Raw genomic sequence first — 53669 nt, forward strand, 5'->3', positions numbered from 1 at the left:
CGGGCTTTCACTGGCTCGACTGGCCGGCCTTCTTTCTCGGCCTTCTGGCAACCCCCACCCAATCCTCCCCCGCGAGCGGGGGAGGGCGAGGGAGGGGGAACCACCACTCCCGAGGCGCTGGAAATCCTGCGCGGCGAAGGCATGGAGGTGGTCATGGCCACCGGCGACAGCCGCGCCACCGCCGAGGTGGTGGCCCGTAGACTCGGCATCGAACGCTTCTACGCCGAGGTGCTGCCGGAGGACAAGACCGGGATCGTCAAACAGCTTCGGGGTGCTGTATCCGTTCTTCGGGATTTTGCTCTCGCCCATCATCGCCGCCGCCATGAGTTTCAGCTCGGTGTCGGTGGTGCTCAACGCCCTGAGGTTGCGGCAGGTGCGGTTATAATCGAAATTGGAATTGACTAGTCCCGGCGAGGTCGTCTCCATGCGCATCCAGCCCAAATCCTTAAATCGTTACCCCTGGTGGCTTAAGATCTTCTTCTGGAAGCAGAGGTGCAAATACGGCCAGGTGCTTTTGCCCGCCCTGCTGTGGGGCCGGGTGCCGTCTTTGTTCGCCGCGGTCGCCTTGCTCTACGGGGTTTTGGACCGCAAGCGCTCGCCTTTGGAGCCTGCCCTGCGCTGCCTGGTGACGGTCAGGGTCTCGCAGATCAACCACTGTAGGTTTTGCATCGACATCAATTCCTGGCTGTTGGCCCGGCGCACAGGTTCCGAGGAAAAGGTCCAGGCGCTTTCCGGCTGGCGTGAGAGCGATCTGTTCGACGCGCGGGAAAAGGCGGTGCTGGAATATACCGAGGCGATGACTTATCCCGAGCGCGGGGTGGAAGATAAGATGGTGGAAGCCTTAAAGACCTGGTTCGACGAGGACGCCATCGTGGAGCTGACCGGATTGATCGCCTTCCAGAACCTTTCTAGCAAGTTCAACGCCGCTTTGGACGTGCCGCCCCAGGGGTTCTGCCAGGTCCCCGCCGGCCAAAAAGAAGGGCGGTAACTTTAGTTTGCAAGGGGACAGGCTTGAGTTTTAGAGGTTGGCACCGCTGGGTGGGAATTGCAGCCTTAGCGGGTATCCTTTGGAGCTCGCCGTTTGGCGTCTGGGCGGGGGACCTCGCCGGCTACGCCATCGTCCAGGACGATGCGAGTTTGCGGATCCAAGGGCGCACCATCCGCCTCTACGGCATTTATATTCCTCCCACCGACCGCAGCTGCCTGTTTTTCTTGCGCCCCACCCGCTGCGCTTCGCGGGCGGCGCTGGCCTTGGAAATCAAGATTCAAGGCTTTGTCCGTTGTCAGGAAATGAGCCTAAACGAGGACGGTAGCTTAAACGCCATCTGTTGGGTAAATTACAGTCCGTTCCGTGAGGGCGAAGACCTGGCGGCCTATCTTTTGAGCCAAGGCTGGGCGGTGGCCCTTCCGGAGGCGCCTTTCGAATACCACGCCTTGGAGAAAATCGCGCGCCACCGCAGCTTAGGGATCTGGGGGTTTGCAGCAGACCGCTTTGATCGCCCTCTAGAGCGTTAAAGGTATAATGGGGTGAGACTCCAAAAGAGAAGCAAACCATGCCTTCGCAAGCGCAGCTCCGGGAAATCGCCTGGGACATCCGCCAGCGCTATCCGTCCGAGCTTTTAGTAGATTACATCGCCTTAGCGATGGTCAGCCCCCATCTGGGGTACGCCCACTGGCATATCGGCGAAAAGGCGCTGGCGGCGATTCGGGCAGATACCCGCTTTGCTCATGCTCCGCTGGTGGTTCGCGTCTACGACGTTACCGAGGTGCTGTTCGACGGATCGAACGCGCACGGCTTCTTCGACTTCGAAGTGGGCAGTCCCCGCGGCAATTATTACTTCCGCCCTCCCCAGCCGGCGAGGAACTACCTCGCCGAACTGGGCGTGCGCGCAGGCGATGGCAGCTTTGCCCCTTTGGCGCGTTCCAATCCCGTATTTTTCGAGCGCGACCGCCCGGCAGGCAATTATCAGACCGCGGGGTTGTTCGTGAGCCGCGCCCTCAAGCGGGTGTTGCCGGTGGAAAACGTTTTCGACGCCAAGGTCTTTGAAAAGATGCACCGGGCGCTGAGCGAGATCCAAAGACCGCAGGCGCTGACGATCGCCTTGGTGTTCGCCGACTCTGAGCCGTCTAAGTCCTACGTCCGGGATTTGGCAGCAGGAATCGGCAAGTTCGGCGGCCAGCCTTTGCTGTTCCCCCTGCCCCTGTCCGGGGTCGACCGGGTCTCGGACAAAGCCCTGCTGGACAAAATGGCCCTGTTTTCCGAGCGGCTGGCTTTAGAGCTGGCCGCCGCGCATCGCCACAAGCCTTTTTCCTTGCTCCACTGCCACGGCTGGTATGCGGCCGCGTGCGCCCTGGCGGCGGCAGAGCGCTTACGTTTGCCGCTGGTCCTTTCGCTTCGCTCCACCGAGCACGAGCGGGCGCACGCCTACGAAACCGATCATCTTTCTAAGGCGGTTTGCGCGTGGGAGGAGAAGGTGATCCGGGCGGCCTGCCTGATCATCACCCCGCATTCGGCCACCCGCCAGCAGGTGATCAATCTGTACGGGGCGGCCCCGGACAAGGTCGTGATCGTCCAAGACCTGCCGCAGGATGCCCCGGCGGCCGCCTCGAGCCCGGGCCAGATCAAAGCCGGCTTAGGGCTGAATCCGGAGGCGCCGACGGGGTTGTTCGCCGGTGAGGTCTCCCATGCATCGGGTGCGGATCTCTTGCTGGAAGCTTTGGCCTACGTGTGCCACCGGCATCCCACGCTGCAATTTGTCTTTGCCGGCGACGGCCCCCTCAAAGGCGAGCTGGAGGCTCGCGCCTGGCACGGCGGCATCGGCCCGCGCCTGCGGTTTTTGGGCGATGTCTCCAGCGCAACCTTCGCCTCGCTGCTCTCGGCGTGCGATTTTGTGGTGATTCCGGCGCGCACCTGGCAGGACGAAGGGCTGGCGCAGCTGGCGATCGAGGCCGGCAAGCCGGTGCTCACCACGCACCAGGCGGGAATCCGCTGTATTGTTCACGGCCAGAACGGGCTGATCACCTACGACAATCCAGGCTCTATCATCTGGGGAATCCAGGAGCTCCTGCATAACCCCTTGCAGGCCAACCTGCAGCGCTTGTCGGCGAGAACCAAGGCGCAGCGGCAGGCGTCTTTGGACAACGTGGTGGCCCAGCACTATCTGTATTACGCGACCGCCCTTAAGGAGAGCGCCCATGGCTAAAGGCTATCTGGCTTTTGTCCTGCACGCACACCTGCCGTACGTGCGCCATCCCGAATACGATGCGTTTTTGGAGGAGCGCTGGCTGTTCGAGGCGATCACCGAGACTTACATTCCCTTGATCAAAATCTTCGACCGCCTGCGCGAGGAGCAGGTGCCGGGCCGGCTGACTTTGTCGATCTCCCCCAGCCTGCTCGCCATGTTGGAAGACGAGCTCTTGATGGCGCGTTACGCCGCCCACCTCGGCAAGCTGATCGAGCTGAGCGAGAAGGAATTGGAGCGCACGCAAAGCGAGCCGCATTTTCACTATCTGGCGGGCTTTTACCATGCGCTCTTTCAAGAGACCCGGGCGGTCTTCGAACGCTGCAGCGGCCGGTTGGCCGGCGCGTTCAAAAATCTGCACGCGCAGGGCGTCATCGAGCTCATCACCACCGCGGCGACTCACGGCCTTTTGCCTTTGCTGGCCGCCCAGCCCAAAGCGGTCGAGGCGCAAGTGGTCACGGGGCTGGATTATTTTGAGCGCGTGTTTGGCTTTCGCCCCGCCGGAATGTGGCTGCCCGAGTGCGGCTATTATCCGGGGCTGGAGGAGCTTCTAAGCCGCGAGGGGGTGCGCTTTTTCGTGCTCGAATCGCATGGGCTGGAGCACGCCAGCACCACCCCCTTTTATGGCGTCTACGCCCCGCTTTATACCCCTTCTGGGGTGGCCGCCTTCGGCCGCGATCAGGGCAGCGCCAAGCAGGTCTGGTCGGCCCGCGAAGGCTTTCCCGGCCATCCCGACTACCGCGAGTTCTACCGCGACATCGGTTATGACCTCGAGTTCGACTACATCCGCCCGTACATCGCCGACGGCGTGCGGGTGGACACGGGGATCAAATACTACCGGATCACCGGCCCGACTTCCTGGAAGGAGCCCTATCATCCGGAGATGGCCAAAGAGCGGGCGGCCCAGCACGCAGGCGAATTCCTCCAGCAGCGGATGGCCCACCTGGAATACCTGGCCTCGACGATGGAGGTGGCGCCGATCGCGGTCGCCCCTTTCGACGCCGAGCTGTTCGGCCACTGGTGGTTCGAGGGACCGAAGTGGCTGGATTTTGTGGTCCGCAAAGCCGCCTTCGACCAAGACACGCTGGAACTGATCGCCCTTTCCGATTATCTGGACCGCCACCCAGTGCACCAGGTGGGAACCCCGGCCACTTCCACCTGGGGGCACAAGGGGTATTTCGAAGGCTGGCTGAACGGCAAGACCGACTGGATCTATCCTGAGCTTTACCGGTGCGCCGCGCGGATGGAGGCGCTGGCCAAGCGGTACGCGCAAGCCTCGGTCGATCCCTTGGTGCGGCGGGCGCTCAACCAGGCCCTGCGGGAGCTGCTCCTCGCCCAGAGTTCGGACTGGCCGTTCATCATCAACAACGAAACCTCCACCCAATACGCAACGCGCCGGGTCAAGGACCACGTCGCCAGGTTCTGTTACCTGGCCGAGGCGCTCGAGCGCGGGGAGATCGACGCCGACAAGCTTGCCGCCTTGGAAGCGATGGATAATATTTTCCCCAACGCAGACTATCGGGTTTTTCTGTGAGGAGGCGTATGTTGCGCGAATTGGGTACCACCGGCATTCAGGTCACCGCCATCGGCCTAGGCGCGATGCCGCTCTCCCTCGCCGGGCGCCCGGACGAGGCGCAGGCGTTCGAGGTCATCCGCACCTTCGTCGAGCGCGGCGGCAATTTCATCGACACCGCCAACGTCTACTGCCTGGACGATGACGACCTCGGCCACAACGAGCGGCTGATCGCCAAGGCGCTCGAACGGCTCGGCAAAACCTCCCAGGTGATCGTGGCGACCAAGGGGGGCTTGAGGCGGCCGGGCGGCGCCTGGGTGGTGGACGGACGCCCGGAATTCTTGCGGCAATCCGTGGAGCAAAGCCTCAAGGCGCTTAAGACCGATTGCATCGCCTTGTATCAACTCCACGCCGTGGACCCCAAGGTGGGCTTGGACGAAAGCTTGGATACCCTGATCGAGCTGCAAAAACAAGGCAAGATCCGCTACCTTGGGCTGTCCAACGTCGATTCTCACCAGCTCGAACGCGCCCTCAAGAAGACCCCGATCGTCTCGGTGCAAAACCGCTGCAACGTGCTCGAACCTGGGGATTTCCACACCGGCCTGGTGGAGCTGTGCCGGGAGCGCGGGGTCACCTACATCGCCCACAGCCCGGTCGGCGGCCACTTCGGGCACCGCCGACTCAAAGAGCATCCGGTGTTAAACCGGCTGGCCAAGGCCTATCAAACCTCCCCTTACCTCATCGCCCTGGCCTGGTTGCTCGCCAAAGGCGAACACATCCTGCCCATCCCGGGGGCGAGCAAGCCTTCCAGCATCGAGGCCAGCCTCAAAGCGATGGAAGTCCGCCTAAGCGCGGAGGACTTAAGCCGGCTCGATACCCTTGCCGGTCGGCTCTAGCGCCAAGGCGCCCCGTCGTAAGCTTTTTTATGCCGGGGCGACTTAAAACCAAACATAAGGAGCTTGGCGCATGAACCGATCCCGGATATTGATCCTGCTGGTGCTGGTCGTTGTGCTCGCCGCGTTTTTCGCCTTCGACCTCCAGCGCTTCCTGGCCCTGGAAAACCTCAAGGCCCAACAGGCGGCCATCGCCGCTTGGCGGGACGCCCACCCGCTCCTCGCCCCTCTGGCCTATGCCCTGCTTTATGTGGCGGTGGCGGCCCTGTCTCTGCCCGGGGCCGCGGTTTTGACTCTGGCCGGCGGGGCGCTGTTCGGCTTTCTGTGGGGGACGCTGATCGCCTCCTTCGCCTCTTCCATCGGCGCCACCCTGGCCTTCCTGGCGGCGCGCTTTCTGCTGCGCGACTGGGTGCGGCAGCGCTTTGGCGCGCGCATCCAGGCCATCGACGTAGGCCAAGCCCGCGACGGCCCGTTTTATTTGTTCAGTTTGCGCCTGGTACCGGTGTTCCCCTTCTTCGTCATCAACCTGGCGCTGGGGCTGACCTCGATGCCGGTGCGCACCTTCTACTGGGTCAGCCAGATCGGCATGCTGCCGGGGACGATCGTCTACGTCAACGCCGGCACCCAGCTGGCCAAGATCGATTCGCTCCCCGCCATTCTGTCTCCTGGGATATTGGGATCGTTCGCGCTTTTGGGTCTGTTTCCTCTTCTCGCCAAGAAGCTCGTCGAAAGCCTAAAGGCCCGCAAGGTGTACGCTCGCTGGACTAAACCTAAGCGCGTGGACTGCGACCTGATGGTCATCGGCGCCGGCGCCGCCGGGCTCTCGGCCGCCTATCTCGGCGCCGCCCTCAAAGCCAAGGTGACCCTGGTGGAAAAAGGGCCCATGGGCGGCGACTGCCTCAACACCGGCTGCGTGCCCTCCAAGGCGCTGATCCGCACCACCCGTCTGCTGGCGGATATCCGCCGGGCCGAGGCGCTGGGGATTCGCCGGGCCGAGGCCGAATTCGACTTCGCCGAGGTGATGGCCCGCGTCCACCAGGTCATCCGGGCGGTCGCACCCCACGATTCGGCCGAGCGCTATACGAGGTTGGGGGTCGAGGTCATCGCCGGCGAAGCGAAACTGCTTTCTCCCTGGGAAGTGCGGGTGCAAACCGCCCACGGCGTGCACACTTTGACTGCCCGCGCGATCGTCATCGCCACCGGCGCCCGCCCCTTCGTGCCGAAGATTCCGGGGCTCGAGGAGATCGGCTACCTGACTTCGGACACGATCTGGGACATACGCGAGTTGCCCCGCCACCTGCTGGTGCTCGGCGGTGGGCCGATCGGCTGCGAACTGGCCCAGTGTTTTGCCCGCCTCGGCAGTAGGGTGACCCTGGTGGAGCTGCAGGACCGCCTGTTGGGGCGCGAGGACCCCGAGGTCTCAGAACTCATCGCCTCCCGCTTCCGTGCCGAAGGCATCGATCTTAGGCTGGAACACAAGGCGCTGCGCTTTGTGAACGAGGCCGGCGACAGGATCCTGGTGGCCGAGCACGCCGGAAAAGAGGTATCCATTCCCTTCGACCGCGTGCTGGTGGCCTTGGGCCGCCGCGCCCATACCGAAGGTCTGGGGCTTGAGGCCTTGGGCATCCCCACCACCCCGCAACACACTGTAGCGGTCGACGAATACCTCAGGACCTGCTACCCCAATATCACCGCCTGCGGCGATGTGGCTGGCCCGTTCCAGTTCACCCATTTTGGCGCCTATCAGGCGCAGATTGCAGTACAAAACGCCTTGTTCGTAAACCTCTGGAAGACCCGCGCCGATTACTCGATGGTCCCCTGGGCCACCTTCACCGACCCCGAGGTGGCGCGCGTCGGCTTGAGCGAGACCGAAGCCCGGCAGCGGGGCATCGCCTACGAGATCAGCCGCTACGCGTTTCAAGAGCTCGACCGCGCCATCGCCGACGGGGCGACCTTGGGGTTCGTCAAGGTGCTTACCCCTCCGGGCAAAGACAAGATTCTGGGGGTGACGATCGTGGGCGAGCGCGCCGGCGATCTGCTGGCCGAGTTCGTGCTGGCGATGAAACACGGCATCGGCCTCAACAAGCTCCTCGCCACCATCCACGTCTACCCGACCCTGGCCGAGGCCAACCGATATGCCGCCGGCGTCTGGCGCCGCGCCCACACCCCGTCCTGGCTCCTGGCCCTGCTGGGACGCTATCACACCTGGCGGCGAGGGGGATGAGTCCGCTGGCAGGATGCGCTGCGCTTGGGCGCCGCCGATTGACTTAAGGACGCTCAACGCTTCGTGCTGGTGCCACCTTGATCTTAGCGAGCTTGCGCTCGGTGAGGGCACGAACCTCCGCCTTGGCCGCCCGGCGTGCTCCGAAACTCCAGCAGAGCAGCGATTTCTTCAGGCTGAACCCATCCGCTTGGCCCGCTGGATGAAGTGCAGGCGACCTGGGTCCTCCCGATCGGTGGTTGTAGAAATCGGCCACGTAGACGCAGCCGTCCCCATCCAGGGCGATGTCGGTCACGGTGGCGAACCAGCCGGGAAACGGCCCGAAGACGTTCATGGTCAGGGGGCCGCCCCATTTGCGCAGGAACCGCCCGTCGGGACTGAATGCCTGAATCCGATCATTGTAACCGTCGGCGACGAACAGGGTGCCGTCAGGACTGATCGCCACACCGCCCGGGGAATCGAACGTGCCTGGGTCCCGGCCGGAACGGCCGATATGGCGACGGAGAGTGCCGTCGAGGCCAAACACGGTAATGCGGTCATGCCAGTAGTCGGCCACATACAGGCTATCGCCGGCCACGGCCAGATGCATCGGCCACCCCAACACACCGCTACCGAAACTGCGGCGGAAATTTCCCATGCGGTCGAACACTACGATACGGCCTACGCGGCCGTCTGCGACCAATACTTCATCAGCGGTCAGGGCGATACCAGTGGGCTCCTGGAGCTGCCTGCTGCCGAAGGCGGCGACGAAAACGTAGTTGGGCTCTCTAGGTGTTGGGACCCACAGCAGCCACGCCACCTGGGCTAGAACTACCATGACCACGGAGATGCCAGCGATGAAGCGGGTCAGCCAGCCCATTTCAAAAAGCGATCCGGAAACCGGCCCGGACGATCCAGTCGTCCTCGAGGGCGCGGCCATTGAGATCCTGGACCACCGGCAGTTGCACCACCCCCTCCACCACCCAGCGGCGGGCGGCAACCTGCAAGCCGGGGGTCAGAAACAGGCGCCAGCCGCCGGAATCGGGATCGTGGCGGCCGGCGACGTGGTTGTGCCACTGGTAACTGCCGTTGACCTCCAGCACTCCGTAGAGAAATCCCGGCAGGCCAGAGGTCAGACGGCGCGGCCACAGGCGCTGCCGCCAGGAGGCATCAAGGGCGAGGCGGTCGCTGGCTTTGCGGTTATGCCCCCGGGATTGCCGGATCACGAACAGTTCCCGGAAGACGAACATACCTTCGGTCACCGGCAGATCGGTGTTGAAAGTCACCGGGGCGCAGTGCGCAACGCCACCCCAGGCCACAAACGCCAGCAGCAGCCATGTCGTCCTAAGGCGCGGCAGTCCCATCACTGCCGTCCTCCAGAACCCTCAGCGATCGCAAGGTGAAGCCGGCTTCCTCGACCTTGGCCTTGATCTGTTCCCGGTTCAGGGTAACCCCCTTTTCGGTGGTGAGGATCACTTGCCCTTTGGCGATGTCGAATTCGATGTCCTTGACCCCGTCCAGGGTGCGCAGGCGCTTCTCGATACCGTAGGCGCAGAAGGGACAGCCGAGGCCGTCGACCCGCAGGACGTATTCAGCGGCGAAACCCTGGATGGCAGACAAACCGAGCATCAACCCTAGAAGGCGCCCAAACGATCGGTTCATGGTTTTCTTTGTCTCTTCCTAGTCATGAATTTGAACGTTGTTTCTGATACGTTATAAAGATACGAGGTCCACCGTGGCGAGCGGGTGCGCTGGCACGTTTTAGGAATGGGCAAGGAGGTGGACCTGCACACCGCCCACTGGCACGGCGAGATGGTGCTTTTGGGCGGCCTTCCCTTGGCCAGGCTCTTCGGCACACGGCCGACACCGTCCCCCTGCTGCCAGCCACCACCGCCTCGGTGACGATGGTGGCCGACAACCCCGGCACTTGGCTGTTCCATTGCCACGTCAGCGATCCCATCGAGGCCGGCATGATCACCCGCTGGCAGGTTCTGGAATGAAACGGCTCGGCTGCCGCCGCGACTTGATCCACAGTTCACCACGGCAGGGGTGATCGCGGCTTGAGGCGCAAAAATGTCTTGGTGGATTCAAAGAACCGGGACGAAGAGTGCGCAGGTTGAGACGCAGAAGGAAACGCGCCATAATACGTTCGACAGTGCAGCAAGCACCTTTCTAATCCAGCGCCACCAAAGCGCCTCTGGCAACAAGGTATTTACTGACCGGTCTGAAGAAAAAACCAATGAAAACAACTTTAGGGGAATGCGCTGTTGTGCTCTTAAGTATCTTGCTGTTCGGTTGCTCGAGCATCCGCGCCCGAACCGACACTTCCCTCACGGATTGGACGGTCTATCCCGGGGTTCGGCAGGACGTGAAGGATATGGCGCAAATACTCGGTGGCCGGCGCCCGGAGCCGTTCTGGGTCAAGGGCTTAGCGACCGGCATCCTGATCGTGGATCTGCCGGCCTCGGCGGTCTTCGACACCCTGGCGATGCCTTACGATTTGTATCAAATCTATTTGCCCAAGGCGCAGGCGGATTAAAACTTGTCGAAAAAGATGCTCTCTAAATCCACTCCCAGACCGTCGAGCATGGCCAAGACCGCATCGATCATCGGCGGCGGGCCGCACAGGTAATACTGGCAGTCCTCGGGAGCGGGGTGGTCCTTGAGGTAACGCTCGTAGAGCACCTGATGAATAAAACCCACCGGTCCCTCCCACAGATCCTCCGGCCGAGGCTCCGAAAGCGCGACCTGAAAGCTAAAGTTGGAGTGTTCTCGGGCAAGCTGCTCGAACAGATCGGCGTAAAACAGTTCCTTAAGGCTCCTTGCCCCGTACCAGTAGCTCATCTTGCGCTGCGTCCCCTTGCGTTTTAATTCATCGAGGATCATCGAACGCAAAGGCGCCATGCCGGCGCCGCCGCCGACGAAAATCATCTCGCTGTTTCCTTCACGCACGCGAAATTCTCCGTAAGGTCCTGAAATTTTTACCTTTTCCCCGGGCTTGAGGGAAAAAACGTAGGCGGACACCGCCCCCGGGGGAATGTCCGGCCGATCGGGGGGCGGCAGCGCTAGGCGCACGTTGAGCATTGCGATTTGGCCTTCCTGCGGCGCGTTGGCCAGCGAATAGGAGCGGGTGGTAGGACGCTTCAAGCGCGATTCGTAGCGCCACCAGTCAAAACGGTCCCAGTCGGGACGAAAGCGCTCATCGATGGCAAAGTCGCGAAAGCGCAAAGAATGCGGGGGCGCTTCCAGCAGAATATACTGGCCGGCTTTAAAGCGCATCGGCTCAGGTAAATCGATGACCGGCTCTTTGAGCAAAGGGGTCAGGTTGCGGTTGCTGCGCACCACGCCGATCCAGGTCTTGACCCCCAACATTTCTTCGGGGATGCGCATTTTGAGGTCGTTTTTGACCGCCACCTGGCACGTCAGCCGGTAGCCTTGGCGGATCCGCGCCCGCCCCAGTTTGTCCACCTCGGGCGGAAGCGGGGGGCCTGCGCCCTCCAGCACGATCGCCCGGCACTCGCCGCAGATGCCCTTGCCACCGCAGGCCGAGGATAGATAAATTCCCTGGCTCGCTAAGGCCGAAAGCAGCTTTCCTCCCACCGGCACTTCCAGGATGCGCTCGTCGTTGACGACGATCCGCGCTATCCCCGAAGGCACCAGGAACGCTTTGGCGAGCACAATCACCGCGGTCAACGTCAAGACGAGCGCGACGAATACGCCAACGCCTAGGGCGATTTTGGGCCATGCGCTCGGCCACAGCTCCACGAGCGACTCCCACAGCGACCCAAGTTCTGCCGACCAAAATGCAAACGTTTCCATACCGATCCCGCGTTATTCGTCCAGAGCGGGCAAAGAATTCAAGTGGTTGCGCAGCCAGGCCAAAAACGGCCCGTAGCCCTGAGAACCCAGCCAGTAGCGGACCAGCCGGTCAACCCCGCGGGTGGTCAGGGTGGCGCCGGAGAGTCCATCCACCTGATGGACGGCCTCGGGCCGCGCCGGATCGACCTGCCCCTTGATCACTTCGATCGCCACCTGACCTTGGGCGTCGAACGCCTGCTTGCCGCGCCATAAGGCTTTCCAGCGGGGGTTATCGACTTCCCCACCCAATCCTGGGGTTTCTTTGTGCTCGTAGAAGGTGATCCCGGCGACGGTGATCAAATCGCGCTCCAAGGCCAGATAACCGTACAGGGTGGACCACAGGCCGCGCCCGTAGATCGGCAGGATCAGGCGGGAAAACGCCTGTCCGTCCCTGACCAAGTACACCGGCATATAGCGGGGTCGGCGCTTGATCCCGGCCAGGTCCAGCGCTTTCGGAATCGCTTCGCCCAAGGTCGGATCGCGGGAAGCAGCGCGCAGGTCGAACGCCGCCGGATCGGCGATCCCCAAATCCTTAGGGTCTGCCGGACGACCGCGGTCCAGATCGACGAGTAACGCTTGAATGCGGGTCTTAAAAATCTGCAGCGGGTCCGCGTCGGGTTCGGCCGCAATGCCCGCCGCCGCCAGAAGGTGCTCGATCTTGTCCAGGCGCAGGTTGCGCGCCTGGCGTTCTTTGAGCAGGACCGCGGCGCTGGTCACCACCAGCGAACAGCCCAAGCTTACCGCCAAGACCACGGCGAAGATTCGAAGCGCTTGTCGCATAGGGGCAGTTTCGTCGTTGCCGCATGGCAAAGTGTATAATGCGGACAACAGCGCCTGAAATCAAAAAATCAAACGAATGGGTTTTGCAAACCTACTGCGGGTAGGCGGGGTTTTGCTCGCGGTGCCGCTTGCGGCCCAAGCGGTGGAGGTGGCCCCGCGCATCAGCGACCGCGAGATCATCGAAGCTTTAGCCGAACTCAAGGCCGGGCAAAAGGCTCTGGCCGACAAGATCGCCGACCTACAAACGCAAATGGACCGGCGCTTTGCCGCGCTGGAGGCGCAGATGGAGCAGCGTTTTGCCGTGGTCGATCAGCGCTTTGCCGCGCTGGAGGTGCAGATGGAGCAGCGTTTTGCCGTGGTCGATCAGCGCTTTGCCGCGGTGGATCAGCGTTTTGCTGCCGTGGAGCAACGCTTTACGGCGGTGGATCAGCGCTTCGACGGCCTGGAAAAGCGCTTGGATTTTATCCAGAACTTGCTTTTGGCGCTGATCGCCGGCGTCTTTGGCCTGATCGGCTTTGTCGTCTGGGACCGCTACTCCACCCTGCGGCCGATGGATTTGCGCATCCGCCGCCTGGAAGAAGATCTGGAGCGCGATTTGGAACTCAAGTCGCCGGAGGGCTCGCGCTTGACGCGCCTGATCCACGCTTTGCGCGAGCTGGCCAAAACCGACCAGCGCCTCGCCGAGCTGCTCAAAGACTTTCACCTGCTTTGAAGGAGGCCGCCATGGGACTGCCCAAACGCGACGACCAGTACCATACCTACCGAGATTATCTCAACTGGCCGGAGGATACTCGCTACGAACTCATCGACGGCATTGCCTATGCGATGACCGCACCGAACCGCCGCCACCAAGAGGTGCTGTTGGAACTGGCGCGCCAGGTGGCCAACGCTTTACAAGGCCACCCCTGCCGACCGTTCATCGCCCCCTTCGACGTGCGCCTGCCCAAAGGCGAGGAGGCCGACGAAGACATCGACACCGTGGTCCAGCCCGACTTGTGCGTGGTTTGCGATGAGCGCAAACTCGACGAGCGCGGCTGCCGCGGGGCGCCGGACTGGGTGGTGGAGGTCCTATCGCCGGCCACCGCCGGCCACGATCACATCTTAAAGCGCACCGTCTACGAGCGCGCCGGGGTCAAGGAATACTGGCTGGTGCACCCGGTGGACCGGATCGTGACCGTCTACCGCCTGGAAGACGGCCGCTTCGGCGTGCCTGAGGTGCGCGAGCTGAAAGGCAAACAGGGCGTGGGCGTGCTCCCCAAGGTCGAGGTCGACTGGGAAGCGTTTGCGGGGAGGCTGGGGCCATAAAGCGCTATTTCCAGCAATCGGCCGGAGTTTTGCTTCCGGTGTGGGTCACTTTGAGCGGGGTGCAAGCGGCGTCTTTGCTGGCCTGAACTCCTCCCGCCGTCGCCTTGACTGTGTAGCTGGTCGCACTTGGCGTGCCTTCAAAGGCAAAGCTGTAAAAACTTGCCAGTTCCGTTTGGCAAGAGGTCGAAGGCAGGCTCGCGCCGGCATAGCTCATCTTGGTAGTGTAGTAACGCTCCATGTATTGCGCCAATTCCATCAGGCAGGCCTTGGCGGCGTTGCGCCGGGTTTTGACCACGTGGCTTTGGTAAAAAGGGTAGGCGATCGCCGCCAAAACGGCGACGATCGCCGCGGTGACCATCACTTCGATGAGGGTGAAGCCTTTGGTTTTCATGCTTGCCTCTGATGAATCAAATCCCCAACAATTCGCGCCAGGACTGGCGGCGGGTTTCCGCGCTTACGCCTTGCTGTTCGTAGGGGGCGGCCGTTGGGCCTATGGCGGATCCAGACGAATCGCCGTTGCAATTTGCCACGCAGACGAAATCGTTGACCGAGCCGTCTGGCAGGATCTGCTTGACCCAGACCGAGCCGTCGGATTCTACTTTTTCGATCTTGGTATAGGAGGTTCCGTTAGCGTAGGTGACCACGGTCGTTGTGGTGTTTCCGCTTGTGGTGGTGGTCTCTGAGATTACGGCGCTGCCACCGGAGAAGATACCATCCTTGGGGTCGGCCGAACCCGGGGCTGGGGTCTCAGATTTGGCATCAGAGACCGGATCCTGGGGCGGATCGGGCTGCCAGTCGGGATCGCCGTAGCACTTCCCGTTGGGATGGTGCCAGAAGGTGGTGTATTCGGCGAGGACCCACTTGGTAAATTCGGACTGCTTGACGCGCCAGCCGTATCTCACGTCGCCGCCACTGTGGTTGAGCTCGATAGCCTCTGGGGGCGTGTTGGCCTTGATGATCTGGAAAGTCAGGGCGCCGTCGAAGCGTTCGCCGTTGGGTCCTATCCTGCCCTTGCCGCCGCTGTTTAGCATGGTGCCATCGGCATTGACCTTGTTGACGCAACCGGTCTGGGTGGGAATCAGGCCGGCGCGGGGCTTGCCGCCATCGCCCCACCAGTCCTTGGATTTGAAAGCGTCCAAGGGCAGGTTGTAAATCAGGGTGTTGATGTCGCTCAGCGTATAAACCGGCTGGGCGGCAAGCACCTTGGCTGGATCGGTTTCGGGACCGGCGAGCCCGCCATAGTCCTTCACTTTGACGTAGGGCGAGCCGCCAACCGAGATCATGGCGGCTGGACTGAGGTACTGGTTCATCACCAAAATCTTGAACTGGGTACCCGGATCGGCAATCGCGTTGTTCAGGTTGAAATCAACTAGGCTAGCGTTCAGCATGTTGACGCCGGTCACGTCATACTTGTCGTCATACTCGTGAACGTGCTTGACGTTTTTGTAGGAGCCGGGTGCGGTCGTGGAGGTATAGGTGCAGCATGTTATTTGATTGTTGATTTTCTTTTTGTCACAGGACGCTCCTTCGATATAAGAACTGAGGTATTCAAAACCCGCCGAAAACCCATTGGTATTGTTGCAGAAAGCGGTCGAAATTGTGCCTACAGCACTGGAAACATCGCTGGATTTGGAACAGACGGTTCGAGTTTCACAGCTAGAAGTGGGCGAGACCGATGTGATGGCGGTCGAATCGTAGTAATAAATATCAAAGTCGAAATGCCCTCCGGATACCCCGGGATCTGCAGGATCGATCACGGTGGCCGTGGAACCTGTAGTATCCGGGTGCCAGTTGTAGAAGGTGGTGAGATAGCTGCCGGTGCGGATCAACAATGGCTGCGACAGCACTCCGGGGCCCATGAATTTAGCGACGGGGATTTCCCCATTGTCGGCCAGATCACCGCTGTCCGGTGATCCGCCGGGGCAGAATTCACCGTCAAGATCCAGATCGAAAATCGGGCAGGAGGGTCCCCCGCCGGTGAAGAAATCTAACTCGTTCAGCCAGTTTTCGCCGGCAGGTGTGCCAGAGACGGTTGGATTGGTGCTCACGAAATAATACCGGCCCAGGTTGTAGAACGGTGCCTCCCCGACGACCCGTTCGCCTGCCGGCAGGGCGACCTGCCAACCTTTGTGATGTCCGGAACCTGGACTCCAGTCCGGCGCGTTGGCCGTGATGGTGCGGTACCTGTCGCTGCCCTTGGTGGTTGCGGTGAATGTCTGGGTCAGCAGGGTGTCGTTGGCCGCCGGTGCTCCGTCCCAGATGCCATAGACGTAATGGGTGGAGGTGTCGGTGACATCGTCCGCGCTCAGGATCCTACCGGTGGCGAAGACCACCATGTATCCTCCATGGGGGTGAGGACGCACCACGGGCGGCACCGTGATCGCTTGGGCCGGCGAGGTGCTGTAAAGCAGGGAGGCTGTGGCGCTTGCGATGTTCCTTAGATCGAATTTCCACAGTTTGCCGTCGATGTCGCCGGCATAAGCGTAATCGACTTTGCCGTCGTCATCGGCGTCGACCAGGGCGGGAGTCGAAAGCCCGGCCGGGCTGGTGCTGCTTCCAGAGCCTGTGTCGATAGCCTTGATGAGGGCGCCGGTTGCCAGATTGATTACATAGAGCACCGAATGACCGCTGCCGCCGTTCATGTAGCCGTTGCCGACGATGGCGACAGCGGTGCCGTCGTTGAGGCGGGCGATTCTGGGCGTGCCGAAAACGTAGCCCAGGTCGGCAAAGCCGCTGGAGGACGGTGTGATTTCCCAAAGGATTTTGCTGGCGGCCTCGGTTTCATTGGCCGGTGTGGGGTTGGAAACGTCCAGGGCGAACAACCCTTTTTCCCCTGCGCCCAGCCCGCCAACCAGGATGGTTTTGGCTCCTCCAGAATAATCGACCCTTGCGATTGCGATCTGGCCGTCCACGAATGCCGTATGGTTGTAGGGGTTGGCGACAAGCTTGTTAAGCTTGGGAATCAGCATCGACGGGACATAGGCAAAGACCTCTTCCCCGCTATCCGCGTCAAAGACATGCAGCATGCCGTCGTTGGCGCCGACATAAAGCCGCTTCGGGCTTCCTGGGGTCGAAGCATGATCCCAGAAGTACAGGGTGGAGTGCAGAATGTCGCCTAGTACCTGGTTCCGGGCCCGGAACTTTTTTCCGGCCGGATCTTCGTTGGAACGGTCCCCCCGGATGTAATTGAGCACATCCGGGCTGCCGAGATCGGCCTGTTGCGCGCTGGAAAGATTGCTCCAACGGAAGGGCACCTTGCTTGAACCGTTCATGGTGACGATCTTGCGTCCGCTGTCCCAGTCTAGGACATACAGTTTGCTTGCCGCAGTTTCCGGATCCCATGGGCCGACATTGCCAATGACGCCGGTGCCGCTCACGTGCAGGGCAAGAATGTTGCCGCTCCAGTCGTCCTTGATGTAACTGCTCCGAAACGTGTTTTCGGCTCCGGAAGAAACATCGACTCCACTGCTTTGCAGTGGGCCGCTTGCAGTGGGGCGGGAGATCCAGCCTGTGGGTTGCGCGCTGGGGGTGAAGGGCAAGGCCGCTATGGCATCAATTGCACAGGCAGCCAGGAGAATCGAAAAGCACGTCAGTGAAGCTTTGCCAGTCATGCTCTTAATCCCCTAAATTAAAAAATCAAATGGTGGCTCCGGAATCGCCGCCGCTGGGTGCGGCGCCGTTGCTCCCGCTACAGGCGATAGCCCTGCGAAACAGGCTTTGCAGGGTGACCACCGTATTGGCGTCTCTTCCCCAGGCGCGGGCTGTAATCCGAAATAGAGCATTATCTCCAGAGCCGTTGCAGGACTTTTGTATAAGTTCGATGATGTAAACCGGCTGGTTGGCGACCTCCGGCAAAGAAGTGCCCGGGACTGCCGTCGAGGCTGTACTGCCGATATCGATGGGTGATCCCGACAACGTGTTATACAGCCCGTTGGAACCGTTGAAGGCAGTCTGATCAAATGGGTCGAAAGGCGCGGCGTTAGCAGCGATGACCGCTTCCGCCTGCCGCAGCGCGGCTTCTGCGGCCTGGAAGGCAACGTTTCTGTCGAAGTAATTCCCAGCCATTCGTTCCTCCAAAATAACGGACTGTACGGCAGCCACCCCGAGTATGGTCATCACCAGCAGCATCACCAGGCTCACGATCAAGGCAGCGCCAATCTGATGAAACCGATAACTTCTCATCGCTGTCCTCATGGCAGGCGGTTGCGAAGGCCAATGGTGGTGGTGAACACCCGCCGCAGACGGCGGTCGGTGGGCGTCACGGTGGCCCCGTTGAAGGTGTAGGGCTGTGGGGCGGTGGTAATGTTGTCCTCGGTTGACTGCAGCAGCAGGCTGACGCGGACGCTGACGACCCGGTTCCAGGGGGCGGCTATCCCCGTTCCGCAGGCGCTAGGCGTGGCGGCGTTGAGGCTGGCCGCCGAATCGAAACAGTTGGCGGCGCCGTCGCCGTCGGTGTCCACCCCATACAGGATCGCCATCCCGGCGATGTCTGACACTAGGGGCTGACTTCCTCCCGCATCCATATCCGTGGCACATTGCAAATCTGTTCCGCTCAAAGACAAGCGTTCGGAAATCGCAGTCCCCGCCGGGATGATGCTGTTATCTTCACAGTCTCTCGCGAGACCGTCGCCCTGATAGCGGATGACAACTTCATCATCCGTTCCGCGGATAATCTCACCGGCATTGAAACTGTATCCTGCGAAGGAAACCGAAGCAAAAGCCATAGCAAAATCCTGGCTGGCATTATTACGGTATCCAGCCATGCGTAACTGGCGCCCCAAAAGCTCCATGGCAAAGCGGGCGTTTTCCTGTATCCGGGAAGAAGCCTCGGCGACCCGGTAGGTCTGTTGGTTGGCAGCGTAGATCTGAATCACCCCGGCGATGAGGACCAGCCCGATCACTAGAGCCACCAGGATCTCGACCATCGAGATGCCTTGCTGTCTTGACATCTTCATGGCTGAAACACCGTCACAAAGCGTTGGATGACCGGATTGCCGGCGCTGTTGAATTCGTCCACCCACCACAGCTTGACCACGTAAAAGCTGCCGCTTCCGTCGCAGGCGTATTCGCTCGCATCCACCGTGCCGTCACCATTCGTATCGCCGCCGTCATCGGGGGTGGCGTCGAGGCAGACCACCCCCGCCCCGGAAGGCAAAGCCTGAGCGATTGCAGAGTTCCATTCAAACACATCGTGCTTGGCCATCTGCTTAGGGTCGCAGACGGAAGGGGCGCCGCCATCCCAGACGCAGTTATGGTCGGCCGGGGTGGGGTTGTTGTAGAAACCGCCCTGGAAACCGGCCCGGTTGGCGCGCATCCGATCGGTCATGTCGTAGGCGAGTAGGGTGGCCTGGGTGCGTAAGCTCGCGCTGTGGTTGCTGTGGAGCCCGGTGGTCTGAAGTCCGGCCAAGCCCAAAAGGCCGATGGCCAGCACCAGGACGGCGATGAGGATCTCAAGAAGGGTGAAACCCGTTTCCCGTTTCATGGGCAGCTGACTCCGGTATCGAGACGGATCCTGCCGGTAGAAGACAAAACGATGTTTTTTCCCACGTTGCCACTGCGGTCGTCGCAGATCGCGATCGTCCCGGCTTGAAAACCACCGGTGGTAAGCTGGCTCTGGCCGCTGGCCACATAGGAAACGTAGTTGGCGACAAGGGGGTTGCCGGTCATGGTGACCTGCCCTGCAATACCTTCCTGCACCCGCAGGAGGGTCTCGCTGGCGCTGTCATAGGCTGCATCGTTGTTGTCATCGGTAAAAACGATCCAACCTTGCTCCCAGTTGCCGCTGGTGGTACAGCTTGCTCCGTCGCCGCTTTTGCATACCGTTACCCGAACATTGCGCTTGATCGCCTCGCTGCGGGCCAGATTGAGGGCGCCGACCAGTTCGTTGGCGGCGGTGACCATGCGGTTGTTTTTGACGAGCACCTGAAAGCTCGGCACTCCCACTGTCAGCACGATGGCAGCCACGGCCACCGTGACCATCAGTTCCACCAAGGTAAACCCGCGCGTTTTCTGCATCGCCAAAAACGAAATCGATCTATTTGAAAGATAGCCGGTTTTTACGTTTTCAAGGCTAGGTGAGGATTGAGCAAAAAACTGTGCGCTCTTTTACAAAAATAAAAACCCGCCTTTACGGCGGGCCAAAGAGGGAGGTTACTGGAAGATTTCCTCTAGGCGTTGCGCTTCAAGGATCTTTTCGGCCCAGGTTTCCGGTTCGGATCGTTCGGCCTGGGCGAGTTTGAAGGATGTGGGCATCCTGGACGACTTGCAGCAGTTCTTGGTCGAGGAAATGATATTCTTGGCTCCAGTCGATCTGGGCGTGTGCCTGAGGGAAGTAAAAGGCCAAAAACTCAGGGAAGGCCGAGGTAATGGGCTTTTCCTAGGGGCTGTCGAAGTCGTCGTCAAGAACTTCCATGGGGATTGGCCTACAATGTTCAGCGGGCTTTGGAAAGCGGCGCTCGCGCTCTTGCTTCTTCTAGGGCTGCCGCTTGTTGGGGCTTGGGGGGCGGGGAAGCCAATCGCGGTTTACCTGGATTTTCCGCCGCAACCGGTGATCCTTGATCTTCCGGGCTTTTCCTGGCCGGTGTTTGGCGCTTATCTTGGCGCAGAGCTTGGGATTTGTGGCTCGTTGGTTTGGCTCGTGCGCCGTTTGCAGCGCCGGCGCACCGGGGCTTTGGCGTTTCCGGTTTGGGGGTGGGGGGCGTTGGTCTGGTTGGCGGTGGCTTGGTATTTGGCCTGGGCGCGGCCGGAAGGGATGGGGATTTGGGGCGAGTTGAGCTTTACCTGGCTGTGGCTGGGTTATATCGGCGCGGTCAACGCCTTGTGCCAATGGCGTACCGGGGAATGCCTGCTGACCCGGCAGCCTGGGTTTTTGGCGACCTTGTTTGCGGTGAGCGCCGCGTTTTGGTGGTATTTCGAGTACTTAAACCGCTTTGTCGGCAATTGGCATTACCTTGGGGGCGAAACTTTAAGCGGCTGGCAGTATTTTTGGCGGGCGAGCTTGGCGTTTTCCACGGTGCTGCCGGCGGTGACGAGCACGCTCGCTTTGTTTTACGGCTTCTTCGGGCCGGCTGAAGGGCTGCCGCCTCTGAGCCTGTCTCATCCCCGCCGCTGGGCTTGGGGTGGGGTGGTCGGCGCCGGGCTGGGGCTGATCGGCATCGGCGCTTGGCCTGAGAGTTGCTTTGCCTTGCTGTGGCTGGCCCCGCTGGTTTTGCTCGCCGCGGTGCAAGTACTCTCAGGCCAAGAGAGCTATTTTGCCCCCTTGCGCCAGGGAAGGTGGGAAATCCTCGTCCTGCCGATGCTGGCCGGGCTTGTATGCGGGTTTTTTTGGGAGCTGTGGAACTATTTTAGCTTTCCCAAATGGGTGTACACCGTTCCTTTCGTTTCCCGCTTCAAGGTATTTGAGATGCCTATTTTAGGCTATGCCGGCTATTTGCCGTTTGGCTTGGAATGCGCGCTGATAGTCGACGGCTGGCGCAAAATTTGGGAAAAGCGCGTAAATTGCGCCCAGATCAATTCTTAAGGTGGGCGGTTTGGGCTATTCTGTAAAGCTTGTGTTAAAGGCTTGAGGGCTGGTTATGACTGCCATCGACGTCGATGCCGTAAAGGCGTATCTTTTGGATTTGCAAGACCGCATCTGCCAGGCGCTTGAGAGCGTGGAGGCGGAAGCGCGTTTTGGCGAAGACCTGTGGGAATACGAATCCGGCCAGGGCGGCGGGCGCACGCGGGTGATCGCCGAAGGCGAGGTGTTCGAAAAGGGCGGGGTCAATTTTTCCCACGTGCGCGGCGATAAATTGCCGCCAGCCGCTACCGCCCACCGGCCGGAGCTTGCCGGGCGAAGCTTCCAGGCGCTTGGAGTCTCGCTGGTGATCCATCCGCGCAACCCTTACGTTCCCACCTCGCACGCCAACGTCCGCCTGTTCGTGGCGGAAAAAGACGGCGAGGAGCCGGTGTGGTGGTTCGGCGGCGGGTTTGATTTGACCCCGTATTATCCTTTCCTGGCCGACGTGATCCATTGGCACCAGACCGCCAAAGCGGCGTGCGAGCCGTTTGGGGAAGACGTCTATCCGCGCTTTAAGCGCTGGTGCGACGAATACTTTTACTTAAAGCACCGCGGCGAGACGCGCGGGGTGGGCGGCTTGTTCTTCGACGACCTCAACGAATGGGGATTTGAACGTTGCTTTGCGTTCCTGCGCGCGGTGGGCGATCACTATCTTCCTGCCTACCTGCCGATCGTGGAGAAGCGCAAGGACTTGCCCTACGGCGAGCGCGAGCGCGACTTCCAGGCGTTTCGGCGCGGCCGCTACGTGGAGTTCAACCTGATCTACGACCGCGGGACGCTGTTTGGCTTGCAGTCGGGCGGGCGCACCGAATCGATTTTGATGTCGCTGCCGCCGCTGGCCAAGTGGGCCTACAACTGGCATCCAGAAGCAGGAACGCCGGAGGCGCACCTATACGAGTACTTGCGCCCGCGCGATTGGCTGAGCGAGGCTTGAAGCCTTGTGGCCGTCCTTGAACGCCTGGCGGTTGCGCTCCGCCAGGCGGTCGATGAGGGCGTCCAAGGAACCGGTCTGGGTAATCTCCTGATCGAAGGTGGTGCGGTAATTCTTGACCAAATCCACCCCCTCGACGACCACGTCGTAGACCTTCCAGGCATCGCCCTTGCGGATCATGCGGAAGGCGACCGGGGCCGGCTGCTTGCCGGATTGGACGAATTCGGTCTGGACCGTGACCTTGCTCGCCTCGGGGTTCCAGTTGCGCACCGGCTTGAAGCGGATCTCCCACTCGGCGTATTCGCCGTAGGCGGTGGCGTAGGTGCGGATGAGCATGGTTTTGAATTCCTTCTTGAACCGCTCGCGCTGGGATGGGGTGGCGGTGCGCCAGTGCCGGCCCAGAACAAGGGCGGCGAAGCGGTCCACGTCCACGTGCGGTTCGATATAGCGGTCGACGATTTCCACCGCCTTCGCGTAATCCACCTTGTAGTTGATCTTCCTAAGTTCCTGCTGGATCTGATCCGAGGTTTGCTTGATCAGCTGCTGGGGCGGCAACAGCTCTTGGGCCTTGGCCCAAGGGGCAAGCCACAGCCACAGCAGAACCCATCCGCCGAGTCTGAATTTTTGCATCGAGCGCTCCTTAGGGTATTCCAAGTGGTTTTTGTTTATCATAACCTTGCTAAGGTAGATAAACCAATAACCTTTAAGGAACGGTAATGGATCGCTTGCTGAGCAATGCCGGGTTTCCCCGTTTCCGCGCCCGCAGGATGCGCCGCGATTCTTTTAGCCGCCGGCTGATGCGCGAGCACCTTTTGACCGTCAACGATCTGATCTGGCCGGTGTTTGTATGCGAGGGGCAAGGCGTGCGCGAGCAGGTCGCTTCGATGCCCGGAGTCGAGCGCTTAAGCCTGGATCAACTGCTGCTCGAGGCCGAGGAGGCGGCCATGCTGGGCGTGCCGGCGGTGGCGCTGTTTCCGGTCGTTCCGGCAGCCGCCAAAAGCCCAACCGCCGAAGAGGCCTGGAATCCAGAAGGGCTGATCCCACGCAGCGTGCGGGCCTTAAAACGCCACCTGCCGCAGCTTGGGGTGATCACCGACGTGGCCCTGGATCCTTACACCACCCACGGCCAGGACGGCCTGATCGACGCCTCCGGTTACGTTTTGAACGACGAAACCGTGGCCGCCTTGGTGCGGCAGGCCCTGTCCCACGCCGAAGCCGGCGCCGATATCGTCGCCCCTTCGGACATGATGGACGGGCGCATCGGCGCGATCCGCACGGCGCTGGAAGAAAACGGCTTCATCCACACTAGGATTTTGGCCTATGCGGCCAAGTACGCCTCGTATTTCTACGGGCCGTTCCGGGAGGCGGTGGGTTCGGCCGGCAGCTTAAAGGGGGCCGACAAATTCAGCTACCAGATGGATCCGGCCAACGGCGACGAGGCCTTAAGGGAAGTCGCGCTGGACTTGGGAGAAGGAGCCGACATGGTAATGATCAAGCCGGGGTTGCCGTATTTGGACGTGATCTTCCGGGTCAAAGAGCGCTTTGGCGTGCCCACCTTCGCCTATCAGGTCAGCGGCGAGTACGCCATGCTCAAAGCGGCCTGCCAAAACGGCTGGCTGGAGGAAAAGCCGGCGGTGCTCGAGTCCTTGCTGGCGTTCAAGCGCGCAGGTTGCGATGCGATTTTGACCTATTACGCCAAAACCGTCGCCCGCTGGCTTAAGGACGACCCGCTGGCGATTAGTGTCTGGAAGTGATCGCCATGCCCGAGGAAAATCCATCCCCAACCCCGATCAAGCCCTTGCCCAGACGGATGCGCAACTGGCTGGACGAGGCGGTGTTGATCGTCTTGCTTTTGCTCTCCTTAGGTGGCGCGGCGATCAGCGCGTTTTCGGCCCAGGACGACTACGTGTACTGGCTGGGGATGATTCCGCTCTTTTGGCTTGGTGCGATTCTCTCGAGCTGGGCGCAGGCCGGCGCGGACGATGAAGCGCAAACTTTCCGGCGCTTGCTGTGGATTGAGCTGCTGCACTGGGGCGGCACCCTCGCGGCGGTGATCGGCGTGTTTTTCTTGCGCTACCTGCAACTTCTTGGAGACACCGCGGCTGTCTTGGTCATGCTGCTCATCCTGGCGCTTTCGGCGTATCTCAACGGGATTCGGATCGGCTGGCGCTTTAGCCTGCTTGGGGTGTTCCTCGGCGTCACCGCCATGCTCGCCGCCTACGTGCAACAGTTTCTCCCCCTCGCGGCGCTGCTTGCGGTCGCGTTGATCGTGTTCTCCATCTATACGCGGCGGCGCCGCACCCGGCAGGTGGATCATGGCGCTTGATCATTACGCCGTCTTCGGCCATCCCATAGGCCACAGCAAGTCGCCCGCGATCCACGCCCAGTTCGCCGACCAGACCGGGCAGAAAATCGCCTACACCGCGTGCGAGGTGCCCCCGGGCTGTCTGGAAGTTGCGGTGAAAGCCTTCCGCGCCGGCGGCGGCCAAGGCTTGAACCTGACCGTGCCGCTCAAAGAGTTGGGTTTTGCCCTGGCGCAAGAGTTGACCCCGAGGGCGCGCCTGGCGGGGGCGGTCAACACGCTGTGCTGGCGGGAGGAGAGGCTGCTCGGGGACAACACCGACGGGATCGGCTTGATCCGCGATTTGACTTTAAACCTAAAGCTCACCCTTACGGGCCGGCGGGTTTTGATCCTGGGCGCCGGCGGAGCGGCGCGCGGGATTTTGGGGCCGCTTTTGGAGCAAAGGCCAATCCAGCTTGCCCTCGCCAACCGTACCCTAAAGCGCGCGCAAGAGTTGGCCGCGCGTTTTGCCGCTTTGGGGGAAATCTCGGTTTTTGGATTGGCCGACCTGGCCGGGCATCGCTTCGATCTGATTATCAACGCCACTTCCGCCAGCCTGCACGGGGAACTGCCACCGCTTCCGGACGATCTTTTGATCCCAGGGGGCGCTTGTTACGATTTGATGTACGCCGCTCAACCCACCGCGTTCGTGCGCTGGGGGCTTGAGCACGGCGCGGCCTTGAGCGTTGACGGCCTGGGGATGCTGGTGGAGCAGGCGGCGGAGGCGTTTTGGCTCTGGCGCGGGGTGCGCCCAAAGACGCGGCCCGTTATCCAGACGCTGCGCGCCGCGCTTGGAAGAACGCCTTGAGCAGCGCGGCGCATTCCTCGGCCAGCACCCCGCCGGTGATTTCCACCCGGTGGTTGAACAGCGGAGAAAACGCCAGTGCGCCCGTGGCTCCGCGCAGCGGGTCGGGCGCCCCATACACGAGCCTTCGGACGCGCGCGTGGACGATCGCCCCCAGGCACATCACGCACGGCTCTTTGCTCACGTACAACACCGTCCCCGGCAGGCGGTAGTTACCAAACGCGCGGGCGGCCTGGCGCAAGGCCACGATTTCGGCGTGGGCGGTGGGGTCTTGGGTCGAGATCGGGCAGTTGTAGCCGGCGCCGACGATCTCCCCGCCCCAAACGAGCACCGCGCCGACCGGCACCTCGCCCTGTTCCGCGGCCGTTTTGGCCAGAGCGAGCGCCTGCCGCATCCAAGCGAGATCGTCGTTCTCCATGTCAGAACAGGCGACCGTTTCTAGCTCACTCCCACTCGATGGTCGCCGGCGGCTTGCTCGAGACGTCGAAGACCACCCGCGAGACGCCTGGGACCTCGTTGATGATCCGGCGCGCGACGGTATCGAGGAGGGAATAGGGCAGGTGCGACCAGTGCGCGGTCATGAAGTCGGTGGTCTCCACCGACCGCAAGGCGATGACGTATTCGTAGCTGCGCTGATCGCCCATCACCCCGACCGAACGCACCGGCAAAAACACCGCAAACGCCTGGCTGACCTGCTCGTAGAGGTTGGCTTTGCGGAGCTCCGAAAGGAAAATGTCGTCGGCCTGGCGCAGGATGTTCACGTACTCCGGCTTGACCTCGCCGAGCACCCGCACCGCCAATCCCGGCCCGGGAAAGGGGTGGCGGTAGACCATCTCGTAAGGCAGACCCAGTTCTAGACCGATCTCGCGCACCTCGTCCTTGAACAGCTCGCGCAGCGGCTCGAGCAGCTTTAAGTTCATGCGCGCCGGCAAGCCGGCAACGTTGTGGTGGGACTTGATCAGCGCAGCTGAGGCGGCTCCCGCCGACTCGATCACGTCCGGATAAATGGTGCCTTGGGCCAGCCAGCGCACGTCTTTGAGCTTGGCCGCCTCCTCCTCGAAAATCTCGATGAACAAGTGGCCGATAATACGCCGCTTTTCCTCCGGATCGGTGATGTCCTTGAGCGCTTTAAAGTAGCGCTCGGCGGCGTTGACCCGGATCACTTGCACGCCCATGTGCTTGGCCAAGGTGGTCATGACCTGGTCCCCCTCGTCGAGGCGCAAGAGACCGGTGTCCACGAACACGCAGGTCAGCTGCGCGCCGATCGCCTTGTGGAGCAGGGCGGCCACCACCGTGGAATCCACCCCACCGGACAAGGCCAGCAGCACTTTTTCGGCTCCCACCTGGCGGCGGATGGCCTCGAGGCGCTCGTCGATGATGTTGGCCGGCGTCCAGACCGCTTCGCACCCGCAGATCTCGTGGACGAAGCGGGCGAGGATGCGCTTGCCCTGGCGGGTGTGGGTGACTTCGGGATGAAACTGCAAGCCATAGAAGTTCCTGGTCTCGTCCGCCATCCCGGCGATCGGGGCGTCGTTGGTCTCGGCGATCCGCTCAAATCCCGGCGGAAGTTCCACCACCCGGTCGCCGTGGCTCATCCATACGTCCAAGAGCGCTTCCCCATCGGGGGTGGTGTGGTCTTCGATCCCTTCGAGCAGGCGCGAGTGGCCTTTGACCCGCACCTGGGCGTAGCCGAACTCGCGCTTTTGGGCTGGCTCCACCTTGCCTCCCAACTGGGCGGCCAGGGTCTGCAGCCCAAAGCAGATCCCCAGCACCGGCACCCCTAATTCAAACACGACCTGGGGAGCGCGTGGAGTGAACGCTTCGGTCACGGTTTGGGGACCGCCGGAGAGAATGATGCCCGCCGGCGCGAACTTGCGGATTTGCTCTTCCGGCCAAGTATAGGGGTGGATCTCGGAATACACGCCCAATTCGCGCACCCTGCGCGCGATCAGCTGGGTGTATTGGGAGCCGAAGTCCAGGATCAGGATTTTGCGGGCGTGGATGTCCATGGTTTCAGTCCAGCCGGTAATTGGGCGCTTCCTTGACGATGGCCACGTCGTGGACGTGGCTTTCCCGAATCCCGGCGGAGGTGACTCGGACGAAACAAGCCTTTTCGTGGAGCTCGGCGATGGTGCGGCAGCCGGTATAGCCCATGCAGGCGCGCACGCCGCCTACGAGCTGGTGGATGATGGCTACCACGCTGCCTTTATACGGCACCCGCCCCTCGATGCCTTCGGGCACCAGTTTTTCTAGAGTTTCAGCGTCTTCTTGGAAATATCGGTCGCTGGAACCTTGTTGCTGCGCCATCGCCCCCAAAGAGCCCATTCCCCTATAGGTTTTGTAGGAGCGCCCCTGATACAGCTCCACCTCGCCTGGCGCTTCTTCGGTGCCGGCGAACAGGCTGCCGAGCATCACGCTGTGGGCGCCGGCGGCCAGCGCTTTGGCCACATCGCCGGAATAACGAATGCCGCCGTCGGCGATCAGGGGAAGGCCGGTGTCCTTGAGCGCCCGGGCGACGTTGGCCACGGCGGTGATCTGCGGCACGCCGATCCCAGCCACCACGCGGGTGGTGCAGATCGAGCCGGGCCCGATCCCGACCTTGACCGCGTCCGCGCCAGCTTCCAAAAGCGCGACCGCGGCCTCGCCGGTGGCGATGTTGCCGCCGATGACCTGGACTTCGGGATAATGGCGCTTGATCCAGCGCACCCGATCGATCACCCCTTGGGAATGGCCGTGGGCGGTGTCCACCACGATCACGTCCACCCCGGCCTCCACCAGCGCCGCCACGCGCTCTTCGGTTCCGGCCCCCACGCCGACCGCCGCGCCCACCCGCAGGCGTTCCTGTTCGTCTTTGCACGCGCGCGGGTAGTCCTTGGCTTTCTGGATGTCCTTGACGGTGATCAGCCCGCGCAGCTGGAACTGGTCGTTGACGACCAGGACTTTTTCGATCCGGTGGGCGTGGAGCAGGCGGATCGCCTCTTCCTTGGGCGCTCCCTCAGGCACCGTCACCAGCTTTTCTCTGGGGGTCATTACCCTCGCTACCGGCTCGCCGTAGCGGGTCTCAAAGCGCAGGTCGCGATTGGTGACGATGCCTTCCAGGCGGCCGTCACGGCCGACCACCGGCACTCCCGAGATGGCTTTGGCCCGCATCAGCTCGATCACTTGCCCGATGGTGGTGTCCGGGGTGACGGTGATCGGGTCCTTGATGATCCCGCTTTCGAATTTCTTGACCCGGGCGACTTCCGCCGCCTGGCGTTCGATGCTCAGGTTCTTGTGGATGATGCCGATGCCGCCTTCCTGGGCCAGGGCGATCGCCAGCCGGGCCTCGGTCACCGTGTCCATGGCCGCCGAAACCAGCGGGATGTTCAGGGTGATTGTTCGCGTCAGGCGCGTGGTGAGGTCGGCCTCGCGCGGCAGCACGTTGGAGTGGGCGGGGACCAAAAGAACGTCGTCGAAAGTGATGGCTTCTTCCAAAATGCGCATGGGGCTTCACCGCAAGCGAGAAATAAAATTGCATTATTATACGCAAATAAGACCAAACTTTAGCATGTCGCCGACTCTTTACTGGTACGATTACGAGACTTTTGGCGCCGATCCGGTGCGCGACCGCCCCGCTCAGTTCGCCGGCTGGCGTACCGATTTGGATTTAAATCCCGTGGGCGAGCCTTTGGTGCTCTATTGCCGCCCCGCCGACGACTTCCTGCCCCAGCCCCGAGCCTGCTTGCTCACCGGCATCACCCCGCAGCTGGCACGAGCGAAGGGTTTGCCGGAAGCTGAGTTTATCGGCCGCATTCGGGCCGAGTTTTGCCAACCGAACACCTGCGTGGCCGGATACAACACTATCCGCTTCGACGACGAGGTCACCCGCCACTGCCTTTACCGCAATCTGTTTGACCCATACGCCCACGAATGGCAGGGTGGCAACTCGCGTTGGGATTTGATCGACGTGATGCGCCTGACTTATGCCTTGCGCCCGGAAGGGATCGTCTGGCCCCAGCGCGCGGACGGCGCGGTCAGTTTTAAGCTCGATCAGCTGGCGGCGGCCAACGGCATCGACCACCTAGGCGCCCACGACGCCTTGGCCGACGTGCGCGCCACCATCGAGCTCGCGCGCCTGCTGCGCGCCCGCCGGCCCAAGATTTACGCCTATTGTTTTAACCACCGCCGCAAGGCCGATGCTTTGCGGTTTCTGGATCTTGAGGCGATGCAGCCGGTGCTGCACGTCTCGGAAAAATATCCGGCCTGCCGCGGCTGTCTGGCGATGGTGGCCCCGATCGGAGCCGATCCCAACAACCCCAACGGCGTGATCGTCTACGATCTGAGCGTGGATCCCGAGCCGTTCTTGACTTGCGATGTTGAGGCGCTGCGCGCGCGGCTGTTTACTCCGAAGGAGCAACTGCCGGAAGGCTCGGTGCGGCTTCCGCTCAAGACCGTGCGGGTCAACCGCTGTCCGGTTTTGGCGCCGGTTGCGGCGTTGCGCCCTGAGGACGCCGAGCGCTTAGCGATCGATACGGCGCGCTGCCTGCGGCATCTAAAGGTTTTGCGCCGCCATCGCGATCTGCTGCGCGCCCGGCTTGCGGCGCTGTTCAAACCGCCGGAAGCCATCGCCGATCCCGACTTAATGCTCTATCGCGGCGGGTTTTTCAGCGCTTCAGACCGCGCCCGGTTGGATGCGATCCGGCAGCTGCCCCCGGAGCGCCTGCGCGAGCTTGCGCTTGAATTCGACGATCCGCGGCTGCCGGAGATGGTCTTTCGCTACCGCGCCAGGAATTGGCCGCAGACTCTTTCCGCCGAAGAACGACGGCGTTGGGACGAGTTTCGCCTAAAGCGCCTCACCCGGCCCGAATCCGGCGCCAGCATCGTTTGGTCGCAGTATTTGCAGGAACTGCGCGCGTTGGCGCGTTCGGAAGCCGATCCGAGCCGCTTGGAGATTTTAAAGGCGCTCGAGGCGTACGCGCGGGAGATTCTCCCGCCTTGTCCAGAGCTTGCTCTAGGCGCAGACGCCGGTTAAGTTAGAATGCCAAAGCAACAAAGGTTGACCTAATATGCGGTTTTATCTACACCACGCCAGCGTATTGGTTTCGGATACCCAAAGGGCGCTTGCGTTTTACTGCGGGGTGCTGGGGATGCAGCAGACCGAGCGGCCCGACTTTCCGTTTCCCGGGGCCTGGCTGCAGATTTCCGAACACCAGCAGATCCACCTGATCGAACTGCCCAGCCCCGATCCGGTCGTAGGGCGCCCGGAGCACGGCGGGCGCGACCGGCATTTTGCCCTGATCGTGCCGGATCTTGAAGCCGTCCGCCGGCGTCTGGAGCAAGCCGGGATTCCCTATAGCGCGAGCAAGTCCGGTCGCCGCGCGCTGTTTTGCCGCGACCCGGACGCCAACGCGATCGAGTTCATCGAGGCCGGGGTCCTGCCCGGGACCGAGCGCTTGTTCGATTAGGCGCGCAAGGCCCCGGTGCAGCTGCTTCCCTGGCCGGCGGCGCAGGCGTAGCAGTGCTCGGCCACCGCCACAGGCGCTCCTGGCAGCGCTTTGGGATCGAGCTCGCGCAGACGATGCTTTGCTCCCCTTAAGGGTAACTTAAGCATCTGGTTGAAATCGCAGTCGTACACGTAGCCTTGAAAGTCCACGCTTAAGCTGGTACGGCACATGAGGCCTTTGAGGTTTCCCGGGTCGAAGTGGGCGCGCAGCAGCGCCACGTATTCCTTAAGCCGTCCCTCGCGGCGCAGCACCCGGGCAAAGCGCTGGATGGGCAGGTTGGTGAGCGTGTAGAGGCGGTCGAATTCGATCCCATAGCGCTCTTTGAGGTGGACCTTGTAGGCGGCCTCCAGTTGGCTTTGGGGCGGGGGCAGGACCGGTCCTTGGGGGTTGAAGACCAGGTTGAGCGTCAGCCCTAAGCCTTGGCCGTAGCCTAAACGGTTGAGCCGCTTGAGTGCGGCGATGCTCTTCTGGAACACGCCCCGGCCGCGCTGTTTGTCCACGTTTTCCTCTAGGTAGCAAGGCAGCGAGGCAGTGATCTCGACCTGCTGGGCGGCCAGAAACTCGGCCAGATCCTCATAGCCGGGCTCCTCTAGGATGGTGAGATTGCAGCGGTCGATCACGTGGACCCCAAGCCTGCGGGCAGAGCTCACCAGGTATCGGAAATGCGGGTTCATCTCCGGCGCCCCACCGGTCAGGTCCAAAACCTTAATCTCGGCGCGGGCGAGAAAATCCAGCACCTCCTCGACGGTATCGCGGTCCATCGCCTCGGTCCGCCTGGGGCCAGCGGCCACGTGGCAGTGGGTGCAGGCCTGGTTGCAGCGATAGCCTAGGTTGACCTGGAGGGTTTCCAGGCGGGCGCGGGTGACGGCGGGAAAATCCGCCTGCGGTTCGATCTCAATCCGAGGAAAACCAGATGTCGCCATAATAAGCCGCCGTTTGTCGTTTGCTGTTGTCGCTGTCGGTCATCAGGGCCACCGCGTCGAGGCGGGTTAGCTCCTCGCCGAAAGCGCGCCGCCAGTCGGCCGGAACGTCCCGCTTTTCGCACCGCCAGGAACTCCTGCCGGTGCGCACCGCCAGCATCATGACGCTTCTGCCGGCAAAAGCGTTAGGCCATAAACTCTCAAGCGGTTGCGACGAAGACCAGACGTAGTTGAGCGCTTTGGTTTTCCAGAACGCCAACCCGCCCTGTTTGACCAGGTAGATGCGGGCGGCGTAATCGTCTCCGGCCTTGCTCGTCTCTGGCAAGGGAGGGAGTGGTTCGACCACCTGCCAGCACCAGTTCAGATACGGAGTTCGGCGAAGGTCTACGGACATTTCCCGGTACAGGCCAGAAGCGCTCGCCTGGCTTTGGGCCTTGAGCACGGTTTTACCGTCTAGCGGCACCAGCCGGTATCGGGTTTCCCCGGCAAAGCGCTTGGCTTTCCAACCATCCAGGCTGCCCGCAGAAAAGCTTCCTACCTTGAGGATTTCCTGAGCCTTAAGAAAAGGCGCAAAGACCAAGCTGATTATTGCAGCCAGCTTACCCACCTCCATACCCTAAGCGGTTGGTTTGCCAGCTTGAGTCGGAGGAGCCCAAGCAAAGCTTACAAAAAACAGGCGGCCACAGGCCGCCTGCAAGAGGCTTGTTAACCGCGCAACCTTTGCAGCGCGGCGATCCGCTCTTCGATCGGCGGATGGCTCATGAACAGGCGCATCAAACCTTGGCCGATCGAGCCGCTGATGCCAAAAGCGGCAAACTCCCCGGGCAGGTCTTCGGGTTCGGCGGCCCGGCGCAAGGCCTCCAGCGCCGAGATCATCTTTTGTCGGCCCGCCAGCCGGGCCCCACCGGCGTCGGCGCGAAATTCCCGCCAGCGCGAGAACCACATCACCACCATGGTGGCCAGAATGCCGAGCAGCATCTGCGCCACCATCTGCGTGAGATAGTAACCTGGGCCGTACCCAACGTAGCCGCCTTCCTCGTCCTGGGAGCGGAACAGCGTGCGGTCCACCACGTGGCCGATGATGGTGGCGAGGAAATACACAAAGGTGTTGACCACGCCCTGGATTAAGGTCAGCGTGGTCATGTCGCCGTTAGCGACGTGGCTGATTTCGTGCCCCAACACCGCCTCGACCTCATCGGGGTTCATGGTCTCGAGCAGCCCGGTGCTGACCGCCACCAGGGCGTGGTGCTTATCCATGCCGGTGGCAAAAGCGTTGGGCTGAGGGCTTGGGAAGATCCCGACCTCCGGCATCCCGATCCCGGCCTGGCGCACCAGCCTCTCCACGGTGCGCAAAAGCCAGGCCTCGGTCTGGTTCTGGGGGCGGTCGATGACGTAGACCCCCATCGAGGTCTTGGCCATCCATTTGGACAGGGCCAGCGAGATGAACGAACCGGACATACCGATCAAGGCCGAGAACACGAGCAGGCGGTTCAAATCAAGATGCACCCCTTGCCGGTCGAGGAAGGTACCAAGACCCAACACCTGGAACACCAGGCTGATCATTAACAACACCGCGACGTTGGTCGCCAGAAACAACAGAATGCGCAGCATGCTTTGCCAATCCTCCAAGTTAAAGGTCCTGTTGACGAACTGGGGATAGAAATGCCAATTTCAAGCATTAAATTAGCAAATTCGCCGAGTTGATGTCACTGGGACCTTAAGTCGATAATGGTTCAGGTTGGATCCAAGCGAGGTAAGCCATGAAAATCTTCTGGGGGCTGCTGGTGGGTTTGGTCTGGACAGCTCAGGCCCAAGCGGCGCGCGATTCGCTCGAGGCGATTAAGCTTCCGCCTGGGTTTAAGATCGAGCTGTTCGCCCGCGACGTTCCAGATGCTCGATCTCTGGCTTTGGGTGAAGACGGCACAGTATACGTGGGTAGCCGCACCGCCGGCAAAGTGTATGCGCTGCGCGACGAAGACGGCGACGGTTTGGCCGAGCGCCGCTACGTGATCGCCGAAGGTCTCACCATGCCCAACGGGGTGGCGGTGTTCCAAGGCGACCTGTACGTCGCCGAGGTCTCGCGGATTTTGCGCTTTAAGGCCATCGGCCGGCATCTGGCCGAGCCGCCCAAAGCTGAAGTGGTGATCGACACCTTACCGTCCGACCTTTGGCATGGCTGGAAGTATCTTAAGGTAGGGCCGGACGGCAAGCTGTACTTCAACGTGGGGGCGCCGTGCAACGTGTGCCTGCCTAAGGACGAGCTCTACGCCACCTTGGCGCGCGTGAACCCCGACGGCAGCGGTTTGGAGGTCTTCGCCCGCGGTGTGCGAAACAGCGTGGGCTTCGACTGGCATCCCAAGACCCGCGCTTTATGGTTCACCGACAACGGCCGCGACTGGCTGGGCGACGACCGTCCCCCGGACGAGCTCAACCACGCCCCCAAAGCGGGACTGCACTTTGGCTTTCCCTATTGCCACGGCGGCGACATTCCCGACCCCGAGTACGGCAAGGAAGCCGAATGCCGCGAGTTTACCCCGCCGGCGTGGCGGTTTGCGGCCCATGTGGCCCCGCTCGGGGTGCGCTTTTATACCGGCGCCCAATTCCCAAGCGTTTACCAGGGGCAATTGTTCGTCGCCCAGCACGGTTCCTGGAACCGCTCGAAGCCGGTAGGCTATCGGCTGGTCTGGCTCGAGTTCCAGGACGGCCGGCCGGTGGCCGAGCACGTTTTTGCGGAGGGGTGGCTCCAGCCTGACGGCAAGGTCTTGGGAAGGCCGGTGGATATTTTGGAACTCAAAGACGGTTCGCTGCTCGTATCCGACGACCAGCGCGGGGTGGTCTACCGCATTTCCTATTCGCGGTAAGGAGGAAGCAATGGCTCAGGAACCGGAGATGACCTCAAGACCGTGGGAGCGGGAGGTGTTGGAGAAGCTGGTCTTGGAGGGAATCGCCGAGCAGCGGCGGGCGCGGCGCTGGAACCTGTTCTTCAAGTTTTTGTTTTTCGCCTATCTGGTGGCGGTGACCTTGAGCGTCTTTAAGCCGTGGGCCGAGATCGCGCCCCCGGCCGGCAAGATCACCGCCAAACTGGAGGTCAAGGGGATTTTGCTCGAGGATTCCCCCGCCAGCGCCCAGGTCCTGATCAAAGGCCTCAAGCGGGCGTTCTCCGATCCGCGGACGCAAGGGGTGCTGCTCGAGCTGAACTCGCCCGGCGGCAGCCCGGTGCAGGCGGCCTATGTGTATGAGGCGATTTTGCGCTTCAAGCGGCAAAAACCCAGGCTTCCCGTGATCGCGGTGGTGGCCGACGTGTGCGCTTCGGGTTGTTACTACATTGCCGCCGCCGCCGACAAGATCTACGTCAATCCGGCCAGCATTTTGGGCTCCATCGGCGTGATCATGAACGGCTTTGGATTTGTCGAGGCGCTCAGCAAGCTGGGGATCGAGCGGCGCCTGTTGACCGCCGGCGAGCATAAAGCGCTGCTCGATCCGTTCTCGCCGGTCAAGCCCGAGGAGAAAGCGCACGTGCAAAGCCTGCTGCAAGAGGTGCACCGTCAATTCATCGAGGCAGTCAAGCGGGGGCGGGGCGAGCGCCTCAAAGACGATCCGAAGCTGTTTTCCGGGCTGGTGTGGACCGGCAGCCAGAGCCTAGAGCTGGGGCTGGCCGACGGCATCGGCGATGCGGATTATGTGGCCGAGGAAGTCATCGGTGCCGGCAAGATCGTCGACTTTACCCCGGAGGAAGACGTGTTCGTACGCCTGGCGAGAAAACTTGGGGCCAGTTTAGGGGAGACTCTGCTGCAGTCGCTGAGGTGGGGAGCGGTTCGGTGAGTTTCCTGCGGTCTGGAGGGGTAGGGATTGGACTGCTGCTTGCGCTTCCCCTCGGGGCCGAGCCTCTTAACTTGGATCAAGCCGCCGCCCGCGTGCAAAAGAAAATCGACGGGCGCGTGTTAGGAGGTAGAGAAATCCTCGAGGAAGACCGGCCGGTTTACCTCATCCGCGTGCTGACGCCGGACGGGCGGGTGGTGCACGTGCAAGTGGATCGGGAAACCGGCGAGCTCCTTAAAGATCCCAGCAAGGAAACAGGGGACCGGTGAGACCGAGCTTTCAGCTTCAGTTGGTCAACGATCCGTTCGGAGACCCCGCGCTTTACGTGGAATTTTTGTTCCAAAAGCGCGCCTTGCTGTTTGATCTAGGCGACATCCATGCGTTGAGCCCGAGAAAGCTTTTGCGGCTAAGCCACGTGTTCGTCTCCCACGCCCACATGGATCACTTCTACGGCTTCGATTACCTGCTGCGGGTTTGCCTGGGGCGGGCCAGGACCGTCCATCTGTACGGTCCGTCTGGGTTTATCGAGCGGGTCGAGCATAAACTGAGAGGCTATACTTGGAATCTGGTCGAAAACTATGAGGACGAGTTGGTCTTTGTAGTCCACGAATGGGACGGCGGTGACCGGATGGCGCGGGCTAGGTTTCGCTGCTTGAAGAAATTTGCCGGCGAGCCTTTGTCTCCGGCGCCGGTGCGCGAAGGGGCGTTGCTCGAGGAGCCGGGAATCAAGGTTCGGGCGGCGGTGCTGGATCACAAAACCCCCTGCCTGGCTTTTGCTTTGGAGGAAACGGAGCACGTCAACGTGTGGAAGAATCGCTTGGATGAGCTGGGCCTTCCCACCGGTCCCTGGTTGCAAGAACTAAAACAAGCGATTCTGCGCGGCGAGGGCGACGATTTTCCCATCCTCGTCCGGTGGCGGGACGAAGCCAAGCAAAACGTGCGCCGGTTTCGTTTGGGCGAACTGAAAGAGCACATCCTGCGCATCGTCCCAGGGCTGAAGGTCGGCTACGTGGTGGATACGCTTTATGGCGAGGAGAACCTGCGCCGCCTGAAAGCGTTGCTGCACGGGGTCGATTGCCTGTATATCGAGGCCTCTTTCCTGCAGGAGGCGGCAGAGCAAGCAGCGCAAAAATATCACCTGACCGCTTGGCAGGCCGGAGACATCGCCAGGCAAGTCGGCGCCAAGCGGGTGGTGCCGTTTCATTTCTCCGCGCGCCACCGGCACGAGCCGCAAAGATTAATGCAAGAGGTGGCGATGGGATTTGGCAAGCCTTTGTCGCCCCGGGAGGAGGTAGGTGGATAGTCCCCCGTCCAATGCCTTGTACCGCCTGCTCGAAGCCCGCATCGGCCGAGCACACCTAAACCAGCGTTTGGGGATGGAGCAGGAATTCGAGCAGCGGGTGTTTGGCGGATTGGGGCGCAATTTCTTCCACCTGGAGAACTGGTACTCGATTCACGCCTGGATCCGCCACGCCTTACGCCTAGTCGGCCTGCATGCGCGGGGGCGGCGCAATGCCCGAAAGATCGAGGTGATCAAGAACGAGATCCGTTTGCCGCATCTGCCGGCTCCGTTTGACGGTTTTAGCTTGCTGCACTTGAGCGACCTGCATTTAGATATGAGCCCGGACTTGCCGGAGGCTTTGAGCGCGGCGGTGCAGGGCTTGGATTACGATGCGTGCGTCCTGACCGGCGATTTCCGCGCCCGCACGTTTGGGCCTTGGCAGCCGGCCTTGGATGCTCTTGCCAAGGTCGTCCCGTATCTTAAAGCCCCGCGCTATGGGGTATTGGGGAATCACGACACGATCTATATGGTGCCTGGACTTGAGGCTTTGGGAATCCGCGTGCTGATGAACGAATCCGTCGCTTTGAGCCGGGGCGGGGCGGAGATTTACCTCAGCGGCATCGACGATCCCCATTATTACCGGGCGGACAATCTGGAAAAAGCCTTGGAAGGGGTGCCGGAGGAGGCGGTTGCGATCTTACTTTCGCACTCGCCGGAAATCTATCGCAACGCGGCCTACGCCAAGTTCGACCTGATGCTGTGCGGCCATACCCACGGCGGGCAGATTTGCCTGCCTGGGGGGATCCCTATTTGGCGCAACGCCGATGCCCCTTTGAAGTTGTGCGCGGGGCGCTGGCGCTATGCCAATCTTCAAGGCTATACTTCGCGCGGCTGCGGGGTGAGCGTGGTGGACGTGCGCCTCAACTGTCCGCCGGAGGTCACTTTGCACGTGCTGCGGCGCGGTCAATAAGGGCGCTTGCGAAGGCCCAGGCGATAGAGCAGCGGCGACAAGCTCACCTCGAGCAAGAAAAAGACCGCCACCAACAGCGCGATCGCGTGCCAATCCAGATCGAATCGTTCCTTGACCAGAAGCAAAGGCAACAAACTCTCGGGGATTTGATCCAAACCCATCGCGCGGCCGCTGGTTTCGATGTTCAGCCGGCGTTTGAAAAAGCTCGAGAGCATATCCCCGGCCATCGCTCCGGCGCCGATGGTAAGCCCGACCGTGCAGGAGAGTCCAAGCAATAAAGCGGCCAAACAAGCCGCCATCAGTGCGGCGAGGAGCCCGCGCCAGGTTTTGGCCGGCCCGAGGAGCGGCCGGCCATCGCAGAAACTGAGCCCCAAGTCCACCGGCCAGGCCAGCCGGTCTTTCATGAGATCGAAGGCGAGCACGGGCGCGCTGTTGGCGACCAGAAGCAAAACCTGCAGCTTGAATTCCAGCATTGGATCCCCATGTTTTTTATGGTTGGCGCAATGATAGCAGGGGGCGGCGGTGGCCCAAGCGAGCTGGGAACATTTCGAACACATGGCCGACATCGGAGTGCGCGGTTTTGGGGCCACGCCGGCAGAGGCGTTTGCCCAGGCGGCGCTGGCGTTGACCGCGGTAGTGACCGACCCGCAGCGGGTGGCGCCGCTCGAACGCGTGGATATCGAAATCGCGCGCGAAGGCGACTTGGAGACCTTGCTGGTGGATTTCCTCAACGCGGTGGTTTACGAAATGGCGGTCCGCACGATGGTGTTTGGCAAGTTCGAGGTGCATATCGAACCCAAGCGGTTGCGCGCCTCCTTGTGGGGAGAACCGGTGGACCGCGCGAAACACCAACCGGCGGTCGAGGTCAAAGGAGCGACCTATACCGAATTGAAGGTGGCCAAGGAGGACGGCCAGTGGGTGGCACAGTGCGTGTTGGACGTCTGAGGAGGGCTTATGGATATCGGCCAACTGGAGCGGGTCGGCGAGTTTCTCTGGCGCATCCCTCCTAGGGGGAAAATGCGCGTTCCGGTCTTGATCTTCGCCGACGAAGACTTGATCCGGGAGATGGACGACAAGGTGGCCGAACAGGCCAGCAACGTCGCGACGCTCCCGGGGATCGTGGGCGCTTGTTACGTGATGCCCGACGCCCATTGGGGGTACGGCTTCCCGATCGGCGGCGTGGCAGCCTTCGATCCCGAAGCGGGCGGGGTGGTTTCGGCCGGCGGGGTGGGGTTTGACATCTCCTGCGGCGTGCGGACCTTGCGTACCGGTTTGAAGCGCGAGGCGGTCGAACAGGTCGCCAACGAGCTGGCCGATGCGCTGTATGCCGCGGTGCCGGTCGGCGTAGGCAGCCGCGGTCAGATCTCCTTAAGCGACAAGGAAATGGATGCGATGCTCCAAGGCGGGGCCAAGTGGGCGGTGGCGCAGGGCTACGGCCGGCCGGAAGACCTGGAGCGGATCGAAGAGCGCGGTCAAAGCCTCGGGGCGGTCCCTGCCGAGGTGTCGCAACACGCGCGCGAGCGCCAGCGGCGCGAGATGGGGACCTTGGGCTCCGGCAACCACTATCTGGAAGTCCAGGTGGTGGACGAAATTTATGATCCTAAAGTCGCTTCCGTTTTCGGTTTGCGCCTAGGCGAGATCGTGGTGACCATCCACTGCGGATCGCGTGGGCTGGGGCATCAGATCGGCACCGAATATCTGAAGAAAATGCAACAGGCAGCTAAGGAATCCGGCATCGAACTGCCGGATCGGGAGCTGGCGTGCGCGCCGCTGATTTCGCCGGTGGGAAAAAGTTACCTTGGAGCGATGCGCGCGGCGATCAACTGCGCTTTGGCCAATCGCCAGATCATCACGCATCTAGTGCGGCAGGTGTTTGCGCAGTTTTTCCCCGAGGCCAGCCTCGATCTGATCTACGACGTCTCTCACAATACCTGCAAGGAGGAAACGCACCTCATCGCCGGCCGTCCCCGTCGCGTGTTTGTCCACCGCAAAGGCGCCACCCGCGCTTTTGGTCCTGGCCATCCCGAGCTTCCCGAAGCGTTGCGGGAGATTGGCCAGCCGGTGATCATCGGTGGCTCGATGGGCACGGCTTCCTACATTTTGGTCGGAACCGAGCGGGGCGAGGCGCTGGCCTTGTCTTCGGCCTGCCACGGCGCCGGGCGCGCCATGAGCCGCAAGCAGGCGACCAAGACCTGGAAGGGCAAGGAGGTGGTCGAGGAATTGGCCAGGCAAGGCGTGATCGTGCGCAGCCCCTCCCTGCGCGGCGTGGCGGAAGAGGCTCCCCAGGCTTACAAGGACGTGGACAAGGTGGTCCGCGCTGCCGACCGGGCCGGTCTGGCCAAGCGGGTGGCGCGGTTGCGGCCTATCATCTGCATCAAGGGTTAAGCCAGAAGCACCGCCAGCACCCCGGTCATGAAGATCCCGTCGAAGGTGCCGGCCCCGCCGATGGAGGCGATAGGGGCGCCTAAGGCGGGCAGGTCTTTGAGGCGCAGGAGGTCAGCGCCGATCAGCACCCCTAAGGTCCCGCAGATATAGGCAAAGGGCGCCGGATTGTCGCCGCCGAGGAGAAGACCCACTGTGGCTGCCGCGATGGGGGCGACGAACATGGGCATGCCGATGCCTATCCCCGGAATCGGTCGGCTCAAGAAATAAGCGATGGCAGACACGGTCGCCGTTCCCAGCGCCAATGGCCAAAGCGGCAGGTTAAGGCGATTAATCAGGTACAAGGAAAACAAAACCGGAATCAGGCCGCCGCCGACGTTGATAGCGACGATGGTCCGACCGGTGAAGGGCAAAGGCGGCGGGCGCAGCAAGCCAAACGGGGTGGGGATGAACTCGGGCGGCGGCAAGGCGCGGACAGAAAACAAAGGCAGGTTGATGGCGCTGCCGAACAGACAGCTAAGCAGCAGCAGCAAAGCCCCAAGCGGCGACAACCCCAATTTCTCAAACGACAGCGAAATCAGCTGCAGCTGGACAAAGGCCAGCAAAAACACCAAAAGGAACAGGAGCAGGACCAGTTGCAGCGGAGAAAACGGCGAGCGCATCTTGACTCCTTAAAAGTTGCAGCTTGCAATTAGCTACTTTAAGCGCTTGGATGGCAACGGCGCAAACGGTTTTCACTGGCGTGAGGGAGAAATTAGCATGGGCAGGTACTTTGGAATTTTGCTTTTGGCGTGGGTAGGGCAAGTCTTTGCGGATGCTCAAGCCAGCTGGGCGAAGTTTTACGGCGACAACGTGAAATTGGACGATTTTAGGCTTACTTCAGACGGCGAGATGATCGTTTTGGGCAAGCTCAAGTGTAACCTTAAAGGCGATTGTAGCGAAGGAGAAGCGCGGCCTTTTTTTGAAGAAGAATGCGCTACTTGGGTGGCCAAGCTCGATGGGGCGGGGGAAATCCTCTGGCAAAGGTGTTATCGCAGCGGCTTGACGGCTTCCGTGTTACCGACGAGCGACGGTGGCGTCCTGGTGGTGGGCAAGACCCATCTCGATGCGCCACCTTGGGGCGGCGGGCTGCTTCTCAAACTCGACGCCCAAGGTCAGGTGCAGTGGCAAAAAGATATTTATGTCGATCTGCCCTATACGCGCGCGAGTTTGCGTTCGGCCGTGGAGACGCAAGACGGTTATGTGGCGATCGGCGAAGTCGAAAACGATAACTCCAAAGCTTGGATTTTAAGCCTGGACCGCAACGGCGAGCTGCTCTGGCAGAAGACGTTGGGCCGATTTTTAGCGGCAACGATCCAGCCGACCGCAGACGGCCATTTCATCGTCGCCGGGGCAACGAATCTTACCGGCCGGCCAGGGGCGTGGATCATGAAAATGAGTAAGGAGGGCGAAAGCCTCTGGCAGAGGAGCTATGAAGGGGAAGATTTGCCCGCCGGGTGGGAAGACGTTTTTTTCGCAGTTGACGTGCAAGAGGCTTTGGGCGCGTATTGGGTGGCGGGGGTGACTCAGGATGCGGTGCCGGATCCTCAAGGGAAATCTTTGCCTGAGTTTCGCGCCCGCGCTTGGGTCGCCAAGCTGGACCGCGAAGGTCATTTGCAGTGGCGTAAGGTTTACGGAGAAGAATTGCGCTTTGCCCACCTGCGTCAGGTCATCCCCACCGCAGACGGGGGCGCGTTGGCTTTGGGCGCGGGAGAATCGGCGATTTGGCTGGCCAAGCTCGATCAGACAGGGGAGATCGTCTGGCAAAGGCTTTACGGTCGGGACAAGCAGGGGGAGGCGTTTCTGCGCCAAGGCCGAGAAGGCCAGTTGTTTTTAGCCGGCGTTTCGCTTTTAGATACGGCAGGCGATTGGGTTCTGGCGCTCGATGCCGATGGCGCCTTGCCTTGCCCTCTGGCAAAGGTAGCCGCGGTCTCGGTCCGCGAAAGCCGCTTGTTTAAAGAGCGTACGCTGTCTTACGCCGAAAGTCCGCCGCCAATCGCCGTGCTGTCTAAAACCCCGGAAGTTTCCGCGCGCCGCGTGATTCCCGTGCCGGCTTGTCCGGCGTCGCAGGCGTTGGCTTCGTGCCGGCAAATCCAGCAGGCCGGCCAAGCGTACGGCGATGGTCGCTATCCTATCGTCTTGAAGACACCGCAAGGTCCTGAATGGTTTGCCGCATTTTGTGCCATGCGGGATTTCGGCGGCGGTTGGATGCTGATCGCCGGGCAACGGGGCGAAGACCGTAGACCACCGGCTGAGTTCGTCGGCTTGCGCTTTGGGAAGTATGGCGGCGAGTTGGAATCCTTCAGCATCTGGCCAGATGTGGACTTTAGTGCGACCGGAGGTCTGCTTGGACTTTCCTGGGTGGAGGATTTTCAGCTCAAGGCCGGCTTGCTCTCGGATTTAAGTTCTGAGCAACTGCAAGCTATCTTGGCCACCAGCCCCAGGGTGGATGATGCCTGGGTGCGGTGAGTTTTAAGGGATTGACTCCGTACTCGAGTACGGGGTTTAAATGCCTTAAAGTTCGTGGCGCATGGGGTAAAGCAAGATGTTGAAGTGGAATGAGAAAAGCGCGTTGATCGCGGGCGTTGCCGCTGCGGTCGGCGCCTCGGCGTGCTGCGTTTTGCCTTTGGTTTTGGTATCGCTCGGGATAGGCGGGGCGTGGGTCGGGTCGTTGACTGCCATGGCCCCATACCGCCCGATCTTTTTAGGTTTGACCCTGCTGTTTCTGGGGCTGGCGTTTTACCAGTTGTACCTTAAACCTAGGGCCTGCGCGCCGGGCGAGGTTTGCGCCGATTTGCGCGTGCTCAGGCGCTAGAGACGGATATTTTGGGCGGTGGCTGCGTTGCTCTTAGGGCTTTTGGTAGCGCCTTGGCTGATGGCGTTGTTTTACTAAAGAGGAGGTTTCTATGCTTAAATGGGTGGCCGGGATGTGGATAATCTTTGCCCTCACGGTATTTGCCGCCGAACTCAAGACGGTGGTTCTCGAAGTCAAGAACATGACTTGCGAGCTGTGCCCGCTGACCGTGCAGAAGGCGCTGGAGAAGGTCCCCGGAGTGCGTGAGGCAAAGGTCGACTTTGCCAGCAAAACGGCCACGGTGACCTACGACCCCGACCAGACCCAGCCTGAAGCGCTGATCCAGGCGACGACCAACGCCGGCTATCCTTCGATTGTTCGACCGTGACGCACCGGCGTTACGGTTTGCCCGACAAGCGCTTCGATGGAGGGCAAGTCTTTGACCATCGGCCAACTCGCCAAGGCCGGAGGGGTCGGAGTGGAAACAATCCGATTCTACCAGCGCCTGGGATTGCTGCCTACGCCTGCACGCCCATACGGCGGCATTCGCCGCTACAGCCACGAGACCGTCGCCCGCTTGCGGTTCATCCAGGCGGCCAAACGCCTGGGGTTTAGCCTAGAGGAAATCGCTCAACTCTTGCAGCTGGAAGACGGCCTGCATTGTGCCCAAGCGCGCGAGTTGGCGCAGCGTAAGCTCGAGGCTGTGCGCGTCAGGATTGCGGATCTCAAGCGTATGGAAGGGGCTTTGATGGAATTGATCGAGCGCTGCGATCAGGCTCAAGGGCAAGTTCGTTGCCCTTTGCTCGCAACCCTCGAAGAAGTTAGCATAGATTGACACTCCTTGATGGCTTTAAGATAATAAGAAATTTCGTTAAATTATTTAAGGGGGTCGATTTGGCTAATACCGCATCCGCAAAAAAGCGCGCGCGTCAGGCGATCAAGCGCTATCTTCGCAATAAAGCTCACCGCAGTCGCATGCGCACCTTGATCAAAAAGGTGCTTAAAGCGACTGCAGCAGGGGATTTGGAGGCCGCCCGTGAGGCTTACCGCGAGGCGGTGCCGGTAATCGACTCGATGGTGAACAAGGGCATCATCCACAAAAACAACGCCGCGCGTAAAAAAAGCCGCCTGAGCGCGCGCATCAAGGCTTTGGCGCTTAGCAAAACGCAGGCGGCTTAAATCAGCACCAGGTTGTCGCGGTGGATGAGCTCGGGTTCGTCCACGTAACCTAAAATCTTGGCGATCTGGTTGCTGGGCTGGCCCATGATTCGGCGGGCTTCGGCGGCGGGGTAGTTGATCAAACCGCGGGCGACTTCGCGGCCTTCCTCGTCGTAGCAGCTTACGCTGTCGCCGCGCTGAAAGCGGCCTTCGACCTGGCGTACGCCGATGGGCAGAAGGCTTTTCCCTTCTTGGCGGAGCGCGCGTACGGCGCCTGCATCCAAAACGAGGCGCCCCTTGACCTGAAGCTGCCCGAGCAACCAGCGCTTGCGGGCGTCTAGGCGTTCGCTGTCGGGGATCAGGAAGGTGCCCAAGGCTTCGCCTTGCAGTAGGCGCAGCAAAACTTCGGGTTCGCGGCCGGAGGCGATCACCGTTCCCGTGCCGGAACGCGCCGCGAGTCTTGCCGCACGGAGCTTGGTGATCATCCCGCCTCGACCCAGACCGCTTCGACTGCCGCCTGCCATCGCTTGTAGATGGGGATCGGTCGCGCGCGCTTCGGAGATTAGCCGGGCGTCTGGATGCAGTCCTGGATCCTTATCAAACAGCCCCGCCTGGTCGGTCAGGATGATCAGGAGATCGGCCTCGACCAGGTTGGCGACCAGCGCCCCGAGGGTGTCGTTGTCGCCGAAGCGGATCTCGTCGATGACGACCGTGTCGTTTTCGTTGATGATCGGAACCACGCCGTGGTCGAGCAGGGTTATTAAGGTGCTTCTGGCATTTAAGTAGCGCTGGCGCTGCGCCACGTCCTCGTGGGTCAAAAGGATCTGGGCGGTGCGCCGCCCGTGGCGCTGAAACAGGCTCTCGTAAGCCTGGATCAACCCGCTTTGGCCGACCGCAGCGGCGGCCTGGAGTTGGTTTAAATTCTGCGGGCGGGTGCGCCAGCCGAGCCGCGCCATTCCCTCGGCTACCGCGCCGGAGGAGACCAGCAAAATTTGCCGGCCATCCTGCCAGAGTTTGGCGATCTGCGCGGTCCACTCGCCGAGCGCCTCCAAATCCAGTCCCAGACCGCCGCGGGTCAAAAGCGAACTGCCGATCTTGACGATGATCCTGCGCGCTTTAGGAAACGCTTGCCGGCTCCGCATGCTCACTCTCCAAAAATTGGCCGATGGCGTGGATTAACGGGGTGATTCCCGCCCCCGTCGCTGCCGAAACCTTAAACACCGGCCCGCGCCAGCCTAAGGCTTGAATTAACGCTTTGGCTCGATCTTCGACCTCGGCCGGCGATAATAGGTCGATCTTATTTAGCACGAGGAAGCGCGGTTTTTGCGCAAGCTCCGCGCTCCAATTCGCTACCTCCGTAAGGACTTGCATAGCGTTTTGGTACAAATCTTGACTGTCGCCTGCGGCGAGATCGATGACGTGCAGCAGCAGCCGGGTGCGGCTTAAGTGTTTTAAAAAGCGGATGCCCAGCCCCGCCCCTTGCGCGGCGCCCGCGATGATACCGGGGATGTCGGCGACCACGAAACTGCGCAGCGGATCGATCCGGACCACGCCAAGGTGCGGATACAGGGTGGTGAAAGGATAGTCGGCGACTTTCGGTCGGGCGGCAGAGATCCGACAGATCAGGCTGGACTTGCCGGCATTGGGCAGCCCCAACAAGCCAACGTCGGCGAGCAGTTTCAATTCCAGGCGCAGGCGGCGGCGTTCTCCCGGCATGCCCGGCGTAGCCTGACGCGGAGCGCGGTTGGTGCTGCTTTTGAAATGGACGTTGCCCAACCCGCCGCGCCCGCCTTTGGCGACCAGCAAAGCCTGACCGGCCTGCGCAAGATCGCCGATCAGTTCGCCGGTGTCGGCGTCATATACTAGAGTGCCGACCGGTACTGGGATACGGCAGTCCTCGCCGCGCTTGCCGCTCATCTGCTTGCCTTTGCCGTTTTCGCCGCGCCCGGCGCGAAAAATCCGCCGGTGGCGAAAATCGACCAAGGTGTTCAAACCCTCCGTGGCGATCAGGTAGACGTCGCCCCCGTCCCCCCCATCGCCGCCATCGGGTCCGCCTTTAGGGAGGTATTTTTCCCGCCGGAAGCTGACGCAGCCTCTCCCGCCATCGCCTGCTTCCACTTGGATTTCCGCTTCGTCGACGAATTTCATCGCAGATAAAAAAGCCCCGTTTTCCAACAGGGCCTTACGTTGAAATAATAAACCTGCCGCTTGCAAGCGCCAGGGGATAAGGTCAAGAAGTTGGGATCACGCTGACGAATTTGCGCTGCTTTGGCCCTTTGACCTGAAAGACAACGTGTCCGTCGCGCAAGGCAAATAAGGTGTAATCCTTGCCGCAACCTACGTTCTCACCCGGGTGAAAGTGGGTGCCACGCTGGCGGACGAGGATGTTGCCGGCTTTGACCAGCTGGCCGCCAAAACGTTTCACCCCGAGCCGCTTGGAAATCGAATCGCGGCCGTTCCGGCTGCTTCCGCCTGCTTTCTTGTGTGCCATAGTGTTTACCTCTTTAGTCGTTTTAGGCGATGTCCGTAATCTGAACCTCGGTATAATACTGCCGATGGCCTTGGCGCTTCATGTGGTGCTTGCGCCGTTTGAATTTGATGATTTTAATCTTGGGATGGCGGCCGTGGGCGATGACCCGGGCGATGACTTTGCTGCCTTCTAGGTAAGGGGTGCCCGCAGCCACGCCCGCATCTGACCGAATCAACAGAACCTGGTCGAAAATCACGGTTTCGCCCTCTGCCGCATCGAGTTTTTCGACTTTCAGGCGGTCGCCCGTTCCGACCCGATATTGTTTGCCGCCGGTTTGAATTACCGCATACATGGCTTGTGCTCTCCCTATTCGCTACCGTTGATTTTATAAACAGAAACAAGAAAATATATCTTGCCTGCGAAGATTGGTCAAGGAAAGGGTAGCCAGTGTATCATCTCTTATTTTTGCAACGTTGAAATGCGTTTTGCCTGCCCATAACGGTGACCTCGGTGTCTTTTAACCAAATGAGCGATCCCGCGCAAGGCTACGAGCAGATCCGGGCTTTGGTGGCGGATCAGATCCAGTCGGTGGATGGTCTGATCCTGCAAGAGCTTAGCTCGGATGTGGTGCTGATCAACCAGATCGGCCGATACATCATCAACAGCGGCGGCAAACGCCTTAGACCGCTGCTCCACTTGCTCGCCGCCAACGCGCTGGGTTACCGCGAGGACCACCACATCGTCCTGGCGGCGGTGATCGAGTTTATCCACACCGCCACTTTGCTCCACGACGACGTCGTCGACGAATCGGAACTGCGGCGCGGCAAAGACACGGCCAACTCGGTGTGGGGCAACGCTGCCAGCGTCTTGGTGGGCGATTACCTCTACGCGGCCGCTTTTCGGATGATGGTTCGCCTCAAACGCGCCAGGGTGATGGAAATCATGGCTGAGACCACCGCCACCATCGCCGAGGGGGAGGTGTTGCAGCTGCTCAACGTCAATAACCCCGCCACCTCGGAAGCGAAGTATTTGGACGTGATCTGGCGCAAGACTGCCATCCTGTTCAGCGCCGCAGCGCGTTTGGCGGGGACTCTGATCGAGGTTCCCAAAGCGGTGGAAGATGGCCTCGCTCAATACGGGATGCACCTTGGCATCGCTTTTCAGCTGATCGACGATGCGCTAGATTACCGGGCCGATCCAGACCGATTGGGCAAACGGCTAGGCGACGATCTGGCCGAAGGCAAACCCACTTTGCCTTTAATCTACGCCATGCAGAAAGCCCCTCCTGCGGAGGCGGCGGTGATTCGGCGGGGGATCGAAACCGGCGACCGCAGCGCCTTTGCTGAAGTTTATAAAATCGTTGAATCTACCGATGCGATCGCATACACTGTTGCGCGGGCCCGCGACGAAGCGCAAAAGGCCATCCAGGCCCTGGCGCCGCTTTCGCCTTCGGCCTACAAGGACGCCTTAATCGCACTGGCGGAGTTTTCCGTATCCAGAACCCATTGACTGCTTTCGGGGTGTAGCTCAGCTTGGTAGAGCGCCGTCTTCGGGAGGCGGAAGTCGCTGGTTCAAATCCAGTCACCCCGACCAATCTTGCGCCTTTATGCAGGTCTGAAGGCTTCCCATACTGGGGTCACCCCAGGCGGAAGGGAGGCAAGCCTGCCTAAGTCGATCCAAGCAAAGTTGGGGTCGTGAAAATCCGATCCCACCGAGCCCAAAAGGCGGTAGCGGCGGGCGTAATCGGCCAAAGTCTGGATGTGGGCCGGCGTGCTTTGCCCGCACACGACTTCGATTCCTTTCCCGCCCAGGCTTTGAAACGCGCTCAAAAAGCGCCGCAGCTTGCTCGCAGTTAGTCCATAGCGCAGCGGGTGAGCGAGCACCGCCACCCCGCCTGCGGCGCAGATCCAGCTTAAGGCTGCTTCCAGTTCGGCCCAGCGGACGAAGGTGTAACCCGGCTTGCCGCGCGCCAGAAAACGCTCAAAACCCTCGGCGATCGAGGCAGCGTAACCGCGCGCTACGAGCCAGTGGGCAAAATGCGTGCGCGTGATCATTCCCCCCCCGGCCATCGCTTGCACCTCGGCCAACGATCCTGGGAGTCCGTGTTTCTCCAATTGGGCGGCGATGCGGGCCGCGCGTTCAAAACGGATTTGTTGGAGCTGCGCCAGGCCGGCGCGCAGCGGTCCGCTGTTTGGGTCCAGATTGAGCCCTAGGATGTGAAAACATTGACCTTCCCAGGTGACCGAAATTTCCACGCCGGGGATAAAATCGATGCCGAGTTGGCGCGCCGAGGTCAGCGCTTGAGGGATCCCGGCCAGCGTGTCGTGGTCGGTCAGCGCCAGGTGGGCAACGCCTAGGTCTGCCGCGCGGCGCACCAGCTCGGCGGGCGACAGAGCGCCGTCGGAGGCGTTGGAATGGCAGTGGAGGTCGTAGGCCGAAGTCAACGCTAACCTCGCTGCAACTCGCCGTAAAGCTTAGCGTACAAGCCGTTGTCGGCGAGCAGCTGCTCGTGCTTGCCCTGTTCGCAGATTCGGCCGTCCTCGAACACGTAGACGCGATCGGCTTGTTTAATCGCGCTTAAGCGGTGGGCGACGATGAGAGTGGTCCGATGCTCAAGGAACTCGGCCAAGGCGCGGTGAAGGCGCTGTTCGGTGGCGGCATCTAGCGCCGAGGTGGCCTCGTCTAGGATGACCACTTTGGGGTCGGTTAAGATCATCCGGGCGATCGCCAAGCGTTGGCGCTGGCCGCCGGACAGCCGCATCCCGAAGCGGCCCAGGACGGTTTCCAAACCTTGCGGCAAGGCGGCGATGGTGTCTTTAAGTTGCGCGATCTCCAAGGCTTGCCATAGGGCCGCGTCTTTGAGCTCGCGTCCTAAGGTAAGGTTGGCGCGGACGGTGGCGTTGAACAGGATCGGGTGTTGCAGCACCGTGACCACGTGCTCACGGACTACGCCCATGCCGATGTGAGTGATGGGGATGCCGTCGTAATACACCATGCCTCGGCTTGGGGGATAAAGCCCGATCAGCACTTGGACCAGGGTCGATTTGCCGCCGCCGCTGGCACCGACCAGGGCGATTTTTTCCCCGGGGTGGATGGTTAAACTCACTCCTTTGAGGACTTCGGCGCCTTGGCCGTAAGCGAAGTGGAGCTCTTCCACCCGAATTCCCACCGTGCGTTTGCCTTTGAACGGGTTGACGCGGTGGGGATATTGGGGTTCCTGTTTCAGTTCCAGCAGCCGATTGATGCGGTTTAAGGCGGCCTGGGCGCTGTAGAAAGCGTATTGGATGCCAAGGACCTCCTGGACCGGCCCCATCATGAACCACAGATAGCCGAAGACCGCAAGCATTTGGCCGATGCTCAGGTCGGAAAACACCACCATCAGCATTGCCGCGGCCCGAAATATGTCTACCCCGTGCAGAAAAACCATAAAACTCAAGCGATTTAAAGCGTCGCTTCGCCAAGCGTAGTTGGCGCCGTGAGCGTTGACCTGCGCGGCCAATTCCCGCAGCCTATCAAAATAGTGGCGTTCGCGGTTGCTGGCGCGGATTTGGGAGATCGCGTCCAAAGTCTCGGCCAGCGCCTCCTGGAACGCCTCCAGGGCGGAATTCTCCTTGTGCTTGAGGCGTTTGACCTGTTTGCCCAGGATTTTGGTGAAATAAATGACGCCTGGGTTCAAACACAGGATAAACAGGGCCAACGGCCAGTGGATCCAGAGCAACACCGCGGCGGTGCCGAGGATGGTAAGCAGCGCGAGCAAGAATCGGCTGATGGTGGCGCCTAGAAAAGTGTCGAGGGTGTCGAGGTCGGTGACCAGATGGGTGATCACGGTGCCGCTGCCTAAAGATTCGTACTCGGCCAGCGAGACTTTTTCCAGCCGATTGAGAAGGTCGGTGCGCAGCTTCAAGATCACCGCTTTGGCGATTTCGGTAAAGCAGCGCGTTTGCCAGACGTTGAATGCCAAGGCCAACAACCGCAGGCCAAGCGAGGCGATCAGCACCACGCCGATGTACCACAAAGGGCCTTGCCAAGCAGGCGGCAGAAAGCTTGCCGGCAGCCAGCGGTCGATAAAGGCCGTCACCGGCCCTGGCTTCTGGAGCAAAACTTCGTCCACCAAAGCGGGGATCAACAACGGCACCGGGACCGAGGCCAAGGTGGTCAAGACGGCGATGGCCTGGGCGGCGAGCAGTTTGCGCTTGTAGCCCAAGGTCAGCTGGATGAGCGTGCGCCAGGTGTAGCGCCGCGGCGGCAGGAAAGTCGGCGATTGCATCAGAGCTTAAGGCAAGGGTGGGTCCTCTGGATTTCTGACAGCGACTTGGGATTTCCCGGAGGCAGCAGGCGGCCGTAGGCGGCAAGCTGGGAAAGCGACATTGGGCCGGCGACTTTTTCCAGCTCGGTAAGGCGCAGGTGCTGGCGGAGCAAATAGACCAGATAGGTGTGGCGGATCGCTTCGGGAGTGACGGTCTCGGGTTCGGCAAGCTTCGCCTCGACCGCAGCCAGATAAATGAGTTTGGCAAGCTCCTCCGAATCGTCCGGCACCAGCGGGGAGCCGCCGCTCGCCGCCAGCCAAGTGGAAAGGCGCGGCGCTAAAGGAAGGAGGCGGCGGTTGGGAGGGGGGACAAGGATCTCGCCCTGACCGGGGTCAAAGTGGGCGGCGTTGATACGGACGATCTCATCTGGGGTCAGACCGCTGAGCAGCAAAGCCAGCGTTTGGCGGGTGCGCAAATCGGCCAGGTCGAGCAGAGATTCGAGCTCGCCGCGCTGCAATTCCCTGGGGAAAGGGGATTCCAACGCAGCGGGAGGCGAGTTTTCCAGAGGGGCTCGAGCCGCTGGCGCGGCCGGACTAAAGAGCGGAGACGTCTCTGGGGCGGCGTAAACATGGATGCCGGCCAGCGTCAGGCGGGTTTCCGGCAGGCCTGGCTGGCGGGTCAGGTATTCTGCCAGCCACACCGCCGCCACCCCCAGCGCCAACGAGGCGGCCACGACCCATAGCGCATCGCGCCAGTACTTGGGCCGGATCGGCGTATGGGGGCGGAAAGGGCGCTCGACCACTTCCACTTGCGGATATTTTTCCGGCTGCTTGACTTCCAACTGGGTGACCCGATCTTGCAGCTCGCGTTGGCGGGTTTCCATCTGCTTGAGCTCCTCCAAAAGCGCCTCGTGCTCGGCGAAACGGGCGCTGAATTCGGCCGCCAAGCGCTTGTGCTCTTTCAGTTGGCGTTTGGTCTCGGCCACCGCCTGGCGGGCGCTTTGATAGTCCTGTTCGGCTTGCGCTAGGACTGCCTTCTGCCCCGTTCCCACCAAGCGCCGGATTTTATCCTCGACTTCCTTGAGTTGCTCGGGCACCTTACGGTATTGGGGGTTGAGCTGGATATAGTCCGGCGTAAACCGCTGCTGGAGCGAAGTCAGCTCCTCTTTGAGCGCTTGCGCGCGGGCCGCGAGCGCGGCCAGAGTCCGGCTGTCTTCCTGGGGGACGACCGGTTTGCCGGCGGCCACCGCGGTTCGGATCGCCTCCAGGCGCGCTTTGGCTTTGACCTCCTCTTCGCTGAGCTGGTTTAAGGTTTGGGTCAAACCGTTTAGGCGCGCGAGGGTTTCGTTTTCGCTGCGCTCCATGGAAGCGATGTCGTAGCGCCTGCGGAATTGCTCCAATTCCTGGCGTTTGGCGGCGATTTTGGCTTCCAACGCGGCCAGCTGCTCGCGCAGTGCCGCCAAGGTAGCCGAAGCGGTCGCTTGGATCTCGCGCGCCCGCGTCTCAAGATAGACCTCGATCCAGGTGTTGACCAGGGGGGCGAGCAACTCTTGCCTGGGCCCTTCGGCGCTGAGCTCTATCAGGTTGGTGGCGGGGATAGGCGCAACGCCCAGCATGGCTTGGGCGTCTTCAGGGGTCATGTCGCCCGGCGCAAGCAGCCCGTCCTCCTCCAGCCGGTTTAGGGTTTCCACCAGCAGCGCTTGGCCGGTGAGCAAGACCTGTTGGATCGCCACGTGCTGGGGGTCGACCACGGCTTCGGCTTGATCCGCAGCCGGCCTGGCCGTGGTGAGCAGCGTCGCGCTGGCGCGATAGATGGGAGGGCGCAGGAACACCGCCAAAAGCCCTACGCTTAAGCTCAGCGCCACCACGCTGACAAAGATCCAAAGCCGCTGCGACCGGCGCCAGGCCTTCAGAGGCTCGGCGGGAGCGGTTTGCAGACCCGGTAGGCGTTCGATTTGGATTGGGTTCATCGCGCCTCCTGATAAGGAGTTAGGGTAAAACTTTAAACAGCCGATGCAAGCGGGCTTCCAGAATTTTTTCGCTGGCGGCGCGCACCGTCGCGTGCCCAACTTTGCGCCCTGGGCGCTCGGCCTTGGCGTAAACGTGGGCATGCACCCCCGGCTGTTCCAAAATATCGGTCAGATCCGGCACGGTGCCGATAAAGTTGACCATCGCAGCCAATCCTACCGGTTCGGTAGCGCCCAAAGGAAGGTCGAGGATCGCCCGTAGGTGGTTCTCAAACTGCGAGGTTTCCGCCCCCTCGATGGTCCAGTGGCCGGAGTTGTGCACCCTTGGGGCCATTTCGTTGGCGAGCAGATGGCCGTGGACTTCGAACAGTTCCAAAGCCAGTACCCCCACGTAGTCCAAGTGCTCCAGCAGCCTGCGGGCGTAGTCTTGCGCCTGCGGGCTGCTTGGATCGTCAGGGCGACTGCGGGCCAGATGCAGGATGCCGTGTTTGTGAGTATTCTCGCTCAAAGGATAAAACGCGATCTGACCGCGTTTATTGCGCACCCCGAGGATGGAAAGCTCGCGCTGAAAGGGAACAAAACTTTCGCCGATCAAGGCTTGTCCGCCAAGCCGCTCCCAAGCGGCCTCGACGTCGGCGGCGGTGCGGATCAGATGTTGGCCTTTGCCGTCGTAGCCGTACCGGCGCGTCTTGACCAAAAACGGCCAGCCTAAG

Annotated in this window: 59 protein-coding genes, 1 tRNA gene and 1 pseudogene (1 of these 61 running past the window's edge); 33 read left to right on the plus strand and 28 right to left on the minus strand. The window is 61.4% G+C overall.

Annotated features, from left to right (window positions below):
* Nucleotides 1-102: 102 nt before the first annotated feature.
* From ACYQ3M_RS03350 to ACYQ3M_RS03380, 7 genes and pseudogenes are all read left to right on the plus strand, one after another.
* Nucleotides 103-385 (plus strand): annotated as a pseudogene (locus tag ACYQ3M_RS03350) (HAD family hydrolase); the annotation flags it as partial.
* A 6-nt stretch (nt 386-391) separates the two neighbouring features.
* Nucleotides 392-988, plus strand: a complete 597-nt coding sequence (locus tag ACYQ3M_RS03355) for a carboxymuconolactone decarboxylase family protein (RefSeq protein ID WP_460034641.1) — start codon at nt 392-394, stop codon at nt 986-988.
* Nucleotides 989-1011: 23 nt separating this feature from the next.
* On the plus strand, nt 1012-1515 hold the full coding sequence (locus tag ACYQ3M_RS03360; protein ID WP_460034642.1) for a thermonuclease family protein: 504 nt from the start codon (nt 1012-1014) through the stop codon (nt 1513-1515).
* 38 nt (nt 1516-1553) lie between these two features.
* Nucleotides 1554-3203: a DUF4912 domain-containing protein gene (locus ACYQ3M_RS03365; RefSeq protein ID WP_460034643.1), complete on the plus strand. Its 1650-nt coding sequence runs from the start codon at nt 1554-1556 to the stop codon at nt 3201-3203.
* The gene (locus ACYQ3M_RS03370) at nt 3196-4776 is read left to right on the plus strand and encodes a glycoside hydrolase family 57 protein (protein WP_460034644.1); all 1581 of its coding nucleotides are present in this window, start codon (nt 3196-3198) and stop codon (nt 4774-4776) included. The genes ACYQ3M_RS03365 and ACYQ3M_RS03370 overlap by 8 nt, the downstream gene beginning before the upstream one ends.
* An 8-nt stretch (nt 4777-4784) precedes the next feature.
* Nucleotides 4785-5651 carry an aldo/keto reductase gene (locus tag ACYQ3M_RS03375; RefSeq protein WP_460034645.1) on the plus strand — a complete coding sequence of 289 codons (867 nt, stop codon included), beginning with the start codon at nt 4785-4787 and terminating at the stop codon, nt 5649-5651.
* Nucleotides 5652-5721: 70 nt separating this feature from the next.
* On the plus strand, nt 5722-7872 hold the full coding sequence (locus ACYQ3M_RS03380; RefSeq protein WP_460034646.1) for a dihydrolipoyl dehydrogenase family protein: 2151 nt from the start codon (nt 5722-5724) through the stop codon (nt 7870-7872).
* Nucleotides 7873-7915: 43 nt separating this feature from the next.
* Here the strand turns inward: ACYQ3M_RS03380 and ACYQ3M_RS03385 are convergent, their stop codons facing one another.
* From ACYQ3M_RS03385 to ACYQ3M_RS03395, 3 genes are read right to left on the minus strand one after another with little or no spacing between them, the layout of a single operon-like run.
* Nucleotides 7916-8728 (minus strand): NHL repeat-containing protein, encoded by an 813-nt coding sequence (locus ACYQ3M_RS03385; protein WP_460034647.1) that lies wholly within the window; start codon nt 8726-8728, stop codon nt 7916-7918.
* 1 nt (nt 8729) lies between these two features.
* Nucleotides 8730-9212 (minus strand): hypothetical protein, encoded by a 483-nt coding sequence (locus ACYQ3M_RS03390; protein ID WP_460034648.1) that lies wholly within the window; start codon nt 9210-9212, stop codon nt 8730-8732.
* On the minus strand, nt 9193-9510 hold the full coding sequence (locus ACYQ3M_RS03395) for a heavy-metal-associated domain-containing protein (RefSeq protein ID WP_460034649.1): 318 nt from the start codon (nt 9508-9510) through the stop codon (nt 9193-9195). Before ACYQ3M_RS03395 ends, ACYQ3M_RS03390 begins: the two co-directional genes overlap by 20 nt.
* A gap of 84 nt (nt 9511-9594) precedes the next feature.
* On the opposite strand from ACYQ3M_RS03395, the gene ACYQ3M_RS03400 reads away from it, so the two are divergent.
* The 3 genes from ACYQ3M_RS03400 (at nt 9595) to ACYQ3M_RS03410 (ending at nt 10387) form a co-directional block, all read left to right on the plus strand.
* Nucleotides 9595-9750, plus strand: coding sequence for a cupredoxin domain-containing protein (locus tag ACYQ3M_RS03400; RefSeq protein ID WP_460034650.1), 156 nt, complete (start codon nt 9595-9597; stop codon nt 9748-9750).
* A 2-nt stretch (nt 9751-9752) separates the two neighbouring features.
* Nucleotides 9753-9848, plus strand: a complete 96-nt coding sequence (locus ACYQ3M_RS03405; RefSeq protein WP_460034869.1) for a multicopper oxidase domain-containing protein — start codon at nt 9753-9755, stop codon at nt 9846-9848.
* 239 nt (nt 9849-10087) lie between these two features.
* Nucleotides 10088-10387 (plus strand): YceK/YidQ family lipoprotein, encoded by a 300-nt coding sequence (locus ACYQ3M_RS03410; protein WP_460034651.1) that lies wholly within the window; start codon nt 10088-10090, stop codon nt 10385-10387.
* Here the strand turns inward: ACYQ3M_RS03410 and nqrF are convergent.
* Nucleotides 10384-11667, minus strand: a complete 1284-nt coding sequence (nqrF, locus tag ACYQ3M_RS03415; RefSeq protein ID WP_460034652.1) for an NADH:ubiquinone reductase (Na(+)-transporting) subunit F — start codon at nt 11665-11667, stop codon at nt 10384-10386. The two genes, ACYQ3M_RS03410 and nqrF, sit on opposite strands and share 4 nt — an antisense overlap.
* Nucleotides 11668-11679: 12 nt before the next feature.
* Entirely contained in the window at nt 11680-12486 is an 807-nt protein-coding gene (locus ACYQ3M_RS03420) for a Na(+)-translocating NADH-quinone reductase subunit C (RefSeq protein WP_460034653.1), read from the minus strand.
* Nucleotides 12487-12562: 76 nt separating this feature from the next.
* Between ACYQ3M_RS03420 and ACYQ3M_RS03425 the strand changes: the two genes are divergently transcribed.
* Nucleotides 12563-13198 (plus strand): hypothetical protein, encoded by a 636-nt coding sequence (locus ACYQ3M_RS03425; protein WP_460034654.1) that lies wholly within the window; start codon nt 12563-12565, stop codon nt 13196-13198.
* 11 nt (nt 13199-13209) lie between these two features.
* Nucleotides 13210-13791, plus strand: coding sequence for a Uma2 family endonuclease (locus tag ACYQ3M_RS03430; RefSeq protein ID WP_460034655.1), 582 nt, complete (start codon nt 13210-13212; stop codon nt 13789-13791).
* A gap of 4 nt (nt 13792-13795) precedes the next feature.
* Here ACYQ3M_RS03430 and ACYQ3M_RS03435 read toward each other — a convergent pair whose 3' ends face one another.
* The 6 genes from ACYQ3M_RS03435 to ACYQ3M_RS03460 are packed head-to-tail and all read right to left on the minus strand — an operon-like array spanning nt 13796 to nt 19806.
* The gene (locus ACYQ3M_RS03435) at nt 13796-14182 is read right to left on the minus strand and encodes a type IV pilin protein (RefSeq protein ID WP_460034656.1); all 387 of its coding nucleotides are present in this window, start codon (nt 14180-14182) and stop codon (nt 13796-13798) included.
* A 16-nt stretch (nt 14183-14198) separates the two neighbouring features.
* On the minus strand, nt 14199-17402 hold the full coding sequence (locus tag ACYQ3M_RS03440; protein ID WP_460034657.1) for a pilus assembly protein: 3204 nt from the start codon (nt 17400-17402) through the stop codon (nt 14199-14201).
* 25 nt (nt 17403-17427) lie between these two features.
* Nucleotides 17428-17973, minus strand: coding sequence for a pilus assembly PilX family protein (locus ACYQ3M_RS03445; protein WP_460034658.1), 546 nt, complete (start codon nt 17971-17973; stop codon nt 17428-17430).
* Between the two features lie 8 nt (nt 17974-17981).
* Complete coding sequence (locus ACYQ3M_RS03450) at nt 17982-18746, minus strand: PilW family protein (protein WP_460034659.1); 765 nt, start codon at nt 18744-18746, stop codon at nt 17982-17984.
* A complete protein-coding gene (gene pilV / locus ACYQ3M_RS03455) occupies nt 18743-19273 on the minus strand; it encodes a type IV pilus modification protein PilV (protein ID WP_460034660.1) in 531 nt (176 codons plus the stop codon). Before pilV ends, ACYQ3M_RS03450 begins: the two co-directional genes overlap by 4 nt.
* The gene (locus ACYQ3M_RS03460) at nt 19270-19806 is read right to left on the minus strand and encodes a GspH/FimT family pseudopilin (protein ID WP_460034661.1); all 537 of its coding nucleotides are present in this window, start codon (nt 19804-19806) and stop codon (nt 19270-19272) included. Before ACYQ3M_RS03460 ends, pilV begins: the two co-directional genes overlap by 4 nt.
* Before the next feature lie 229 nt (nt 19807-20035).
* Here ACYQ3M_RS03460 and ACYQ3M_RS03465 point away from each other — a divergent pair, with 229 nt between their 5' ends.
* Nucleotides 20036-21310, plus strand: a complete 1275-nt coding sequence (locus ACYQ3M_RS03465) for a hypothetical protein (protein WP_460034662.1) — start codon at nt 20036-20038, stop codon at nt 21308-21310.
* A gap of 55 nt (nt 21311-21365) precedes the next feature.
* On the plus strand, nt 21366-22283 hold the full coding sequence (gene hemF / locus ACYQ3M_RS03470; RefSeq protein ID WP_460034663.1) for an oxygen-dependent coproporphyrinogen oxidase: 918 nt from the start codon (nt 21366-21368) through the stop codon (nt 22281-22283).
* On the opposite strand, the gene ACYQ3M_RS03475 is transcribed toward hemF, so the two are convergent.
* Entirely contained in the window at nt 22239-22910 is a 672-nt protein-coding gene (locus ACYQ3M_RS03475) for an MlaC/ttg2D family ABC transporter substrate-binding protein (protein WP_460034664.1), read from the minus strand. The genes hemF and ACYQ3M_RS03475 overlap by 45 nt on opposite strands.
* Before the next feature lie 86 nt (nt 22911-22996).
* On the opposite strand from ACYQ3M_RS03475, the gene hemB reads away from it, so the two are divergent.
* The 3 genes from hemB to aroE are packed head-to-tail and all read left to right on the plus strand — an operon-like array spanning nt 22997 to nt 25429.
* Nucleotides 22997-24034 carry a porphobilinogen synthase gene (hemB, locus tag ACYQ3M_RS03480; protein WP_460034665.1) on the plus strand — a complete coding sequence of 346 codons (1038 nt, stop codon included), beginning with the start codon at nt 22997-22999 and terminating at the stop codon, nt 24032-24034.
* Between the two features lie 5 nt (nt 24035-24039).
* Nucleotides 24040-24606, plus strand: coding sequence for a hypothetical protein (locus tag ACYQ3M_RS03485; RefSeq protein ID WP_460034666.1), 567 nt, complete (start codon nt 24040-24042; stop codon nt 24604-24606).
* Nucleotides 24596-25429 (plus strand): shikimate dehydrogenase, encoded by an 834-nt coding sequence (gene aroE, locus ACYQ3M_RS03490; RefSeq protein WP_460034667.1) that lies wholly within the window; start codon nt 24596-24598, stop codon nt 25427-25429. The genes ACYQ3M_RS03485 and aroE overlap by 11 nt, the downstream gene beginning before the upstream one ends.
* Here aroE and tadA read toward each other — a convergent pair.
* Genes tadA through guaB form a run of 3 tightly spaced genes read right to left on the minus strand, consistent with a single transcriptional unit; the run spans nt 25389 to nt 28909 of the window.
* Nucleotides 25389-25844 carry a tRNA adenosine(34) deaminase TadA gene (gene tadA / locus ACYQ3M_RS03495; RefSeq protein WP_460034668.1) on the minus strand — a complete coding sequence of 152 codons (456 nt, stop codon included), beginning with the start codon at nt 25842-25844 and terminating at the stop codon, nt 25389-25391. The two genes, aroE and tadA, sit on opposite strands and share 41 nt — an antisense overlap.
* A gap of 25 nt (nt 25845-25869) precedes the next feature.
* The gene (guaA, locus tag ACYQ3M_RS03500) at nt 25870-27435 is read right to left on the minus strand and encodes a glutamine-hydrolyzing GMP synthase (RefSeq protein WP_460034669.1); all 1566 of its coding nucleotides are present in this window, start codon (nt 27433-27435) and stop codon (nt 25870-25872) included.
* Nucleotides 27436-27439: 4 nt separating this feature from the next.
* Entirely contained in the window at nt 27440-28909 is a 1470-nt protein-coding gene (gene guaB / locus ACYQ3M_RS03505; protein WP_460034670.1) for an IMP dehydrogenase, read from the minus strand.
* A gap of 64 nt (nt 28910-28973) precedes the next feature.
* Here guaB and sbcB point away from each other — a divergent pair, with 64 nt between their 5' ends.
* Entirely contained in the window at nt 28974-30437 is a 1464-nt protein-coding gene (sbcB, locus tag ACYQ3M_RS03510; RefSeq protein ID WP_460034671.1) for an exodeoxyribonuclease I, read from the plus strand.
* A gap of 34 nt (nt 30438-30471) precedes the next feature.
* Complete coding sequence (locus tag ACYQ3M_RS03515) at nt 30472-30870, plus strand: VOC family protein (RefSeq protein ID WP_460034672.1); 399 nt, start codon at nt 30472-30474, stop codon at nt 30868-30870.
* Here the strand turns inward: ACYQ3M_RS03515 and arsS are convergent.
* From arsS to htpX, 3 genes are all read right to left on the minus strand, one after another.
* Nucleotides 30867-31832, minus strand: coding sequence for an arsenosugar biosynthesis radical SAM (seleno)protein ArsS (arsS, locus tag ACYQ3M_RS03520; RefSeq protein ID WP_460034673.1), 966 nt, complete (start codon nt 31830-31832; stop codon nt 30867-30869). The genes ACYQ3M_RS03515 and arsS overlap by 4 nt on opposite strands.
* Nucleotides 31804-32442, minus strand: coding sequence for a DUF3047 domain-containing protein (locus ACYQ3M_RS03525; RefSeq protein WP_460034674.1), 639 nt, complete (start codon nt 32440-32442; stop codon nt 31804-31806). The genes arsS and ACYQ3M_RS03525 overlap by 29 nt, the downstream gene beginning before the upstream one ends.
* Nucleotides 32443-32534: 92 nt before the next feature.
* Nucleotides 32535-33440, minus strand: a complete 906-nt coding sequence (gene htpX, locus ACYQ3M_RS03530; RefSeq protein ID WP_460034675.1) for a protease HtpX — start codon at nt 33438-33440, stop codon at nt 32535-32537.
* A gap of 149 nt (nt 33441-33589) precedes the next feature.
* Between htpX and ACYQ3M_RS03535 the strand changes: the two genes are divergently transcribed.
* Genes ACYQ3M_RS03535 through ACYQ3M_RS03555 form a run of 5 tightly spaced genes read left to right on the plus strand, consistent with a single transcriptional unit; the run spans nt 33590 to nt 37900 of the window.
* A complete protein-coding gene (locus ACYQ3M_RS03535) occupies nt 33590-34690 on the plus strand; it encodes a PQQ-dependent sugar dehydrogenase (RefSeq protein ID WP_460034676.1) in 1101 nt (366 codons plus the stop codon).
* A 10-nt stretch (nt 34691-34700) separates the two neighbouring features.
* A complete protein-coding gene (sppA, locus tag ACYQ3M_RS03540; RefSeq protein WP_460034677.1) occupies nt 34701-35651 on the plus strand; it encodes a signal peptide peptidase SppA in 951 nt (316 codons plus the stop codon).
* Nucleotides 35648-35917 (plus strand): PepSY domain-containing protein, encoded by a 270-nt coding sequence (locus ACYQ3M_RS03545; RefSeq protein WP_460034678.1) that lies wholly within the window; start codon nt 35648-35650, stop codon nt 35915-35917. The genes sppA and ACYQ3M_RS03545 overlap by 4 nt, the downstream gene beginning before the upstream one ends.
* Nucleotides 35914-36951, plus strand: a complete 1038-nt coding sequence (locus ACYQ3M_RS03550; protein ID WP_460034679.1) for a ribonuclease Z — start codon at nt 35914-35916, stop codon at nt 36949-36951. Before ACYQ3M_RS03545 ends, ACYQ3M_RS03550 begins: the two co-directional genes overlap by 4 nt.
* Nucleotides 36944-37900 (plus strand): metallophosphoesterase, encoded by a 957-nt coding sequence (locus ACYQ3M_RS03555; protein WP_460034680.1) that lies wholly within the window; start codon nt 36944-36946, stop codon nt 37898-37900. Before ACYQ3M_RS03550 ends, ACYQ3M_RS03555 begins: the two co-directional genes overlap by 8 nt.
* Here the strand turns inward: ACYQ3M_RS03555 and ACYQ3M_RS03560 are convergent.
* Nucleotides 37894-38373: a CDP-archaeol synthase gene (locus ACYQ3M_RS03560; protein ID WP_460034681.1), complete on the minus strand. Its 480-nt coding sequence runs from the start codon at nt 38371-38373 to the stop codon at nt 37894-37896. The genes ACYQ3M_RS03555 and ACYQ3M_RS03560 overlap by 7 nt on opposite strands.
* A gap of 49 nt (nt 38374-38422) precedes the next feature.
* Between ACYQ3M_RS03560 and ACYQ3M_RS03565 the strand changes: the two genes are divergently transcribed.
* Nucleotides 38423-38845: an archease gene (locus ACYQ3M_RS03565; RefSeq protein WP_460034682.1), complete on the plus strand. Its 423-nt coding sequence runs from the start codon at nt 38423-38425 to the stop codon at nt 38843-38845.
* Nucleotides 38846-38854: 9 nt separating this feature from the next.
* Nucleotides 38855-40285: an RtcB family protein gene (locus ACYQ3M_RS03570; RefSeq protein ID WP_460034683.1), complete on the plus strand. Its 1431-nt coding sequence runs from the start codon at nt 38855-38857 to the stop codon at nt 40283-40285.
* On the opposite strand, the gene ACYQ3M_RS03575 is transcribed toward ACYQ3M_RS03570, so the two are convergent.
* Nucleotides 40282-40944 carry a DUF1614 domain-containing protein gene (locus ACYQ3M_RS03575; RefSeq protein ID WP_460034684.1) on the minus strand — a complete coding sequence of 221 codons (663 nt, stop codon included), beginning with the start codon at nt 40942-40944 and terminating at the stop codon, nt 40282-40284. The two genes, ACYQ3M_RS03570 and ACYQ3M_RS03575, sit on opposite strands and share 4 nt — an antisense overlap.
* 97 nt (nt 40945-41041) lie before the next feature.
* Here ACYQ3M_RS03575 and ACYQ3M_RS03580 point away from each other — a divergent pair, with 97 nt between their 5' ends.
* The 5 genes from ACYQ3M_RS03580 to rpsT all read left to right on the plus strand — a co-directional run bounded on the left by ACYQ3M_RS03580 (nt 41042) and on the right by rpsT (nt 44294).
* Nucleotides 41042-42790 (plus strand): fibrinogen-like YCDxxxxGGGW domain-containing protein, encoded by a 1749-nt coding sequence (locus tag ACYQ3M_RS03580; RefSeq protein WP_460034685.1) that lies wholly within the window; start codon nt 41042-41044, stop codon nt 42788-42790.
* Nucleotides 42791-42866: 76 nt separating this feature from the next.
* Nucleotides 42867-43136 carry a mercuric transporter MerT family protein gene (locus tag ACYQ3M_RS03585; protein ID WP_460034686.1) on the plus strand — a complete coding sequence of 90 codons (270 nt, stop codon included), beginning with the start codon at nt 42867-42869 and terminating at the stop codon, nt 43134-43136.
* Nucleotides 43137-43227: 91 nt separating this feature from the next.
* Nucleotides 43228-43503 (plus strand): mercury resistance system periplasmic binding protein MerP, encoded by a 276-nt coding sequence (gene merP, locus ACYQ3M_RS03590; RefSeq protein WP_460034687.1) that lies wholly within the window; start codon nt 43228-43230, stop codon nt 43501-43503.
* Nucleotides 43504-43539: 36 nt separating this feature from the next.
* Entirely contained in the window at nt 43540-43950 is a 411-nt protein-coding gene (merR, locus tag ACYQ3M_RS03595) for a mercury resistance transcriptional regulator MerR (RefSeq protein WP_460034688.1), read from the plus strand.
* A 59-nt stretch (nt 43951-44009) separates the two neighbouring features.
* Nucleotides 44010-44294 (plus strand): 30S ribosomal protein S20, encoded by a 285-nt coding sequence (gene rpsT / locus ACYQ3M_RS03600; RefSeq protein ID WP_460034689.1) that lies wholly within the window; start codon nt 44010-44012, stop codon nt 44292-44294.
* On the opposite strand, the gene proB is transcribed toward rpsT, so the two are convergent.
* The 4 genes from proB to rplU form a co-directional block, all read right to left on the minus strand.
* Nucleotides 44291-45415, minus strand: a complete 1125-nt coding sequence (gene proB / locus ACYQ3M_RS03605) for a glutamate 5-kinase (protein ID WP_460034690.1) — start codon at nt 45413-45415, stop codon at nt 44291-44293. The genes rpsT and proB overlap by 4 nt on opposite strands.
* Nucleotides 45390-46421, minus strand: coding sequence for an Obg family GTPase CgtA (gene cgtA, locus ACYQ3M_RS03610; protein ID WP_460034691.1), 1032 nt, complete (start codon nt 46419-46421; stop codon nt 45390-45392). The genes proB and cgtA overlap by 26 nt, the downstream gene beginning before the upstream one ends.
* 82 nt (nt 46422-46503) lie before the next feature.
* Nucleotides 46504-46764, minus strand: a complete 261-nt coding sequence (rpmA, locus tag ACYQ3M_RS03615; RefSeq protein ID WP_460034692.1) for a 50S ribosomal protein L27 — start codon at nt 46762-46764, stop codon at nt 46504-46506.
* A 22-nt stretch (nt 46765-46786) separates the two neighbouring features.
* A complete protein-coding gene (gene rplU / locus ACYQ3M_RS03620; RefSeq protein WP_460034693.1) occupies nt 46787-47095 on the minus strand; it encodes a 50S ribosomal protein L21 in 309 nt (102 codons plus the stop codon).
* Between the two features lie 173 nt (nt 47096-47268).
* On the opposite strand from rplU, the gene ACYQ3M_RS03625 reads away from it, so the two are divergent.
* Both ACYQ3M_RS03625 and ACYQ3M_RS03630 read left to right on the plus strand, forming a co-directional pair.
* On the plus strand, nt 47269-48252 hold the full coding sequence (locus ACYQ3M_RS03625) for a polyprenyl synthetase family protein (RefSeq protein ID WP_460034694.1): 984 nt from the start codon (nt 47269-47271) through the stop codon (nt 48250-48252).
* 7 nt (nt 48253-48259) lie between these two features.
* Nucleotides 48260-48336, plus strand: a tRNA-Pro gene (locus ACYQ3M_RS03630).
* An 11-nt stretch (nt 48337-48347) separates the two neighbouring features.
* On the opposite strand, the gene ACYQ3M_RS03635 is transcribed toward ACYQ3M_RS03630, so the two are convergent.
* The 4 genes in view from ACYQ3M_RS03635 to ACYQ3M_RS03650 are tightly spaced (at most 19 nt apart) and all read right to left on the minus strand, a layout consistent with a single transcriptional unit that may run on beyond the window.
* A complete protein-coding gene (locus ACYQ3M_RS03635; protein ID WP_460034695.1) occupies nt 48348-49187 on the minus strand; it encodes a PHP domain-containing protein in 840 nt (279 codons plus the stop codon).
* 2 nt (nt 49188-49189) lie between these two features.
* A complete protein-coding gene (locus tag ACYQ3M_RS03640) occupies nt 49190-51010 on the minus strand; it encodes an ABC transporter ATP-binding protein (RefSeq protein WP_460034696.1) in 1821 nt (606 codons plus the stop codon).
* Nucleotides 51010-52959, minus strand: coding sequence for a GumC family protein (locus tag ACYQ3M_RS03645; RefSeq protein ID WP_460034697.1), 1950 nt, complete (start codon nt 52957-52959; stop codon nt 51010-51012). The genes ACYQ3M_RS03640 and ACYQ3M_RS03645 overlap by 1 nt, the downstream gene beginning before the upstream one ends.
* Nucleotides 52960-52978: 19 nt before the next feature.
* Nucleotides 52979-53669, minus strand: the 3' portion of a protein-coding gene (locus ACYQ3M_RS03650) for a 5-(carboxyamino)imidazole ribonucleotide synthase (protein ID WP_460034698.1). 392 nt of this gene lie beyond the right edge of the window; the window shows 691 of its 1083 coding nt (coding positions 393-1083); its start codon lies beyond the right edge, outside the window; its stop codon occupies nt 52979-52981.

It is taken from the genome of Methylothermus subterraneus (assembly GCF_054656915.1).

Excerpts from the sequence above, each read along its gene's own strand:
- merP (WP_460034687.1), top strand. The coding sequence starts at position 43,228 with ATGCTTAAATGGGTGGCCGGGATGTGGATAATCTTTGCCCTCACGGTA.
- ACYQ3M_RS03370 (WP_460034644.1), top strand. The coding sequence starts at position 3,196 with ATGGCTAAAGGCTATCTGGCTTTTGTCCTGCACGCACACCTGCCGTAC.
- ACYQ3M_RS03560 (WP_460034681.1), bottom strand. The coding sequence starts at position 38,373 with ATGCTGGAATTCAAGCTGCAGGTTTTGCTTCTGGTCGCCAACAGCGCG.
- ACYQ3M_RS03395 (WP_460034649.1), bottom strand. The coding sequence starts at position 9,510 with ATGAACCGATCGTTTGGGCGCCTTCTAGGGTTGATGCTCGGTTTGTCT.
- pilV (WP_460034660.1), bottom strand. The coding sequence starts at position 19,273 with ATGAAACGGGAAACGGGTTTCACCCTTCTTGAGATCCTCATCGCCGTC.
- ACYQ3M_RS03420 (WP_460034653.1), bottom strand. The coding sequence starts at position 12,486 with ATGCGACAAGCGCTTCGAATCTTCGCCGTGGTCTTGGCGGTAAGCTTG.
- sppA (WP_460034677.1), top strand. The coding sequence starts at position 34,701 with ATGGCTCAGGAACCGGAGATGACCTCAAGACCGTGGGAGCGGGAGGTG.
- ACYQ3M_RS03580 (WP_460034685.1), top strand. The coding sequence starts at position 41,042 with ATGGGCAGGTACTTTGGAATTTTGCTTTTGGCGTGGGTAGGGCAAGTC.
- guaB (WP_460034670.1), bottom strand. The coding sequence starts at position 28,909 with ATGCGCATTTTGGAAGAAGCCATCACTTTCGACGACGTTCTTTTGGTC.
- ACYQ3M_RS03440 (WP_460034657.1), bottom strand. The coding sequence starts at position 17,402 with ATGACTGGCAAAGCTTCACTGACGTGCTTTTCGATTCTCCTGGCTGCC.
- ACYQ3M_RS03405 (WP_460034869.1), top strand. The coding sequence starts at position 9,753 with ATGGTGGCCGACAACCCCGGCACTTGGCTGTTCCATTGCCACGTCAGC.
- ACYQ3M_RS03375 (WP_460034645.1), top strand. The coding sequence starts at position 4,785 with ATGTTGCGCGAATTGGGTACCACCGGCATTCAGGTCACCGCCATCGGC.
- proB (WP_460034690.1), bottom strand. The coding sequence starts at position 45,415 with ATGCGGAGCCGGCAAGCGTTTCCTAAAGCGCGCAGGATCATCGTCAAG.
- rpmA (WP_460034692.1), bottom strand. The coding sequence starts at position 46,764 with ATGGCACACAAGAAAGCAGGCGGAAGCAGCCGGAACGGCCGCGATTCG.
- ACYQ3M_RS03585 (WP_460034686.1), top strand. The coding sequence starts at position 42,867 with ATGTTGAAGTGGAATGAGAAAAGCGCGTTGATCGCGGGCGTTGCCGCT.
- rplU (WP_460034693.1), bottom strand. The coding sequence starts at position 47,095 with ATGTATGCGGTAATTCAAACCGGCGGCAAACAATATCGGGTCGGAACG.
- ACYQ3M_RS03385 (WP_460034647.1), bottom strand. The coding sequence starts at position 8,728 with ATGGGCTGGCTGACCCGCTTCATCGCTGGCATCTCCGTGGTCATGGTA.
- ACYQ3M_RS03515 (WP_460034672.1), top strand. The coding sequence starts at position 30,472 with ATGCGGTTTTATCTACACCACGCCAGCGTATTGGTTTCGGATACCCAA.
- ACYQ3M_RS03570 (WP_460034683.1), top strand. The coding sequence starts at position 38,855 with ATGGATATCGGCCAACTGGAGCGGGTCGGCGAGTTTCTCTGGCGCATC.
- cgtA (WP_460034691.1), bottom strand. The coding sequence starts at position 46,421 with ATGAAATTCGTCGACGAAGCGGAAATCCAAGTGGAAGCAGGCGATGGC.
- guaA (WP_460034669.1), bottom strand. The coding sequence starts at position 27,435 with ATGGACATCCACGCCCGCAAAATCCTGATCCTGGACTTCGGCTCCCAA.
- ACYQ3M_RS03435 (WP_460034656.1), bottom strand. The coding sequence starts at position 14,182 with ATGAAAACCAAAGGCTTCACCCTCATCGAAGTGATGGTCACCGCGGCG.
- ACYQ3M_RS03425 (WP_460034654.1), top strand. The coding sequence starts at position 12,563 with ATGGGTTTTGCAAACCTACTGCGGGTAGGCGGGGTTTTGCTCGCGGTG.
- ACYQ3M_RS03475 (WP_460034664.1), bottom strand. The coding sequence starts at position 22,910 with ATGCAAAAATTCAGACTCGGCGGATGGGTTCTGCTGTGGCTGTGGCTT.
- ACYQ3M_RS03645 (WP_460034697.1), bottom strand. The coding sequence starts at position 52,959 with ATGAACCCAATCCAAATCGAACGCCTACCGGGTCTGCAAACCGCTCCC.
- nqrF (WP_460034652.1), bottom strand. The coding sequence starts at position 11,667 with ATGGAAACGTTTGCATTTTGGTCGGCAGAACTTGGGTCGCTGTGGGAG.
- ACYQ3M_RS03410 (WP_460034651.1), top strand. The coding sequence starts at position 10,088 with ATGAAAACAACTTTAGGGGAATGCGCTGTTGTGCTCTTAAGTATCTTG.
- ACYQ3M_RS03485 (WP_460034666.1), top strand. The coding sequence starts at position 24,040 with ATGCCCGAGGAAAATCCATCCCCAACCCCGATCAAGCCCTTGCCCAGA.
- ACYQ3M_RS03535 (WP_460034676.1), top strand. The coding sequence starts at position 33,590 with ATGAAAATCTTCTGGGGGCTGCTGGTGGGTTTGGTCTGGACAGCTCAG.
- sbcB (WP_460034671.1), top strand. The coding sequence starts at position 28,974 with ATGTCGCCGACTCTTTACTGGTACGATTACGAGACTTTTGGCGCCGAT.
- ACYQ3M_RS03575 (WP_460034684.1), bottom strand. The coding sequence starts at position 40,944 with ATGCGCTCGCCGTTTTCTCCGCTGCAACTGGTCCTGCTCCTGTTCCTT.
- ACYQ3M_RS03640 (WP_460034696.1), bottom strand. The coding sequence starts at position 51,010 with ATGCAATCGCCGACTTTCCTGCCGCCGCGGCGCTACACCTGGCGCACG.
- hemB (WP_460034665.1), top strand. The coding sequence starts at position 22,997 with ATGGATCGCTTGCTGAGCAATGCCGGGTTTCCCCGTTTCCGCGCCCGC.
- tadA (WP_460034668.1), bottom strand. The coding sequence starts at position 25,844 with ATGGAGAACGACGATCTCGCTTGGATGCGGCAGGCGCTCGCTCTGGCC.
- ACYQ3M_RS03365 (WP_460034643.1), top strand. The coding sequence starts at position 1,554 with ATGCCTTCGCAAGCGCAGCTCCGGGAAATCGCCTGGGACATCCGCCAG.
- ACYQ3M_RS03450 (WP_460034659.1), bottom strand. The coding sequence starts at position 18,746 with ATGAAGATGTCAAGACAGCAAGGCATCTCGATGGTCGAGATCCTGGTG.
- aroE (WP_460034667.1), top strand. The coding sequence starts at position 24,596 with ATGGCGCTTGATCATTACGCCGTCTTCGGCCATCCCATAGGCCACAGC.
- ACYQ3M_RS03460 (WP_460034661.1), bottom strand. The coding sequence starts at position 19,806 with ATGCAGAAAACGCGCGGGTTTACCTTGGTGGAACTGATGGTCACGGTG.
- ACYQ3M_RS03445 (WP_460034658.1), bottom strand. The coding sequence starts at position 17,973 with ATGAGAAGTTATCGGTTTCATCAGATTGGCGCTGCCTTGATCGTGAGC.
- ACYQ3M_RS03625 (WP_460034694.1), top strand. The coding sequence starts at position 47,269 with ATGAGCGATCCCGCGCAAGGCTACGAGCAGATCCGGGCTTTGGTGGCG.
- htpX (WP_460034675.1), bottom strand. The coding sequence starts at position 33,440 with ATGCTGCGCATTCTGTTGTTTCTGGCGACCAACGTCGCGGTGTTGTTA.
- hemF (WP_460034663.1), top strand. The coding sequence starts at position 21,366 with ATGACTGCCATCGACGTCGATGCCGTAAAGGCGTATCTTTTGGATTTG.
- ACYQ3M_RS03390 (WP_460034648.1), bottom strand. The coding sequence starts at position 9,212 with ATGGGACTGCCGCGCCTTAGGACGACATGGCTGCTGCTGGCGTTTGTG.
- arsS (WP_460034673.1), bottom strand. The coding sequence starts at position 31,832 with ATGGCGACATCTGGTTTTCCTCGGATTGAGATCGAACCGCAGGCGGAT.
- ACYQ3M_RS03430 (WP_460034655.1), top strand. The coding sequence starts at position 13,210 with ATGGGACTGCCCAAACGCGACGACCAGTACCATACCTACCGAGATTAT.
- merR (WP_460034688.1), top strand. The coding sequence starts at position 43,540 with ATGGAGGGCAAGTCTTTGACCATCGGCCAACTCGCCAAGGCCGGAGGG.
- ACYQ3M_RS03380 (WP_460034646.1), top strand. The coding sequence starts at position 5,722 with ATGAACCGATCCCGGATATTGATCCTGCTGGTGCTGGTCGTTGTGCTC.
- ACYQ3M_RS03525 (WP_460034674.1), bottom strand. The coding sequence starts at position 32,442 with ATGGAGGTGGGTAAGCTGGCTGCAATAATCAGCTTGGTCTTTGCGCCT.